The organism is Flavobacterium pasteuri (assembly GCF_048286615.1).
In the GTDB taxonomy this organism is placed as follows: Bacteria; Bacteroidota; Bacteroidia; order Flavobacteriales; family Flavobacteriaceae; genus Flavobacterium.
Genome location: NZ_JBLVPN010000001.1, coordinates 288,358 through 346,028, shown reverse-complemented (window position 1 = coordinate 346,028; position 57,671 = coordinate 288,358). Strand labels below are relative to the sequence as shown.

Below are 57,671 nucleotides of genomic sequence, written 5' to 3'. Positions count from 1 at the left end.
CTGTACTCATAATCAGGATTTATAGGTTGTCCCGGACTAGTTTGTACAAAAGTTGATGTTTGATATACCGGAGGCATAACCGCTCCTGTGCTTGGGTCGTGGTGCTGTCCACCGTGAATGACTTTAGTATTGAATTTCATAAGTTTAATTTTTAATGCAAAATTGTTTCACAAATTTACCCTTTAATTTATTTTAACCAAGCTACAAGTAGGTACCTTTGTATTTAATTAACAATTTTGAGATGAAACACTTTATTATTTACACTTTACTGCTTTTTTCAGCTGCGCAATGTTCCAACGAATTGGTTTTTGAAGAGGAATCTTTTCAGAAAAAAACCACGATGCCTTGCAAAGAAAACTGTCCGTCGATTAGTGTAAAAATACCGGTTGCAAATGCCGTCCCGGTTGTTGCGGACAGCATTAATAAAAAAGTGTTTTCGGTAATGAAAGAGATTATTTATTTTGGCGAAAAGCCATATACAGCAACCGATTACAATGGTTTATTAGCCTCCTTTATTGATTCCTACGACAAACTTCAGAAAGAATTTCCCAATGATAAATTTGGCTGGGAAGCTGACATTGAAGGAAATGTAAAATACCAATCAGATGCTATATTGAATATTGAAATCAAACATTACACCTATACTGGCGGCGCTCATGGATACCAAGGTTTGCGCTCCCTACTTTTTGACCCAAATACCGGAAAATCAATCTCAAATGATGAATTGTTCAGCGACAAAGCGGCCTTCAAGGCTTTCGTTGAAAAAAAATTCAGAGCAAAATATAAAATTCCTGCAAACAAATCCATCAATGCAACCGGATTGATGTTTGAGAAAGAAAAATTCCAGTTACCCCAAAATATTTTTTATACCGATAAAGGATTGTTACTTTATTACAATTCCTACGAAGCCGCATCGTATGCTGACGGACCAAAAGAATTGTTATTGCCATACACTGAAGTGAATGACTATTTAGCGGTTAAATAATAAATGGTCTTTAAAAAACATTTCATTTTTTAAATACCAAATAGTGTTTTTTTAACGATTCCCTAGCCCCGATAGAAGCGGATATCCTTTTCCGTTTTTCTTTAAAAAGGAAAAGATAGCAGCGAATAGCGGGATTAAGCTCCCAATATTCATAGGTATAAATCCTAAATAAACTTTCTGATGCTCATCATATTTCCAATGTGAAGCCCTTCATGAAAATTACTGAATGCCATGGCGTCTTCGGCATTTCTTATAACGTGATCGCCTGTTGATGTGGTATATTCCATGTAGTTTTTGAAAATTTGATTGTCATAATCCACTTTAGTTTGCTGAATAGTTTCAAACAATAACGATTTGATTTCGTCCACTTCGGCTTGGGTTACGATGTGTTCCGGCTTGGTTCCTTTTTTGTATTTCTCGACTAATTCATCAGAAACCATCATCGGCAAACCAGAAAGTTTGTACACTAACATTTGTTGTGAGACGATAATATGACCGATGTTCCAAATCAAATTATTGCTAAATCCTTCCGGAATCGTGTTGAGTTGGTCAAGATTGTATCCTGATAGAAATTTTGAAACCATATTTCTGCTTGTAGTGCTAACGTCGAATAATTGATTCATTTTTTTATTTTTTTGATAAAAATAATCATTTTCCGTGTCAAATGAATTTTCTTTGCACAAAGAAATCGCTATTTACATGGACATAATATACTATCTCGCTTCTTGCGATACCTGCAGAAAAATTATAAAATCATTACCGAAAGAACATGATTTTAAATTTCACGACATCAAACAAGATCCAATTACTGTTGCCGAATTAGAAAAAATGCATGAGCTTTCCGGCAGTTACGAGGCGCTTTTTAGCAAAAAAGCACAGTTGTACAAATCGATGGACTTGAAGAATAAATCGTTAACCGAAGACGATTACAAAAAGTACATTTTAGAACATTACACGTTTTTGAGTCGTCCCGTTTTTATCATCAAAGACAAAATTTACATTGGCAACACCCAACAAAATATGTTGCAGGTAATGAAAGCGCTGGTATAATGTCCAAAAGAAATCTTGCACTAATTGGCGCCACAATTGTCTCTATAATTTACGGCGTCACGTTTACCATTGCCAAAGATGTCATGCCGTTGTATATTGACGCCTATGGTTTCATCTTGTTACGCGTGGGCGGTTCGGTGCTATTGTTTTGGCTAGTTTGGCTTTTTATGCCAAAGGAAAAAATTGCACTCACTGATTTCCCAAGAATAATTGCGGCTGCTTTCTTTGGCGTGGCGTTTAACATGCTTACATTTTTCAAAGGATTAAGCCTTACTTCTCCTATCAGCGCAGCAGTAATCATGGTTTCTACACCTATGATTGTGTTGACACTTTCGACATTGATTATGAAAGAGCGCATGCAAAAACGAATGGTTTTTGGGATTATCCTTGGTCTGATAGGAACTGCTTTTCTCATTTTGTACGGGAAATCCATTGGCAGCGCCACAAACGCCGGATTGGGAAATTTTCTGGTTTTAGTCAACGCCATTTCTTATGGATTTTACCTGATTATCGTCAAGAAATTGATGGACAAATACAATGCCTTTACGTTTGTAAAATGGATTTATTTATTTGGTTTTATTATGGTTTTGCCTTTTGGCTGGAGCCAATTTCAAACTGTTAACTGGAATTTGGTTCCGATGGATATTTGCTGGAAAATAGGATTTGTAGTGGTTTTTTCGACTTTCCTCACCTATTTACTGAATTTGCTTTCGATGAAAGAATTAAAACCAACTACGGTTGCCGTTTTTATTTATTTACAACCGCTATTTGCCACTGTTTTTGCGATAAGCCTGGGCAAAGACGAATTGAGTTTGGTGAAAATTGGTTCGGCAGTTTTGATATTTGTCGGCGTTTATTTGGTAACGCAAAAAGCCCGTTAACACCCAAAGGGGGAATAAATGCTCGTTAATAATTCCCCTTTGGGGGTTAGGGGGCTTTTCCTTATCTTTGACCTCTTTTATACAACTATATGATACAATCAATGACAGGTTTTGGTAAAGCGACTTTGCAATTACCAACCAAAAAAATTACGGTAGAAGTAAAATCTTTAAACAGTAAAGGTTTGGATTTGAATGTGAGAATGCCTTCGCTGTACCGCGAAATGGAATTGGGTTTACGCAACCAAATTGCACTAAAACTGGAAAGAGGAAAAGTAGATTTTTCTATTTTTATCGAAAGTACCGCGGAACAAACTTCTACGAAAGTGAATGTGCCGATTGTAAAAGCATATATCAATCAGCTAAGAGAAGTTTATGCTGATGCTGATGAAACCGAACTAATGAAAATGGCAGTTCGCATGCCGGATACCATGAAAATAGAACGCGATGAAATCGATGAAAACGACTGGGTACAAATCCAAACCGTTATCGAAGAAGCGTTGCAAAACATCTTGAACTTTAGAAGAGATGAAGGAATGTCTCTTGAAAAAGAATTTCAATTGCGAATTGGCAATATTCGTCAATACATGACCGAAGCTTTGGCACTTGATCCAGAACGCGTTCAGGCTATAAAAGACCGTTTACAAACTGCAATCTCAGAATTGAAAGTGAATGTAGATGAAAATCGTTTTGAGCAGGAATTGATTTATTATTTAGAGAAATTAGACATCACCGAAGAAAAAGTTCGTTTGACGAATCACCTGGATTATTTCCTGGAAACCATCAACGGAACAGAAGCTAACGGTAGAAAATTAGGTTTCATCACCCAAGAAATGGGACGTGAAATCAATACGATGGGCTCTAAATCCAATCACGCACAAATGCAAAAATTAGTCGTTCAGATGAAAGACGAATTGGAAAAAATCAAGGAACAAGTATTAAACGTATTGTAATTATTAACCTGCAAAGTCATATAACCTTGCAGGTTAATTAATTTTATAAGATACCTACAAGGTTTTAGAAACCTTGCAGGAAAAGATAAACAGATACTGAAATAAATTCAGCATAAAATGAGCACAGGAGGAAAATTAATTGTTTTTTCGGCGCCTTCAGGGTCAGGGAAAACTACTATCGTTAGACATTTATTAAGTAAAGAAGATTTGAATCTTGAATTTTCTATTTCGGCAGCTTCCCGCGCACCAAGAGGCGAAGAAGTTAGTGGTAAAGACTATTATTTCATGTCTACCGAAGAATTTAAAAAACATATCAAAAACGAAGATTTCTTGGAATGGGAAGAAGTCTATCGCGATAATTTCTACGGAACCCTAAAAAGTGAAGTGGAACGCATTTGGGCCAAAGGAAAGAATGTGATTTTTGATATTGATGTATCTGGCGGATTGCGCATCAAACATAAATTTCCTGAAGAAACTTTAGCAGTTTTCGTGAAACCACCAAGCGTGGATGAACTAAAAAGACGATTAAAGGAACGCTCTACCGAAAGTGATGACAAAATCAATATGCGTATTGCAAAAGCTTCAGTTGAGTTGGCTACAGCGCCACAATTTGATGTGATTATAAAAAACTACGATTTAGATATTGCTTTGGAAGAAGCGTATCAATTGGTGAAGGATTATGTTTCTGAGTAATTTTTAGTTTTTAGTCCTTAGTAATTAGTCCTTGGTCAAAAAACTAATCGTAACATCGTTTATTTATGAGTGGAGTGAAATCATACAAAGAATTACTAATTTGGCAAAAAGGAATTAAAATTGTGGTTTTAGTTTATAAGCTTACCAAGGATTTTCCAAAGGAAGAAATATATGCTCTAACAAGTCAGTTGAAAAGAGCAAGTGTATCAATTCCTTCTAATATTGCAGAAGGATTTGGACGTCAAACAGATAAATCATTTAATCATTTTTTAAATATTTCTAGAGGTTCATTAAACGAGATAGAAACCCAACTAATCATCGCTAAAGAATTAGAATTTATTCAAAATGAAAATATATTTAACGAACTTTTGTTTTTAATTGAAGAAGAAAGTAAAATGATAAATGCATTTTCTAAAAATCTAAAATAGTAATTAGAGCTTTTTAGTCATTAACACACAACAACTAAGGGCTAAAAACTAAGGACTAAAAACTAAGGACTAAAAAAATGAAAGTAGGACTTTATTTCGGAACGTTTAATCCCATTCATGTTGGGCATCTCATTATTGCCAATCACATGGCGGAACATGCCGATTTAGATCAAATCTGGATGGTGGTTACGCCACACAACCCTTTGAAGAAAAAAAATACATTGCTCGATGATTACCACCGGTTGCAAATGGTGCATCTTGCCACTGAGGATTTTCCAAAAATCAAACCTTCAGATATTGAGTTCAAATTATCCCAGCCTAATTACACGGTAAATACTTTGGTTCATTTAGAAGAAAAATATCCAAAATATGAGTTTTCCTTAATCATGGGCGAAGACAATTTAAAATCTTTGCACAAATGGAAAAACTACGAAGTGATTCTCGAAAACCATGATATTTATGTTTATCCTAGACTCGAGGCCAAAGGCCGAACATGCGAAGCAATTTCAATTGAAATTGAGAATATACTGTTTAAAGACCATCCAAAAATCCATATGATTGATGCTCCAGTTGTAGAAATATCGTCGACATTTATTCGAGAAAATATTAAAAAAGGGAAAAATGTGCAGCCTTTATTGCCTGCAAAAGTTTGGGAATACATTGATCACAATAATTTTTATAAGAAGTAATTATCCCAAAACCCTTTTCAATTCCTGTTGAATGTTTTCGAAAATCGTACTCAAATTATCGTTTTTACCAGATAATACAAACACTTCTGTACTTGGCATTTGCTTGCTGTTCCACAACAATTGGATTTTATTTTCTTCGATTAAATTTTTTGCATTTATATCCCAAACTACTCCTATTCCTGTATTTATCGAAATGATTTCGAGCATTTCATATTCGGATGGAATAATATAATTGGGAACCATCGACGGTCTTTTTTTATTAAAAACATGCAACCAAAACAACTTTATGTGCGGAATCTGCGCGTTGTGACTGAACCATTTTTGGTCGTTTAACCAATTTTCGATAGCAGAGAAATCCTTTATTTTAATACCAGACTTCAACTCGGAAGCATCAATAGTGTTAGAACCTACAATTACTTGTTTGATTTCGCCAACCTTTTTCTGAATGGTGTCGAAAGTGTCATATTGTTTGGTTACAATCGCAAAATCTAATTTTTTAGAATCAACTAATTCAAAAAGTATGTCGTTTTCATGGAAGCTAAAATCGATAAAATCAAATTTGGAAACCAAAGCGCTTCCCAAACTTCGCATCAAATGCTTTGAAATCCCAATAGAAATTAATCTATTGGCATTAAAGGCTTTGGCACGAAAACCATTCTCCACATTTTCCAATCGGTCCAATGCTTCAATGATTAAATTATTGAGTAACTTAGCGTACTCCGTTGGTTCAACGCCTTTAGACTTTCGATTAAAAAGTTTATAACCTACATGGGCTTCCAACATTGATATTTGCTGACTAACAGCAGGTTGACTGATAAATAATTCTTTGGCAGCCAAAGAAAAGTTACCGTTTTTATAAACGGATTTAAACGTTCGATACCATTCGAGATTAACCATGATATAAATATATTTATCACAAACATAATTTAAATTATTTTTACTAATAGCATATTCGCCGTAAATTTGTACAAACAAAATTAGAAATGAAGAAAATCGCATTATTTGCCATTATAGCATTAACCGCAAGTTGTATCACAGCAACTGCACAAAATAAAAAAGGTATGAAAAAAGTATTATTTGTTCTAACTAGTCATAGTGAATTAGGGAACACAGGAGAAAAAACAGGATTTTGGATTGAAGAATTTGCTGCTCCTTATTATGAGTTAGCAGATAAAGGAGTGATCATTGATATTGCATCGCCCCTAGGAGGACAGCCACCAATAGACCCAAAAAGTTCAGATCCATCCTCGGCTACTGAAGACACCAAAAGATTTGACAAAGATACTGAGCTACAAGCAAAACTAAGTAAAACACACAAACTAGCTGATGTTAAACAAGCTGATTATGATGCTGTTTTTTATCCTGGAGGTCATGGTCCATTATGGGATTTAGCTACTGATACATCTTCAAGTGCTTTAATTGTAGATTTTTACACGAATAACAAACCTGTTGCTTTTGTATGTCATTCACCAGCAGTATTGAAAAACGTAAAAGTAAATGGGGAATTTTTAGTTAAAGGTAAAAAAGTAACTGGATTTTCTAATACCGAAGAAGAAGCGGTTGGATTAACCAATGTTGTTCCATTTTTATTAGAAGATGCCTTGAAAGCTAACGGTGCTACATATTCAAAAATAGGAGATTGGCAGCCATATGCAGTAGAAGATGGTTTGTTGATTACGGGTCAAAACCCGGCTTCGTCTAAACTAGTTGCGGAAAAATTATTGAACCAATTGAATTCAAAAAAATAAGAAGATGTTAAATTTCGAATTATACAATCCTACCAATTTAGTTTTTGGAAAAGGACAAATTGAAAAATTATCCACCCTAGTGCCTCAAGGAGCAAAAATACTTTTGGCGTATGGCGGTGGAAGTATTTTCAAAAATGGAATTCATGAGCAGGTTATCAACAATCTAAAAGGTTTTGAAATCGTAGAATTTGCAGGAATTGAACCAAATCCTCATTTTGAAACATTAATGAAAGCAGTTGCGATTATCAAGGAACAAAACATAGATTTTATCCTTGCGGTAGGTGGAGGTTCTGTAATCGATGGAGTAAAATTCATTTCTGCAGCTGTAAACTTTGACGGAAACCCTATTGATATTCTTCAAAAACGAGTATTAACTAAAGATGTATCTAAAATTATTCCTTTTGGAACTATATTGACTTTACCGGCAACAGGAAGTGAAATGAATTCTGGCGGAGTTGTCACTATTCAATCTACGCAAGAAAAATTATCCTTTGGTGGTAGCGCCTTGTTTCCAAAGTTTTCTATCTGTGATCCAACGGTAATTGAGTCTTTGCCAAAAAGACAATTACAAAACGGAGTTGTAGATGCCTACACCCATGTTTTAGAACAATATTTAACCTATCCGCACGAAGGATACCTTCAAGATAGGATTGCCGAAAGTATTTTACAAACCTTGATTCAAGTTGGCCCTGATGTTGTTGAAAAGCCTACTGATTATGCTTTGGCTTCTAACTTTATGTGGAGTTGTACGATGGCGCTGAATGGATTAATCCAAAAAGGAGTTCCTTCGGATTGGGCTACACACATGATTGGACATGAATTAACGGCATTATACGGAATTGATCACGCCAGAACATTGGCAGTTGTAGGTCCAAATTTATACCGAGTGATGTTTGAAACCAAAAAAGGAAAATTGGCACAATACGGAAAACGTATTTTTAATTTAACTGGAACTGATGATGAAATCGCAAATGAAGCCATCAACAAAACTGTTGAATTTTTCCATACGATGGGAATGGACACTAAATTATCTGATTATACCAAAGATTTTGATAAAACAGCTGATTTTATTGTAAATCGTTTTGAAGAAAGAGGTTGGTTAGGATTAGGAGAAAAACAAAATATTACTTTAGAAAAAGTAAAATCTATTGTTGAAATGAGTTATTAATTCAAATAACTAGATTACCGATTGAAGCATTTTAAATAAAAAGGCGTTCTCATTTTATATGGGAACGCCTTTTAAAATTCTAAACTATAACTAACTAATTCAATCCGCATTATTCTGTTAAATATTTAAACAATAGATAACAATAACGAAATAGCAATATTTATATTGTGTTAAAAAATTAAAAAAATTAAAAAAAAAAATTTGTCGCCCACAATTGCAGTATTTCAAAAATATTTAAAATCAAAGTTCTTGTTCTAATTTTATTTGTATAATCAGTACTTTTTTAAGTACTTTTGATTAAATTCAATAAAAAATGGCCGAAAATATAAAATTCGCAGTAATTGGTGGTGGAAGTTGGGCGACAGCGATAGCAAAAATGTTATGCGTAAATCTTACCGAAATTTCATGGTACATGCGTAATGAAGCTGCTATAGAACACCTTAAAGCATACAAACACAATCCAAACTACTTGAGTTCAGTAGAATTCGATATCAATAAACTGAAACTGACCAGCGACATCAACGAAGCTGTTGCGTATGCAGATTACATCATTTTTGCTATTCCATCTGCTTTTTTAGATGGTGAATTAGAAAAATTAACAGTTTCATTAAAAGACAAAATCATTTTTTCAGCAATTAAAGGAATTGTACCAGAAACAAGCTTAATTGTGGGCGAACATTTCCATGTAAAATATGACATTCCTTATTATAATATAGGTGTAATTACCGGTCCTTGCCATGCTGAAGAAGTTGCAATGGAACGCCTTTCTTACCTTACTATTGCATGCGGAGATCCTGACAAAGCTAAAACCGTAGCTAAAAATTTATCTGGAAATTATATCAAAACTAAAATTACAGACGACATTATAGGAACGGAATACGCAGCGATGCTAAAGAACATTTATGCAATTGCAGCGGGAATGGCTCATGGTCTGGGTTATGGCGATAATTTCCAGTCCGTATTGATGAGTAATGGGATTCGTGAGATGAAAAAATTCATCAAAAAAGTCCACAAAATGAAACGTAACATCAATGATTCTGCCTACTTAGGCGATTTATTGGTTACCGGTTATTCTATATTCTCCAGAAATAGAATGTTTGGGAATATGATTGGTAAAGGCTACACCGTAAAATCAGCAATGATGGAAATGAGTATGGTTGCCGAAGGATATTATGCCGCAAAAAGCGCTTACAAACTTAATCAGGCGTATGGTGCCAAAACGCCAATTATAGATGCTGTTTACAGCATATTATACGAAGGTCAGGATGCTAAAGCCGTGTTTAAAAAATTGACCGATAAACTGGATTAATTTAATTACCAGATTTAATAATCATAACACAATCACTTCATGAGCGAAAGATGGAAATACCAGATTAAAACTGGCGGAATTTGGGGTGTATTTATGACGGTTTTCAATGTGTTATTTGACATAAAAGAAATCCCTTTTTCAGAACAGGTTGCTACCCCCAATTTTTATATTCGCGCAGCTGCTTATATCTTGGTAGGCATATTTGTTTTAGGTTATTTTACCTGGAAATCAAAAGTTAAACAACAAAGCCGCTAAATCATTTTTATGAGTAAAAAATGGAAATATCAACTTAAATACGGATTAATTTGGGGACTACTAGTTTCTTTTATAACTGCTGCTTTTGATTTATACAGTATGACTTTTAAAGAGGTGTATTTATCTGAAAAAAACACAATCCGTACCGCATTATTCGTTCTGGCCGGAATATTTGTGGTAAGTTATTTTAGTTGGAAGAAGAAAATAAAGAGTGAAACTAATATGGACTTATCTCACGATAACGCCGTCAACAAATAAAATAGGCACTTCTTCAACTTCTGTTTCGTTGATGGAATTGGCTTTGAAAATAAACTTTTTATCGTATAATTTGTCTCCAATAAAGAAAGTTAGCATGAACTCATTGTTGAGTGCCAAAACACTCTTTTCAATCATTTCAATTTTCACTACTGAAACCGCTGGTACTTCGACAAAAGCGTGACGCAAAAGCGATGTTTTCTTCATTTCGCCATCAATAGTTCCAAAAGCTTTGGAAACTACCATAACACTTTCGATTAAGTAATCGCTATCATTTACTAAATAAGCATACCACACTTTTTCCATGAAATCGTCACTCCATTCTTGAACTACAGCAAGAAATACGTTTTCTACTTCGGGGATTATGATGTCAGCTTTCATTTATTTGATTGTTGCTTGATGATTAACGATTTTTGATTGTAGATTTAAACTTCTAAAATGCTTCGCCAGTTCGCTTTCGCTCGTGTCAAAAATCGCTGATCAAAAATTTTAATTTTTATATACTTGATTTGAATTGCTCTAGGAAACGAACGTCATTTTCGTAGAACATACGGATATCGCCGATTTGATATAACAACATGGCAATTCTTTCGATTCCCATACCAAATGCAAAACCGTTGTATTCATCAGGGTTGATGCCACAGTTTTTCAAAACATTAGGATCTACCATTCCGCAACCCATGATTTCTAACCAACCGGTTCCCTTGGTGATTCTATAATCGGTTTCTGTTTTAAGGCCCCAATAAATATCAACCTCAGCACTAGGCTCAGTAAACGGGAAATAGGATGGACGTAAACGGATTTTTGATTTTCCGAACATCTCTTTGGTGAAATATAAAAGCGTTTGTTTTAAGTCGGCAAAAGAAACGTCTTTGTCAATATATAATCCTTCCACTTGGTGAAAAATACAGTGTGAACGGGACGAAACTGCCTCATTACGGAATACTCTTCCGGGAGAAATAGTTCGAATTGGCGGTTTGTTATTTTCCATATAACGCACCTGAACGGATGATGTATGCGTGCGCAACAAAATATCAGGATTTGTTTGAATAAAAAACGTGTCTTGCATGTCACGCGCCGGATGGTATTCCGGTAAGTTTAATGCAGTAAAATTATGCCAGTCATCTTCGATTTCCGGACCTTCAGAAACGTTGAAACCAATGTTTGAAAAGATATCAATAATTTGGTTTTTTACCAATGAAATAGGGTGGCGAGAACCAATAGTTATAGGTTCAGCCGAACGCGTCAAATCACCATAAAAACCTTTGATTTCTTCTTTACTTTCTAAAGCTTCCTGTATGGTTTTTACTTTGTCTTCGGCAGAAGTTTTAAGCAAATTGATTACCTGTCCGAATTCCTTTTTTTGGTCGTTAGGAACGTTTTTAAATTCAGCAAAAAAGTCTTTTAAAAGTCCTTTGCTTCCCAGAAATTTAATTCGGAATGTTTCTAATTCTGCTGCGTTTTGCGTTGAGAAAGCTTGTGCTTCGCCAATATATTCTTTTATCTTATCTATCATTTTCATCCAATAATTGAGAGTGCAAATTTAGGAAATTTGTTCCAAGTATACTCTTTAAAGTTTAAAGTTTCCATTCTAAATTGTTAGATTACTTTTCACCGCTGTTCTGCTTCTATAATAAGCCATAAAAGTTCATTTAAGCTAGGTGTTTTTTACTGAACACTACTCTATCAGTTCTCTTTCCAGAAAATAATTTACAATAGCTTCTTTCATTAAAACCGACTGTTCTCCAGCTTTAAGCGGTGGTAATTCCTCTTTTACTTTGTAATGTGGCCATCCATCTTCATCAAAAAATTCGAATTCATAAAAACCATAAGGCTCTAACAACCTGCAAATCGCGATGTGCATCAGGTTTAATTTTTCGTCTTTTTTGTATTCACTATGCACTTTCCCAAGCTCTTGTACGCCAATTAGATAAATAATAGCGTCGAGATCTAAATCCTCACCTTGAGAAAATTGATTGGAAAGTATATTTACAAGCTGTTCCCAGCGTTCTTTAAGTTGTGTGTCTCTTGACATTTCTTTAATTATGAGTGACAAATTATGAACTATGAGTCCAGAATCTATAAAATTATTTTGGGCAAAGATAAGAACTTGAAAATTGGCAATGGTAAAGAACAATTCTTTTATATTTGCACTTTTATTTTTCTTAATTAAGTGTCATGGGATTTTTGGATATTATTTTGGGTGTATTAATCGCTTTTGCTTTGTATAAAGGCTTTAGAAATGGTCTTTTTGTAGAATTAGCTTCTTTGGTTTCGCTATTGGCAGGAATTTATTTTGCCATAAAATTTTCGTCATTTATCAAAGAAATATTAGCTGAATTTGTCAAATGGAATCCCAATACAATTCAAGTAGTAGCCTTTGTATTGACATTTATCCTTGTAGTAATTGGAATATCCCTTTTGGGTAAATTCCTCACCGGAATAGCTGATTTTGCCTTTTTAGGATGGTTGAATAAGATTGGTGGTGGCTTCTTTCGGGTGCTAAAAACAATTTTGATAATAGGAATTGTTTTCAAGGTGTTCGAAAAAATAAACTACCATAATTTTTTAGCCAAAAAAGAAACCTTAGACAAGTCCATTTTTTATAATCCAATCCAAAAAATAGCAGGATTCATGTATCCTTCGATAGAAAATTGGTATGATAATTTGAAGAAAAAGTAATCAATATCAAATTAAAAACTATTATTTTACTTCCTTGATCGCGTTGCTTTCAATCCAGCCTTCAGTTCCATCTGTTAGTTGCACTTTTTTCCATTTTCCAATGATTTCCTCAACATACACTTTTGTTCCTTCGTGTAGCACAAATATTGGCTGACCGCCATTTCTGGGTTCGCTTTTTACATTGGCCATTTCCGCAAAAACAATCGCTGGTTTTTCAGTATCAAAATGACTTTTTTCAAAAATCGTAGACGAAATACTAATTAGAATTAGAAAAAAAAGCACAAACATTCCAAAAAAGAAAATCCTTTTTGAAAGTGTAATTTGTGAAAAATAATACCCAATAAAAAACAACAGGAACGCCGTTGCCAGTCCAACAGAAATCCATGCCCACGTATTGTAATGATAGATTCCCGTAAAATCCCGAATCAGCTTTGCAAAACCTACTTTTGGGATTACTTTAATTTCATCGATAGTTCGTTTTTGAGCGAATTTCAAGTTGTTAATTACATCGGTATTATTTGGATTTAACACCAATGCTTTTTCATAATTGTAAATAGAAGGCGCTACTTTATTCAATTTATAATACGCATTCCCTAAATTAAAATACAATTCAGAAGAGTGTTTGCTCTCTGTCAAAACACTTTCATAAGCCGCAACCGCTTCATTATATTTCCCTTTTTGATAATACTCGTTTCCTTTTTCAAAGCCACTTTGGGCAAAGAAAACTTGGGTTGAAAGTAATAATATATAAAGTATTTTTTTCATAAAAAAATTTAAACACGAAGGTCACAAAGAAGCCGCAAAGGTCACTATTTAAAGTGATCCATTAATAACTCTTCTCACTCCTTCTTTTAGTAATTTAACATTAAAATTAATTAGTAATCCTAATCTGCAATCTGACAATCTCAAATACGTTAATAATTGAGCCAAATGAACATCTGTCAAAGCTTCAACAGATTTTACCTCAACAATAAATTTATCCTCAATAATCATATCAATTCTGTACCCCACATCCAGTTTTACTTCTTCATAAATCAAAGGAAGCGCTTTCTGCTTTTCTACTTTTAAATTACTTTTTTTAAGTTCATAAAACAAGCACTCTTCATAAGCACTTTCCAATAGTCCGGGTCCTAAAACTTTATGTACTTTCAAAGCACTTTCAAATACAATTTTTGATATTTCGTTTTCAGTCATTTGTTTAAAAAAACTAGTGTACTCTGTGCCTTCTTTGTGCACTTTGTGGTTAAGCAAATTATTAAGCAATTTGTTTTTCTAAATCTGAAATAATCACTACCGCTTTATCAAAATCCTTTTGTATAGTAACACTTGATGATGGTGCATATCGCGCGATTTCACAGCTTTCCGTAAGTGCAATAAAATCAGTCACCGCATCAGGATTTGCATTTCTTGACAACAACAATTCTTGAATATTATCCTTACTCATTTCTGAAGTTTCAATATGCAACTTGGCTTTCAAGAAATTATGCATTGCTTTCTCCAGCGCAATGTAAAACAGTTCTTTGTTGTTGATTTGTTTCTTGGCTTCCGATAAATATTTCTTTGCCAATCTATTATTCATTCGAATTCTGTTTCCGGTAATATCACCATCAATAGCTTCTTTTTTCTTTTTAAATAATACGATTAAAGGCAGCATTAAAAATGGGAAAAAGAATAATCCATAAAACAAATTTGACCCAAAGAAGTCTTTCTTATTCATCGTCAAAAGATTACTTTTTAACTTTATGAATTTGAACTGCTCTACTTTGTCTATTTTATTCTTGTTTGCACCAGAAGCTACGGTCGCATCAGTAGGCGAAGGACCATCGAGAACATTAATCATTATCTCTGGAGAACTTAGCGTTTTATACGTTCCTGAACCCAAATCAAAATACGTGAATTTTAATGGTTTTATAGGGTAATTCCCTTTATACTGCGGAACAATGGTATAACTATCCGAAATTTTCCCAGTCATTCCTGAAAGAGGAGTGTTGATTTGTTCGCTATGAACTGCATCGTACATTTCGAGGGCATTTGGCGCTATCGGTTTTGGCAAACTGAATAATTTAAGATTCCCTTTCCCGGTTACACTAACTACTAAGTCCAGACTTTCTCCGTTTTTTAAATCGGTTTTCGTTGGTGTTACTTTGAAATCAAAATTTCCAACTGCGCCTGAAAAGTCTTCTGGTTTTCCTGCTTCGCGAAGTGGCTTAACATTTATAGTTTTCGCTCCTGCAGAAACTCTCTTCCTGCCTTCGGTGACAACCATTCGACCAAACATATCTCTACGATTCGACGGCAATTGAACATCAATATCTAATGACAACGGTTCAATAACCAGCTTTCCTGATTTTTGAGGATACAAAACTATTTTTTTAAGTACAATAAAACGGTATTTCTCCCCTTTAAACATACCTTCTTCAGCAACAAACTGTTTTATATCAATATTTTGACTCCAGAAATCATTGTATTTTGGCTTACTAACTTCGTTAGAATTTGTGACTCCAATATTATAACTGAAATACATTTTATAAACTACCGTAATGGGTTCGTTTACATATGGATTTGTTTTAGAAATATCAGCAACAAGATAAATATTATCATCTGCCGAAATACTGGTGTCATTAGGATCTCTAGGCTGTTCCGTTGCAGCGGTAACATTTATTTTTAAAGGTGATGTTTTATAAATTTGCCCGTTGTATTCGATTGCGGCTTGCTTGATAACCAACGTCCCTTTTTGATTTGGTAAAAGAAAATAAGAATATATTTTCTCAAATGAACTTCTTCCGTTTACCCAAGACTGACTTACTTGCTGGCTTGGACCGGCAATAATTCTAAATCCTTCAAAAGACGGTGGCACAAAATTATCCCCATCTACATTCATCATAAAATCGATACGAAGTCTCTCGTTTATACCCAGCGTTGCTTTACTTACTCTAGCCTCAAATTGCACTTGAGCACTAAGTAAATTGCACACCATTAAAACTAGTACTGCTATAAATCTTTTCATTTTCAAATTGTCTAATTGAACTACCAATCTTTCTCCGTCTTAACTGGTTTTCCTTGTACTTTTTTGGCATTTACTTTATCCTGTACCTTCTTTTCTTCTTTATTCACTGCATTCAAAAGATTCTCTAAACGTTCTTTAGAAATTCCTCCGGGAGCTGGTTTTGGCTCTCCATTTTCATTTGGCTTAGGATCTTTATTTTGTTTGTCTTTATCTCCCTTATCGTCTTTCTTATCTTTATCCTTATTGTCCTTTTTATCTTTTTCTCCGTCTTTCTTATCGTCCTTCTTGTCTTTATCGCTCTTTTTGTCGTCTTTTTTATTATCGTCCTTTGGAGGATTTTCTTTCAACATTTTTTTTGCCAAAGCATAATTATAACGTGTTTCTTCATCTGTCGGATCGTTTCTCAAGGCATTTTTGTAAGCTTCAACCGCTTGCGTATAATCCTTTTCATTCATGAAAACATTTCCTAAATTATGAAAAGCGCGATGTTTCTGCGGTCTTGTTTTTGAATTTTTTAAAGATTTAGCGTATGCAAATTTTGCTTCCGAAGATTGTTTTTGTTTATAAATAGTATTTCCAAGATTGAAAGGTGCAGTTGCTTTATTAGGAAATTTTGAATCCGAAATTCTATAATTAGCTTCGGCATCTACAAATTTATTTTCAGCATATTCCTCGTTCGCTTTAGGCAATATTCTATCTTTCTGTTGTGCGTTTGCAACAAAAGAAAAAAGCAATAACAGATATAAAATTATGTTTTTCATTGTGTTTTTAAATGTAAGTGTCAAAGTATACTTAGTGTTTTTGTTCCAATAATGGAGCGCAACTTTATACTTTAAACTTTTTTATTCTCGTTAAATAAATTCAATTTGTTTACCCAACTTGTTTTTCGTTCCAAAAGGAAAATATCCAGAAATAAGAAAACAAAAGCAAAACCTAAAAACCATTGAAATTGCGATTGAAAATCAGCCATTTCTGTTGCTTCAAATTCTGTTTTTTGAATATTATTCAATGCGTTCTTAATATATTCGAGCACTTCTTTAGTGTTGTTTCCGTTTACATAACCGCCTTTAGTCGCTTTAGCAATCGCTGTAAGGCTTTCTGGAACTCGTTTCGTTATAACAACCTCATTGTTATTATCTCTTTTAAAACCTTCGACAATTCCATTTCTTTTCAATGGAATTGTACCTCCTTTTTCAGTTCCAACACCAATTGTAATGATTTTAATCCCAAGCTTATTGGCTTCTTCCGCCGCTTCTTCTGCACCTTCGTTATGGTCTTCACCATCAGAAATCATAATCAACAGCTTACTCGTTTTTTTATCATCAAAATAAGTTGACGATAATTTGATTGCCTCGTTGAATGACGTTCCTACCGAAGAAACCATATCCGTATTCATGCTTTGCAAAAACATTTTTGCAACACTATAATCCGTAGTAATCGGCAATACCGGGAAAGCGCTTCCGGCATACGCCACAATTCCTATTCGGTCGCTTCCCAATTGATTGATAATTTGCGAAACAATTTGCTTGCTTTTATCCAAACGGTTTGGCGCTACATCTTCGGCCAGCATACTTTTGGACACATCCACTGCGAAAACAATGTCGATTCCTTCCCTTTTTACGGTTTCCATTTTGGTACCAATTTTTGGATTTACCAATCCAAGAATTAATCCGGTCAATGCCAAAAGCAATACTCCTAATTTCAAAACCGGTTTAAAAACAGAACTTTCCGGGCTCAGTCTTTTCACCATTTCTAAATCTCCAAATTCGCGCTGTTTTTTTCTTTTCCAATATAAATTGGCCAAAAAAACCAACACCAAAAGTGGCAGTATAAAAAGGAGGTATAAATATTTTTTTTCGTCTAATTCCATTTCTATTTTTAGATTTATGAACTTTAATCTTAGATTTTCAATCTAAATCAAAATTCTAAACTTGGTCATTTTATTCCAATATTCCAGTTCGTACTCCCTTCCCTTCGGGGAGGGGTGGGGGTGGGGATTTTATATAAAGCTTTTAAAAACTGTATTTCGCAATCCTAATTCAACCAATAATAAAAAACCGGCTAACCATACAAATGGCCTGAATTTTTCATCATAATCATAAAATTTCAATTCTTCGATTTCAGTGGTTTCTAACTTGTTTATTGTTGCATAAATTTCGGCTAATTTGCTGTTGCTCGTTGCTCTAAAATATTTTCCACCCGTATTATTAGCGATTTTTCTCATCATTTGCTCATCAATCTCCACTTTCATCATTTGGAAAAGAAATTTTCCATTTGGCGCAATAGCATAAGGGAACATCGCCATTCCGTTTGTCCCTATTCCTATTGTATATACTTTTATTCCGTATTGTTTTGCAATGTCAGAAGCTGTATCTGGTTCAATAAATCCGGCATTATTTACTCCGTCAGTCATCAAAATAACCACTTTACTCTTTGCTTTACTGTCTTTTAATCGGTTTACGGCAGTGGCCAATCCCATTCCTATTCCCGTTCCGTCCACTAAAACATTATCGTATTTTATACTTCTGATAGCATCCAGAATAACCGCTTTATCGCTGGTTACCGGTGTTTTTGTATACGCTTCCGAAGCATACACTACAAGCCCAATTCTATCGTTTGGTCTTTCTTCAACAAAGTCTGACGCCAGTTTTTTAAGTGCTTGCATTCGATCCGGTTTCAAATCTTTGGCAAGCATACTTCCAGAAACGTCAATTGCCATAACAATATCAATTCCTTTGGTCGTTTTTGTTTTATTACTTACATCAACTGTTCTTGGTCTTGCCATAGCAATAATCAAAGAGCACAAAGCCAGAATTCTAAGTACATTCAACATCGGCTTTAGCTTTGTCAAATATGACTTGGAACCTTTAAATCCTTGTAACGAACTTATTTTTAATGTGGCTGATTGATGGTTCTTTTTCCGTAACAACCACACAATTGCTACTGGAATCAGAAGAAACAACCAAAAAAACTCTGGGTTTAAAAAAGTTACTTTAGTCATTATTTACTTGCTTGTTTTAATTCGACAGAGTTCAAAACTCGTTCTGATATTTCATTTGCATAGGTATCTCCTTCTTCATGAAAAAGTAAAATCTGTTGTAATCCACCTTCCTGACTAAACAGTAATGCTTCATAATACATTTTTGCACTTGACTTATCATCTCCATTAATTTGCGAAAAAGTACCATAGGCTTTAATGCCTTTAACCCCTTCTTTGGTTTCAAATTCCTCTTGCTTCACAATCATATTTTGGGCGCCTTGAGCTTCCATTGATTGCAATATTCCATCCATAGATTTAGCCAAATCTATTTGTGTCTCCTGTTTAAATTTTAAAGTAGAAACCATCAGATAGAAAGGATCTAAGGCACTTCCATACGCAAAAGACTGCATTTCTTTGATCAAAGCCATTCCGTCTTTAGGAAGTGTTTTTGTCAAATCTACTCTCTTAAGTACTTTTGGTGTTTCAATGATAATTCCAGGATTTCCGTAATCACTTTTTACCCATTCTCCTTCCAATAATTCTTTGGTAGGATGACCAATGATATTGTCTTTTACATAACTAAATCCTTTGGTTACAATTAAAAAAGTTGTGGTCGCTGCCAATAAAAATACAATAGATGCTACGGCAGTAACAATACGTTTATTCCTTTGCTTTCGCAATTGAATTTGTATCTGTTTTTGTCTTTGCGCTTCATTCAACAACACATCTTCTTCAACTGGTACTTCTACAGGAATTGAATTGTCTAATGTCAGAATTGCTTTTTGAATCTTATTTCGGTCTTCGGTAATTTCAAAATCCAGTGGTTTTGACTTGGCAAATTTCACTAAATCGGCTTGTTTCAAAACACGTTCCAGATTTTCGATGATTTCCTGTGAAAGCGTCATTTTCTTTTTGACAGAAGCCGCTCTAAGTTCTTGAATCAGTTCCGAAGTCGTACTTTCCATTGCTGGAATTTCTATCGCTTCTTCGATATAATTTCTAGCGATATCCGTCAATTCGCTATAATAGGCTTTTACTTCCCCTTTTTGCCAAAGTTCTTTTTTCTCTAAAGTATCCAGCAAACTAGTCGCTTTCTCGATTGGCGTTTTATAAATTTCTTCCTGTAGTTTTTTTTCTTGGCGTTTTTTAATGAACCAATAAATAAACGCTCCAATACCAATAATCAAAGCAAAAATCAACAGGTATTTCCACCAGTCGCCTATTGGATTATCGGCTGGTGCAATGTCCTTAATGTCGAACATTTTTTGTTTCAAAGTATCCACTTGAACATTTGCCACTTCAACCAAAAGCGAATCCGTCATAAACGGCTTGCTGTCGATAAAAATCTTGATACTTGGGACAACATATCTACCGGAATCAAATTGGGTTAAACCGTATTTTTTGATTAATTCATAACGGCCATCCATTTTGACAGTATCAATAGGATACGACTGAATCACCTCTAAAGCACCAAAATTTTTTAGTTTTGGAAAAATCACTTTAGACGAAGTATCAACAGTAGTTTTTATGGACAGTTTAAATTCGGCACCAATTTTATTTTTAATCGTGTCAATACTTGTGACTACTTGCTTTTGTTGTGCAAAAACAGCCGTAGAAAGCAGCAATAGTAGTAGGTATAATTGTTTTTTCATCTTTTATTATTGAACCTCTTTCGATTTTTGACTGAGGATTAACGATTTTTGATTTCAGATTTGATCCCGAAACTTCGATTCGCTTTTCATCAAAAATCTAAATTTATTTCAGATTTGTTTTAGCTGTTTTAATACTTGATACGAAAATAGAAATTAGCTCATTAGCCTCAGTTTTTGCAATAGTTAGATTTGTTAAATCGGACGTTAAATTTGATTTTTCAATAATTTTTAAACAAACAAAGCTTTCTCTTAATTCTTTTAAACAAATGCCCATTTTATGAATAAAATCTTTACTGCTTTCTGCACTTTGTGCCTCTCCATAATTTAAAGCAGGAGAAGTTCCAGATCTAATTATTTGCCCAGCAAGATGATTCCCAGCATAGTTTTTTTCAAATTTGCTTGCAACGATTATTATTGTTGCAGCAAAATCTATCAATCTATTTTCTAATTCTTGCTTATTCACTTATTAAGTTTATATTTTTATTTTACCCGTTTAAAAATCTATTTCCCACTTCTACAAAATCTGAAATCAAAAATCGTTAATCAAAAATCTGAAATCATCATCTCGATTTAAAGTAACTAAGCAATTTCGTCACATAACTTTCATCAACTCTAGTGTTTACAACACCTGAACCTGATTTACTGAATGTTTCTTTAAAATAGTTTACTTTATCGTGGTACTGTTTTTCATAATTCATTCGCACTGCTTTCGAACCGGTATTTATCAATTCAATTGCTCCGGTTTCGGCGTCAAGCATAGAAACCATACCTAAATCCGGCATTTTTTCTTCTCGAATGTCGTACACGCGAATCCCAGTTATATCGTGTTTCTTGGATGCTATTTTTAATGTTTGCTCATAATCTTCCGACATGAAATCAGAAATTACAAACACAATCGCTTTCTTTTTTTGGGTTCCTGATAAAAATTTCAAGGCTTGAGCAATATCTGTTTTACGACTTTTAGGCTGAAATTCTATCAATTCCCGAATGATTCGAAGTACATGTGATCTTCCTTTTTTTGGCGGAATGTACAATTCGATTTCATCCGAAAACAAAATCAAACCTATTTTATCATTGTTTTGAGTGGCTGAAAAAGCCATCGTTGCAGCAATTTCAGTCACGATATCCTTCTTGAATTGATTTTTCGAACCAAAACTTTCTGAACCTGAAATATCAACCATTAACATCATGGTCAATTCGCGTTCTTCCTCAAAAACCTTTACGTGCGCTTCGTTGTACCGTGCAGTTACATTCCAATCAATCGCACGAATATCATCTCCGTACTGGTATTGACGCACTTCACTAAACGTCATTCCACGTCCTTTGAAAGACGTATGATACTCTCCCGAAAAGATGTGATCACTCAATCTTCGGGTTTTGATTTCTATTTTCCGTACTTTTTTTAAGAGGTCTTTTGTATCCATTTCTTTAGTAATTAGTAATTAGTGAATAGTGAATAGTAACCAACCAAGGCTAATTACTATTCACTTATTACTATTCACTTTTAGGGTACTTCTACTTCGTTTACAATTTTGTTAATGATGTCTACTGAAGTAATATTTTCTGCTTCTGCTTCGTAGGTAACTCCAATTCTGTGACGCAACACATCATGAACTACCGCACGAACATCTTCTGGAATTACATAGCCGCGACGTTTGATAAAAGCGTAGCATTTTGCGGCATTCGCCAAATTGATACTTCCACGTGGCGACGCTCCAAAACTGATTAATGGTTTCAAATCAGCTAATTTATATTTCTCTGGATAACGTGTGGCAAAAATGATATCAAGTATGTATTTTTCTATTTTTTCATCCATATAAACCTCACGAACTGCTTCTTGAGCGCGCAAAATTTGTTCTACTGAAACCACAGGATTTACTTTTTCATAACTTCCTTTTAGGTTTTGACGAATCACTAAACGCTCGTCTTCCATTTTTGGATAATCAATAACTGTTTTCAACATGAAACGATCGACTTGAGCTTCAGGTAATTGATATGTTCCTTCTTGTTCAATTGGATTTTGAGTAGCCAACACCAAGAATGGTCGGTCTAATTTGAAAGTAGTATCACCAATAGTCACTTGCTTTTCCTGCATGGCTTCCAGTAATGCCGATTGTACTTTGGCAGGAGCACGGTTAATCTCATCCGCAAGGACGAAATTAGCGAAAATTGGCCCTTTTTTTATCGAGAATTCATTTGACTTAATATTGTAAATCATTGTTCCCACAACATCGGCTGGCAATAAATCTGGTGTAAATTGTATTCTACTGAAAGATCCTTGAACGGCTTGCGAAAGAGTATTTATCGCTAATGTTTTTGCTAATCCGGGAACACCTTCCAATAAAATATGTCCTTGACCCAAAAGTCCAATTAACAAACGCTCTACCATGTGCTTTTGACCTACGATAACCTTGTTCATTTCCATTGTGAGAAGGTCTATAAAAGCACTCTCTCTTTCTATTTTTTCATTGATTGCTCTGATGTCTAAAGTCGCTGTATTTTCTTCCATTTTATTATTTTTAAAACCTTGAATTTAATGCCCTCGTTTTGATGGTGCAAATTGAATTTTTTTTTAGAAGTAAGATGTTAAAAAATGGTTAAAACTTCGACAAAAGCGCTAATTTTAAGGACTAATTATGATACAATTTTTATATTTTTAAGAACTTTGAAAAATATACCTTGAAATAGCAGATTAATGAATTTCAATAAAAAATAAAAACCATGAATAAAACAAAATTATCGCCTATTGTAGCGGGTGTCATGAATTGGGGAATATGGGATAAAAATCTCAATACCAAAGAAATGGAAAACATGATTAATGTCTGTTTAGAAAACAAAATTACTACTTTCGATCATGCCGATATATATGGTGATTATACCACCGAATCTGATTTTGGAAAAGCCTTTGCCTCGAGTAAAATTGCCAGAGAAAAAATGCAATTAATATCCAAATGTGGTATCCAAATGGTCACGGAAAACCGCGTCAACACTATAAAACATTATGAATATTCAAAGGATTACATAATCTGGTCTGTTGAAAACTCCTTAAAAAAACTACACACCGATTATTTAGATGTTCTTTTACTACACAGACCTAGCCCATTAATGCAAGCCGATGAAATTGCTGAAGCGGTTTTGAAACTAAAATCAGATGGGAAAATTATTGATTTTGGACTTTCTAATTTCACTGCTACACAAACCGAATTGATTCGTCAAAAAACAGAAGTTTTGTACAATCAAGTACAATTTTCGGCCACTAATTTCGAGCCTATGATTGATGGAAGTTTTGATTACATGCAAGCCAACAACATTCGACCGATGTCTTGGAATCCACTGGGATCCGTTTTTAGAAAAGATATTCCACAAACCAGACGATTGAAAAAATTACTGGCGACCTTGGTTTCAAAATACCATTTGGGCTCTGATACGATTTTGCTTTCCTGGATTTTAAAACATCCGGCGCAAGTTATTCCTATTGCAGGAACCGTAAATGTGGCCCGAATTCAATCATTGATGAAAGCCGTAGAATTAGAATTAGACAAAGAAGATTGGTTTGCCATTTGGACAGAAAGCATGGGGAATGATGTAGCCTAGGAATAGTGTTAAATACAGAAACTTTAGAATATAAAACAGAAAAAAAATCATGACTAAAACAGCGTTAGTGACCGGAGCAACCAGCGGAATTGGTAAAGCAACAGCACAAATATTAGCTAAAAACAACTATAAAATTATTCTTTGTGGACGCCGTGAGGACCGATTAATTGAACTCAAAAAAGAACTTTCAGTATTTACGGAAGTGTATACATTATCCTTTGATGTTCGAGACAAAAAAGCGGTTTTTGAAAGTATCAATTCCATCCCAGAAGCCTTTTCCTCGATTGATGTTTTGATTAATAATGCAGGAAATGCGCATGGTTTAGATCCCATTCAAAACGGAGATTTAGATGATTGGGACGCCATGATTGACATCAATGTCAAAGGACTTTTATATGTTTCGAAAGCTGTAATACCACAAATGATTGAACAAAAATCAGGTCATATTATCAACATTGGTTCCATCGCCGGAAAAGAAGTATATCCAAACGGAAACGTTTATTGTGCCTCCAAACATGCCGTTGACGCCTTGAACCAAGCCATGAGGATGGACTTGAATCCTTATGGGATACGTGTTGGCGCCATTCATCCGGGTGCCGTAGAAACGGAATTTAGCGAAGTGCGTTTCAAAGGTGATGCAGACAGAGCCGCCAATGTTTACAAAGGTTTTGAGCCATTACATCCAGAAGACATTGCTGATATTATTCACTTTGTAGTTTCCAGACCGTACCATGTAAATATTGCCGATTTGATGGTGTTGCCAACAGCACAAGCCGCAGCGACTATTTTAAAAAGAGATATTTAAATTGGATTTTTAGATTGTTGGATTTTTAGAAAGTCTAAGAATCCAACTGTCTAAAAAATATAACAATCAATACTGATGATCAACAAACGTATTCTTATCAAGAATCTGCTTGCTCACAATGATGAGAGTAGTTTTTATGATAAAAAGCGTCAGTTGAATTTACATACACGGGAAGGAAAAGCAAAATTTTTAAAACACATTTGCGCACTGTCTAACTCGAATCCTACAAACAATTCCTATATCGTCGTGGGTGTTGAAGACCAGGACAATACTATTGTGGGCGATGATTTTTTTGACGACAGTCGGATTCAGAATTTAGTGAATGCCTATCTGGAGAATCCTCCCAAAATTCAGTACGAAAATGTACCATTTCCAAATTTGCCAAAAGATAAAGTCATTGGACTGGTTACGGTCAAGCCAAAAAGCAAAACCTCCCATTTCAAAAAAGGAATTCATACGATTCCTGCCAACAGTATTTTTATACGGCGAGGCAGTAACACAATGCCGGTAGAAGGCGAAATTGAAAAGAATTACCAGAATACGGAAACCGTAATTGGCATCGAAAATAACTCCCGAAACAGCATCGAATACACACTCGATGGCGTGATTGACTTCATGAATTTTCGGCACAAGGATATGGCGCCAAAGTACAAAGTATTCAAAGAATTATTTGTGATATGCTGGGCAGGTATTGCCAAAAAATCTCGTGATAAAACGTATTTATCACGCGTAGATATCGAATTGATCAATGAACAAATCAAGCTATTTTATTCGGCTCAAGATGTGGTCGAAATCACTTTTGATGAAGATACTTTTACGATTATTGAATATGTTCCTTTGGGTTTAAACGACAAAACGAGCTATTATCCTTTAGAAAAACAAACGATTCATTTTCATGATAATGGCTATTACAAAATAGAAAGAGAGATGCTTTTTCATCCGCCGGAATTCAACAAAAAAATGTTATTCCATATTTACAATGCTAATATTGCTTTGCTGAAAAAACTTCAAAAAGGACTTTCATTGTCCGAGAGGGAGCACAAAGATTTAGAGAATTTACCTTCCACTTTTATGATTTGTTACCTCAACGGTTTTGAAGAAGCCAAGCAAAAACTGATTGATGCCAAAGTGCTTTTAAAACCTTTCATACCCATATATTTATCGTTTAAAGAAGCGTTGCGAATTTTGAGAAAAATGAAATATGATGTGCAGTAAGTACACTATTTCATTCCCTAAGAAAATCCATTATAAAGGTGTTAATTTCTCTTCTCTGCCTTTTATTTCCTCTGTCATTCATATCATTATGAATGGTATTCGGGAGTTTAATGATTTTTATCCCAAACTTTTTCTGCTCTGCAACAGTAGGCAAAACTCCCTCATCAGCAGACTGGCCGCTGGAACGAAGCGAGTAGATTTTAGGCTGAGAAGTTCTGGGTAATTCCATTCTGCGGTTGTCTAAAGAAATTATTTTATCTGCCAAATTTGGGTATTTATGAGCAAACAAAACTGTTATATCACCTCCATTAGAATGTCCAATTAAGTTTACATGTTTGAAATCTAATTCTGGTTTTATTTTTTTCAATTCATTCAGAACAAATAGGATATTCTCTGCTCCTCTTTCCCAATTTGATCGTCGCACAACTTGAGGAATTCCTGTCAAAGGCAACAAATCATCGGTTGGTAATTCATGCTGAATACTCACTACAAAATAGCCTTTGGATACTAATTTTTTTGTTAAGTATGAATACGATTTATTTGCGCCAGGTTTATTTTCTCCATATCCGTGACTCACAATTACCAGCTGTTGATTTCTGATTTTATTATTTACAATTGGCAAATAAAACGCTACCGGAATTAATCTGTTTCTGGAACTATCCAGCCAATTGGCGCTATCTGACTTGACCTCAAATTCTTGATTATCGACTTTGGTATTTGTTGCTTTTTTATTAGACGTACAACTTAACACCAGAAAACAAAACAATATTTGCAGGTATACTTTCATGTGAATTTTGAGCATTTATCTGATTGAAAAAATGGTTTTGAAAAAGAAAGTATTTATTTATAATTCTAAATCAAAGCTAATAATTCTTTTAAAACCTCACAGATCATTTTAGCCAAAAGTAACGTTAACGCAAGAAGTGCACTCATTTTCGAGAGATTTAATTTCTTGTAAAGTTAATCTTAAAAAACAAAAAAAACCATCACCAAAAACAGTGATATTTTGTTCATTGATTAAAACACCATTTCGAAGAAATTTCTATTGAAATTTAAATAAAAATTACAATCTTTAAAATACCGCTACTTTTAATTTATTAAAAAAAATAAGTTAAAAAAGCCTACTTAACCTCTCTTTTACTTAATTTTATGACTTGAAAATAGCATTAATTTTTAGCTGTTTTTATTCTAATAAAGAACATTCAGTACATGAGAAAACTTGTTATAGGCGATATCCACGGTGGTTTGCGAGCATTACACCAAATCATGGAGAGAGCCAACGTTACTAAAAACGACACCTTGATTTTTCTGGGAGATTATGTTGATGGTTGGAGCCAATCTCCTCAAGTACTCGATTTTATAATTGATTTGAAAACCAAACAGAACTGTGTGTGCATACGCGGGAATCATGATGATTTATTGCTGGAATGGCTAGACGAAAGTAAAGACAATCTGTTGTGGTATAAACATGGTGGTGAAGCGACTGTTTTGGCCTACGAATCCGTTAGCGCAGAAACGAAGCAAAAGCATATTGAATTCTTGAAATCATTAGAAAATTTTCATCTAGATGAGCAACGTCGTCTGTTTGTTCATGCTGGTTTTACTAATATGAACGGTGTCGATTTTGAATATTTTCCCGGGCTTTTTTATTGGGACAGAACCTTATGGGAAACGGCTTTGGCATTAGACCGCACTTTAAAAAAGGATGACCTTTTCTATCCAAAACGTTTTACTTTATACAATGAAATTTATATTGGCCATACGCCTGTCACCCGAATAGGCGAAACAACCCCGATTCAAAAAGCAAATGTTTGGAATGTGGATACCGGCGCAGCTTTCAAAGGTCCGTTAACGATTATGGATGTTGACACCAAGGAATTCTGGCAAAGTGAACCTCTGAACCAATTGTATTTTGATGAAAAGGGAAGAAATTAGATTTTATTGAACTACTTTTGCACCCACTTAAAAAAATAAAAGTATGAAAAAGATTACCACATTAGCATTGCTATTAACGGTTGGCTTGATCAATGCACAGGCTTTCAAAGGAAAAGGTGACGTTAAATTTGATGTTGGAGCCAACATTCAAAACGGAGGTTCTGGAATTCGTGTTTCTTCTGATTTTGGTCTTGGTGAAAACATGTCATTCGGATTTGTAACTTCTTATTTGTTATCCGTTTCTAATGATCTTTCAGGAGCCAAACCTGATTTTGGAGACAGAATAGATGCTAAGGCACGATTTAATGCAAACTTGGGAAATGTTTTTCAATTTGATCCAAAAATGGATGTTTACCCAGGATTGGATTTAGGTTTACGAAATTTTGGTGCGCATTTAGGATTCCGTTATTTCTTTACGGAAGGTTTTGGTATTTTCTCCGAAGCTGGAATTCCTATCGCCACTTATAAAACGGATGCCGTAGGTTTTGATAAATTGAACAACCAGTTTACGTTTAATATTGGGGCATCTTTCAATTTGTAGAACGATTTAAGCTTAACCACAAAGAGCATAACGATTTTTTCACAAAGTTCACGAAGAAATCTTTATTACTAAAAAAAGGCAATTTGAAATATTCAAATTGCCTTTTTTAGTTTGATATATTTTGTTGTTACAAATCAAATTTGATTCCTTGTGCCAATGCAGACTTGTAGTATAATTATTCTAAGAATATAAATTAAAGACTTGCTTTAACAAAGATTCGTTTTAGTACGCCATTTTTTTCAGTTCCTTGAACGATTAAATCAAACTGTTTATTTGTTTTATGGAATACACTACAGTGAATTAGTTTAATACGTCCAAGATACAAATCTTCTTTAAAGACTTTTACAGCTTTATTATCGTATTGATTATTCGGTTCTAATTCATATCTTAAACCATCTCCAACAGTAACCTTGTCTGAAGGTATTTGACTTTCTAATAAATTAGTTATTTCAGTAACAAAAGATAAATTTTCTACTGGGTTAAAATGAGCCAAAAATTCAAAATTATCTGTCGGCAATAGTCCTTGAGTAAAAGCTAACATATAATATTTATCTTCTCTTTTACTTAAATCAATATTCCAAAAATCATAAAAATCTTGTAAATCAGGTCTCTCACTACGCATTAATCTTTGACCAAAAATTTCAATTACATTTTCCGTATAAATCTTATCTTTACTTGTATCTGGAAAACCCTCATAATGTACAAAACCTAACTTCTTGGCTTCTTCAACCCCATCCTGATTATACTGAAAGCGGATTCCTTCTGAGGCACTTTTTTTAATAGTACCAACAGAAATTCTTCTACTGCCTTTACCTGGTCTCCAGATAAGGTGTATGTTTCCTATTGCTTTCATAAATATTTGATTAATTTTTCAATGCGCAAAGTTACCAATTTAAACATCAATTGTTTTCTAGTTTCCGATAATTTAAAGTTAATTAAATCCGTTGGAACATTTATATCAATTTTTTCAATTATATCTTCTATTGCATCGGAGTCATATTTCTCTTTAACTCTACCTATAAACCTTTTCGTTTCAGTTGGATAGTATTCTAACAATAATTCTATAAGTTCAAAATGCTTCCTTTTTTTAGCATTCCCTTCCCAATGAATCTCAGATTCACCCTTCCTAACATATGCTTCTATCATTTGAGAATCACCAAGCATTTTTAAAACTTTTTCATCTGTATGTTCTCTTCCTAAACAACAACCGCTATCATAAATAAATGCAAATTGATAATTATAAGTATACGTCAAATATTTAGAGTTCATATTAATATGAATCTTCACTTCTTCTTTAGAACTATTATTAGATAATTTTTTAATTTTGTTTTTAATTTTATCAAAAGCACTAGAAGTTTGTTCTTCGACAATATCTTCATCTTGTTCGTAAGTAGATAATACACTCCAATTCTCTTGATGTCTATCTGAATTCCCAATGATACTATCAAAAACAATAATCTCAATAATATTTTCAATGTAATTCCCTAATGAAAATTCATTTAGCGCTTTACAAATAAATTGAAAGGTGTAGTCTTTTTTATCTATTTCAGGATTATATTGAGGATTAAATCCAGTTAAATAAGAGACCCCTTCTGTCAATTTATTTTTAGCACCAAAAACCATGGATTTTGAAAGACATCCAATTTTTTGCTTGTGTTTACTATCATAAGCAATATTATAATCTAACATTGGAAAACCTAAAATTTGTCCAATTTTAGAAGAAATAATTTCAGACCAAAATTCCATTGGGAATTTAATTTCCCCAGTAAGTGTTTCTTTTGAACCTTTAAAAAAATATTCTTCATTTGTATCAGGATGCAAAGTGATATATTTACTTCTACTACCTCCGGTACTGTAATGAACATTCTTATGCCAACTTGAGATGTCTGTAAATGTTGCTTCTAAATCGGTCATAAATTATTTTTTTATCTAATTTATAAAAAAACGCTTTATCTAAATTAAGACAAAGCGTTTTTATAAAATTTATTTTACTCTAAAACTTACAAATCAAATTTGATTCCTTGTGCCAAGGGTAGACTTGTAGTGTAATTGATAGTATTCGTTTGTCTTCTCATATATACTTTCCAAGCGTCAGAACCTGATTCTCTTCCGCCTCCAGTTTCTTTTTCACCTCCAAAAGCACCTCCAATTTCGGCTCCAGAAGTTCCTATGTTTACGTTTGCAATTCCACAATCAGAACCTACTACTGATAAGAAAAGTTCTGCTTCACGCAAATTATTAGTCATAATAGCGGATGATAGTCCTTGCGCCACTCCGTTTTGAATTGCGATAGCATTCTCAACAGTTCCTGAATATTTCAATAAATATAAAACAGGCGCAAAAGTTTCATGTTGTACGATTTCGAAAGAATTCTCTGCTTCTGCAATTGCTGGTTTTACGTAGCAACCACTTTCAAATCCTTCACCAGAAAGTACGCCACCTTCCACGAGAATTTTCCCACCTTCGGCAACAACTTTTTCTAATGCTTTATTGTACATTTCCACAGCATGCTTATCAATTACAGGACCTACATGGTTATTTTCATCCAAAGGATTTCCAATACGTAATTGTTTGTAAGCTGATACAATTGCATCTTTAACTTTATCATAAATACTTTCGTGAATAATCAAACGACGTGTTGATGTACAACGTTGTCCTGCCGTTCCTACCGCACCAAAAACAGCACCAATGACCGTCATTTTGATATCAGCATCCGGAGTTACAATGATAGCATTGTTTCCGCCTAATTCTAATAATGATTTTCCAAGACGACCTGCAACTGCTTGCGCAACAATTTTCCCCATACGAGTAGAACCCGTTGCAGAAATCAATGGCACACGCTTATCGTTAGTCATCATTTCACCCACTTTATAATCTCCATTTATCAAACAGGAAATTCCTTCCGGAAGGTTATTTTCTTTGATTACTTCGGCAATAATATTTTGACAGGCAATTCCGCAAAGTGGTGTTTTTTCAGATGGTTTCCAAACACAAACATCGCCACAAATCCAGGCTAAAGCCGTATTCCAAGCCCAAACGGCAACTGGAAAATTGAAGGCAGAAATGATTCCTACAACTCCCATTGGGTGGTATTGCTCATACATTCTGTGACCCGGACGTTCGGAGTGCATTGTTAATCCGTGTAATTGACGCGATAATCCCACTGCAAAATCACAGATGTCTATCATTTCCTGAACTTCGCCATATCCTTCTTGTAATGATTTCCCCATTTCGTAGGAAACTAGTTTGCCTAAAGCTTCTTTGTTTTTACGTAATTTTTCACCAAACTGACGAACGATTTCACCTCGTTGTGGCGCAGGCATTACTTTGAAAGTTTTAAAAGCCTCTGTAGCGGTTTGCATTACTTTCTCATAATCAGCAGCCGTTGTTGTTTTTACAGTACCTATTAGCTGACCGTCAACTGGTGAATAACTTTCAAGAATTTCCCCATTTGAAAAATGGTTTATCCCGGTTGATGTTCCTTCATTTATGGCTTTTACACCCAATTGCGCCAATGCTTCCTTCATTCCGAATTGATCTGCTATTGTTATCATTGTAACTTTTTTATTAAAAATTGTTATATTTTTTTACAAATATATTGATTTAACGTGAAAAACTAAACTTTGCTACTTTTATTTTACTTTTTATAGCCTCGATAGTAGTGGCATCCCACGCTTTTTGGCGTGGATAGAACGGATAGCGGGATTAGCTCCTAAAACCACTATGAATTCGGAATTAAATTATTTTTTGGACACAAATCTCGGGTCGGTTTCCATTATTGTTCCGCATTTTTCGCAGGTTCTCAACTTTTCTGAATTATAAAAATGTTCAAAATGAGGTAGGAAATCATTCTCGATATTATGCAATTCAAAATAAACCTCGTGCAGCTTGTGATTGCAGTTATCACAAAACCACAATAAACCATCAGTATATCCTTTTCCTGCTCTTTTTCGTTCGATGACAAGCCCTATAGAACCCTCTGAACGCACTGGAGAATGCGGGATTTTGGCAGGATGAAGATACATATCACCGGCATGCAATTCCATTTCTTTGCGCACACCATCCTCTTGAATAATCACTTTGATGGAGCCTTCAAGTTGGTAAAACAATTCTTCTGTTTCATTGTAATGGTAGTCTTTTCGGGCGTTTGGACCCGCAACAATCATAACAATATAATCACCGGACTCTCTGTACAAATTTCTATTGCCAACAGGTGGTTTAAGAAGATGACGGTTTTCATTAATCCATTTATTAAGGTTGAAAGGTTTTGCTATTGCCATGATTTTTATTTTAATTGTAAAGTTATGAAATATTAAAACGTTATTTTTTTTCCTTAATCAAATAAATATAGACGGGAAAATGGTCGCTAAATCCTATTTCGGTGGTGGAATGGCGTAACGGATACCCTTTGTATTGTCCGCTGTTTTGTATCAAAAATGACTTGTTGTAAATTCCTGCTTTCCAATATCGAAAGCTCGAATAATCTGTTTGCAGTAAGGTTTCAGAAACCATTATTTGGTCAAAAACATCCCAAGCGTCTCGAAATGCGATGGTGCCAAATCCCTTTTTAGCCATTTCTTCGAATGGATTATAAATCCCAAACGGTAGCACATCAGACTTTTTTGCTTTGGCGCCAAGCCCAATTTTGACACTTTTATTATAAGGACCATCATTCAAATCACCCAACGTAATCACTTTTGCATTTGGATTGATTCGTTGTAACGAATCTATTATTTTTCGATTTAATGCGCCGGCTGCTTCTCGGAACGGACTTGATTTTTTCTCGCCACCAGAACGTGACGGCCAGTGATTGACTATAATATTGATTTCCTCTCCGTCCAGAAATCCCGTTACTAAAAGTTGATCTCGAGTGTAAACCCGATAATTCTTAGGACTAATTTGCAGGTCATCATCTGTTTTATCTTCAGAACTGGATTTGGAACTTTCATTCGTATTTCCGCTTACTTTATAAATATACAAAGGAATATTACTGTAGCTGGTGGGCTGAAATTTCTTTTTCTGATACAGGAGCGCCACATCTATTCCTCTTTTGTCAGGCGAATCAAAATGAATGACTCCGTAATCTTTCTCGATTAATTTGGGTTGTTTCACTAAATCTTCCAAAACGCCTCTATTTTCTATTTCGCATCCGCCAATAAATGTAGGTAAATCGGTATTTTCCGCAGAACCTATTTCAGATAAAACGCGGGCTAAGTTGCTTAATTTCTTTTCGTATTTATCATAGGTCCATCGCTGCAAACCTGTTGGCGTCCATTCTTCATCAAAAGTATCTGGATCATTTATGGTATCAAAAAGGTTTTCGAAATTATAAAACGCAACGGTATGAATAACGTATTTTTTCTGTTGAGCATTTGATTTTACCAACGGAAAAAATAAAAAAAGAATAGGAATCCAATACGTAATTCTCATAAGTATTATTTATTTCCAGTCGGTGAATTAGATTCCATTTTAGAAACTGGCTATTGTAAAAATAGTCATTTGAACCTGAACTTAAAATTATTTTCTAATTGTCTATCTTTGTTTTTATCATTTAAAGACCATACAACTAGAATTTTTTCAGAAAAGCATTAAAGCATGAACATAAACCAATTTACTTTTACATTACGCTGTCCTGTTTTATATCAATTTCTAATGCTTATTTTTGTTTTACAATCTTTCAACAGCCAAGCCCAACACAACATGATTACACCGCCAAGTTTACAAAAAGGAGATACAGTAGCTATTTTGGCAACAGCCAGAAAAAATACAGATGACAACTTGAAACCCGCTATTGCTTTATTGAAAAGTTGGGGTTTAGAAGTAGTCATTGGAAATACAATAGGTTTAGACAACGACCAATTAGCCGGAACCGACGAACAACGTGCCGCCGATTTTCAGCAGCAAATGGATAATCCAAACATCAAAGCAATCTGGTGTGTAAAAGGTGGATACGGAACCGTACGGATGATTGATTTATTGGATTTTACTGCATTCAAAAAAAATCCAAAATGGATTGTTGGTTTCAGTGATGTGACTGTTTTACACAATCATTTGAATACAATGGGTTACAAATCCATTCACGGAATCATGCCGATAACCGCTCCTAGAGCAACTCCTCAAGCCATAGAAACACTGCGAATTGCGTTATTTGGTGAAAAATTGTCGTACGAAATAGATCCTTTCCTGATGAACAGACCCGGAAAAGCTACCGGAGAATTAGTGGGCGGAAATTTATCGATTCTATACAGTTTATTTGGTTCACCATCTGCGATTGATTGTACTGATAAAATCTTATTTATCGAAGATTTAGACGAATATTTGTATCATATTGACCGCATGATGATGAATTTAAAGCGAAATGGTTGTCTGGAAAGCATCAAGGGAATTGTTGTGGGTTCCATGACAAAAATGAAGGATAATGATATTCCATGGGGGAAAAATGCAATTGAGATTATAGAGGATGTTACCAAAAAATACAATATTCCCGTCTTGTATAATTTCCCGGCCGGTCATATTCAAGATAATAGAGCATTGATTTTAGGAAATAAAGTAACTCTGAATGTCAATGAAAAATGCAATACCCTAGTTTTTGAATAAAGACAATTTGATATTTGATTACAGAAGTTTAAAAACTTGAAACCTTAAACTTAAAACAAAATTTTTCAATGGCGGAACACAACGAGCTCGGAAAACTTGGAGAAGAAATGGCGGTTGAATTTCTACTTAAAGACGGCTACACGATTTTGCAAACCAACTGGACGTTCCAAAAAGCCGAAATAGACATTATTGCCCAAAAAGGAAATACACTTGCCATAGTTGAAGTCAAAACCCGTTCCTCATTAGAATTTGGCTTGCCACAAGATTTTGTAAAACCAAAAAAAATCCAGCTTCTTGTGAAGGCTGTTGATGCGTTTGTCAACGAAAGAGATTTAGATATTGAAGTCCGTTTTGACATTATAGCTATCCATAAAGAAGGAAAATCTTTTGTAATTGAGCATCTTATCGATGCTTTTTATCACTTTTAAACGTTTTTTCTTGATGTTATATTTGTAACAAATTGTTTTTTATTTATATTTGCGTCATATTTACACACTAACTACGCGTAAAATAACAACCAACTAAAAAAAATTACATCATGAAAACTGTTTCTTCCATTGTAGAAAACTACATCAAAACAAAGCCTTTTTTGCTAAATGCACTATCATTAGGCATCATTAATCTGACCTCATTATCCCGAAACATAATGACCGAATTAGAAAGTGAATTTGGCAAGGAAGTAAAACAAGGTGCTGTTGTTATGGCTTTAAAAAGACTAACAGAAGAACTAGATTTCAGATTAAATCATAAGATTAACAAAGTCATCAAAAACATCGGAGAAATCACCGTTCGTTCGGCCTTGACGGATTATACTTTTGCTGCATCCGATACTGTTTTAAATAAACAAGCAGATTTAATTGCAGATATCAATACGTTACCGGATATTTTTTACACTTCATCCAGAGGAGTAAACGAAACCAACATTGTGGTTAGTAACAGCATCAATCACTTAGTAGACAAGCATTTTGCTACTGAAAAACTGATTCAAAAATTAGACAATCTGGCTTCGATTACGGTAAAATTACCTAAAGAAAACATTGTCGTTCCTGGGATTTACTATTTCATTTTTCAACGTTTGGCTTGGGAAGGAATTATCATAAACGAAGTAATTTCGACTTCTAATGAGTTCACCATTTTAGTGAGTGAAGAACAAGTTGATGTTGCTTTTAAAGTAATTAAGGATTTGAAGAATTAGATAAGTTTATGATTTAAATAAAAAAGGGATTAGTTTTTGAAAAACCAATCCCTTTCTTCGTTTAAACAATTAATAATTGAGTCTTAAACGGTGTAAGTTTACAATATTTATTTAAAAAAAATGTTAAATTGCAAAAAATACATTTTTTTATGAAAAAACTTCAAATTATTCTTTTTTTATTTCTTACTATACAAATGGTAGGCCAGTATACCTCAATTCCAGATGGTAATTTTGAGCAATATTTAATTAACTCAGGTGTTGACACTGGAGCAAAAGACGGAAAAGTTTTAACTTCAAATATTAATACGATTAAATCTTTATATATTGGAAGTCAAAATATAACTGACCTAACAGGTATTCAAGACTTTGTGAATTTAGAAATACTTCAATGTTATTTGAACAAACTCACTACTATCGATTTATCTAAAAATACTTCATTAAAAAAACTTTTTTGCAATTTAAATCAATTAACAAGTTTAGATCTTTCTAAAAATGTACTTCTGATAGAAGTAAACTGTGGTCAGAACAGAATATCAAGCCTTGATATTTCACAAAACGAAAATCTAACAATATTAAATTGCTCCGATAATCAAATTAAAACTTTAGACTTTTACAAAAATATTAAAATTACAGATATTGATTGTAGTAGTAACATTCTGACTGATTTAAATGTCACTAAAAATACGTTATTAAAAAATTTAACCACAACAAATAATAATTTAGCTTCCTTAGACGTTTCAAATAATATAAATCTCACTTTTTTTTCTTGCTATAACAACATTATAACAAATTTGAATGTTAACAACTGTATTTACTTAGACCAACTTAACTTTGGTTCAAATAAATTACAAAATATAGATCTTTCCCAGAATACCTTATTAACTTCTTTGGCGTGTTATGATAATTTGCTAAACAAATTAGATATTTCAAAAAATACAATGTTAAAAGTTTTGAATTGTGAATCCAACAAATTGACTACTCTCAATTTAAAAAATGGAAACAACAAAAATTTTCAAACACCCCCAACAAGCTTCAGAAATAACCTATATTTAACTTGCATTCAAGTTGATGATGCAACTTATTCAGAAACAAATTGGTTTAATCTAAAAGATTCGACTGCAAAATATAATGCTATTTGCCAAAATTTATCAACTGCAGATATTGCGATTGATAAATCAACAATTTACCCTAATCCAACCAAAGGACAACTATATATAAATAACTTGATTTTAGAAAAAATAACAGTTAACAACATGGAAGGAAAAACAGTAAAAATCATTTCGTTTAGTTATCCTTATGCTAATAATACTATTGATCTATCGGACCTTATAAAAGGAGTCTATATTCTTAAAATCAAGAGCAATGGAATCATTTCGAGTCAAAAAATTATTATAGAATAATTTCGACTTCAAATGAATATACCATACTAGTAATTGAAGACCAAGTGGATATGACTTTTAAAGTGATTAAGGATTTGAAAAATTAGAAAATTCCGTTATCAACAAAGCTTCCAGCCTTTTGAAGACTGAAAGCTTTGTTATAAAATAATATTCCGTTACTGTATTTCTAAACAGAAGTTTAAAATTACAAATTCGTTCCACCCGAAACTTCTAAACGTTGTCCATTTACCCATTTAGCATCATCGGTACATAAAAAGGCAACTACGCTTCCAATATCATCTGGCAAACCTACTCGTCCTAATGCCGTCAACGAAGCAATCATTTGATTTAATTGCTCATTATCCCGAACTGCACCTCCGCCAAAATCAGTTTCTATTGCGCCCGGAGCCACTATATTGACTCTGATTTTTCTTTCGCCCAATTCTTTCGCTTGGTATTTAGTCAAGGTTTCCATCGCGCCTTTCATACTCGCATAAGTTGAATATCCTAGAAATGAAAAACGGGTCAATCCTGACGAAATATTTACAATTCCACCACCATCGTTTAGTAGCTCCAAAGCTTTTTGAGTCAGAAAAAAGGGTCCTTTGAATTGAATATTAACCAAATCATCAAATTGAGTTGTACTTGTTGTCGCAAAACTTTCGTGAAGACCTACACCAGCATTGTTGATTAAAAAATCAATTTTTTCAGCACCAAAAGTGCTTTTTGAAGCGCTCGCTACATTTTGAAAAAACAAATCAAAACTACTTACATCGGCAACATTCAATTGAATGGCTGCTGCTTTTTGTCCCATTTTTTCGATTTCGGATACAACATCATCCGCTTCGTCTTTTTTGCTGTTGTACGTTAGGATTACATCAAGCCCTTTTTTGGCAAGACTTAAAGCCATGTCTTTTCCTAATCCGCGGCTTCCTCCGGTAACTAATGCTATTTTGCTGTTCTTGATTTCCATGTTTAAATAGTTTTAAATTAATACTGCAAAATTAATTCCGGTATAAAGCTTGTCAATTGTAAATATCAATCCAGAGTTTGCAAAATTCAAATCAAATTATTTAAACCCTAAAAGACATGGGCGTCAAAGTTGTTTGCTTTTTGAAAAAATTAGAAAAATGTGCCAACTCTTCAAAACCAAGCGAATAGGCGATTTCCGAAATGTTCCAATCGGTTTCTTTTAAAAGTATCTTAGCTTCATGAATCAATCGGTCACTAATTAATTCAGTTGTGGTTTTACCTGTGTTCGCTTTTAAAACTTTATTCAAATGGTTGACATGCACGGACAAACGAGTTGCAAAATCTTTGGCTGATTTCAATTCTAATCGTTGACGAGGTGATTCAATTGGGAATTGTCTTTCCAATAGTTCCACAAACAAGGAAGATACTCTTGCTGCCGAATTGTGTTTTGAATATAAGGCGGTTATAGGTTGCAATTTCTGTCCAAAGTGTATTAACTCTGCCACATAATTCCGGATTAAATCGTATTTATACACATAATCAGAATTGATTTCTTTATGTATCTTTTTGAATATCAAGTCAATTTCTATTGCATCCTCATCAGAGAGTTCAAAAATAGGATAGCCATCTGATTTAAAAATAGGAAGCTCGTCAAGTACAATTCCGCTTTTATCTTTTGTTAAAAACTCGCTCGTAAAAACACAAAAATTTCCCGACTGTTGTGTGTCTAGAGGAACATAATGATAGGGGATTTTTGGCGTAGCAAATAAAAGAGCATTCTTTTCAATGTCAATTATTTTATCTGCATATTCAGCTCTGTTTTTTCCTCGTATCAAGCTTATTTTATAATAGGCTCTCCGGTCATAAGGCATAAATGACTTATCCTTTAGCCTTTCATAAAGTTCTTTGATACTAAAAACATTGAAATGACCAATTTCTTTTTGAATACCTTTTGGCAATAATGTGCTCGAATCTGTAACAGAGTCTCCAGAGATTTCCTGGTAAAACTCATCTATTGATTTTAATTTCATTGAGAATGAATTTGTAAAAATCAAATATAAGAAATAAAAAAACCAATCATAATAAGATTGGTTTTTTTACAATTAGGATCATTTACAAATTAAGAATCCGTCAAGAAATACTTAACAGTAAAATCCTTTTTTATTCTCCTCCCAATAACTCCATCAATTCCAAAGCTGTTCTGGTATTCTTCACATTGTCAAAAGTCAACAAAAGCCGCAAACCAGCTGGTGTTTGCTTTTCTTTCATTTTGCATAAATTAGGATGTTTTTGAACAAACTGCAGTACTTTATGAAAACGATTCGATTGGTAATAATCTGATTGTTGATCCGAAATAAAATAACCAATCATCTTGCCTTGTTTCATTACTAATTTTTCGATTCCAATTCGGGTTGCAATCCATTTGATTCGAATACTATTCATTAATGCTTTGGCTCGGGGCGGCATTGGACCAAAACGGTCAATCAATTTATTTTGGAAAACAATCAATTCTTCTTCATTTTTGACTGCGCCTAATTCATTGTACAAACTCAATCGCTCCGAAACATTATTGATATACTCATCAGAAAACAACAACTCAAAATCAGTATCGATTTGTAGGTCTTTGACGTATTGTTTAGTTTCTAAATTGTTTTCCTCCGGATATAAATCCTTGAATTCATTTTCCTTTAATTCATCAATGGCTTCGTTCATGATTTTTTGATACGTATCAAAACCAATTTCGTTGATGAAACCACTTTGCTCACCGCCTAATAAATCTCCCGCTCCACGAATCTCTAAATCTTTCATCGCAATATTAAATCCGCTACCCAATTCGCTGAATTGTTCCAAAGCCTGAATTCGTTTTCTGGCATCATCGGTCATCGCAGAATATGGCGGACAAATAAAATAGCAAAACGCTTTCTTGTTGCTACGCCCTACTCTACCGCGCATTTGATGCAAATCAGACAATCCAAAATTATTCGCGTTATTGATGAAAATCGTATTCGCATTAGGAACGTCTAAACCGCTTTCGATAATGGTTGTTGCCACCAAAACATCAAATTCTCCGTTCATGAAAGCCAACATCAATTCCTCGAGTTTTTTTCCATCCATCTGGCCGTGACCAATTCCAACTCTTGCATTGGGTACCAAACGCTGAATCATTCCGGCTACTTCCTTGATGTTTTCTATTCGGTTATTGATAAAGAAAACCTGTCCGTTACGCTGGATTTCATACGAAATCGCATCCCGAATCAATTCTTCACTAAAACCAACTACATTCGTCTCAATAGGATAACGATTGGGCGGAGGCGTTGTAATCACTGATAAATCACGCGCAGCCATTAGTGAAAACTGCAAGGTTCTCGGAATTGGTGTTGCAGTTAAAGTTAACGTATCGACATTCGCAGCAATGGTTTTGAGTTTGTCTTTTACGTTCACCCCAAATTTTTGTTCCTCATCTACAATCAACAATCCAAGATCTTTGAAAACTACATTTTTATTGACTAATTGGTGTGTTCCAATCACAATATCAAGTTTTCCTTCGGCCAATTGTTTTAGTGTTTCCGCTTTTTGTTTAGCCGTTCTAAAACGGTTTAAATAACCCACAGAAACTGGCATATCTTTCAATCGTTCTGTAAAAGTTCTATAATGTTGGTAGGCCAAAATAGTTGTAGGAACTAAGATCGCCACTTGTTTGCTGTTATCCACAGCCTTGAAAGCCGCACGAATGGCGACTTCGGTTTTCCCGAAACCTACATCTCCACAAACCAAGCGATCCATCGGGCGGTCGCTTTCCATATCAGCTTTTACCTCAGCCGTTGATTTGGTTTGGTCCGGCGTATCTTCATAAATGAAAGAGCTTTCTAATTCGTTTTGCAAATAACTGTCGGGCGCAAACTGGAATCCTTTTTCAAGTCTTCTTTTGGCATACAACTGAATCAAATTGAATGCAATATGTTTAACTCGTGCCTTAGTTTTTTGTTTTAAAATCTTCCAAGCATTCGAACCCAATTTGTAAATTTTGGGTGGCGTTCCGTCTTTTCCGTTGTATTTTGAAATTTTGTGCAGCGAATGAATACTTACATAAACAATATCATTATCGGCATAAACGAGCTTGATAGCTTCCTGTGTTTTGCCTTCAACTTGTATTTTTTGCAAACCTCCAAACCGTCCGATACCGTGATCGATGTGTGTCACATAATCACCTACGGATAATGTCGTGAGTTCTTTTAAAGTAATATTCTGTTTTTTCGAATAGCCGTTTTTGATGCTAAATTTGTGGTAGCGTTCAAAAATTTGGTGGTCCGTGTAACAGGTTATTTGGTTTTCTTCGTCAATAAATCCCTGATACAAAGGCAAAACAACGGTATGGTATTGCTTGCGGATATTCTCAGAATTGGCTTCATCCAATGTTTCAAAAATATCATGAAAACGTTTGGCTTGGGCATCATTCGAACAAAACAAATAATTTTTGTAGCCGTTGAAATGATTCTCATTTAGATTATTCAGTAACAAATCAAATTGCTTGTTGAATGATGGTTGCGGCTGAATGTGAAATTCGAATTTTTTGTTGGTTCTAAAAATAGCTTTTGAACTCAATTCCACAATCGAAAAATCCAACGCTCTTTTTATAAATCCTGCTTGATTCAAAAACAATTGTTCCGGCGACGAGCGTTTTATCTCCTGCGATAATTTTGCGAAAGCTTCTTCGGCTTTACCAAATTGTTTGTCTAATTGTGCTAAAAAATCTTCAGTGTTCTGAATAAAAATTACTGTTTTTTCCGAAATATAATCCAAGAAACTTTCTCGGTTTTCCTGAAAAGCTTTGTTCTCGACATTTGGTATTATCGTAATCTTTTTTTGCGTTTCAATAGACAATTGCGTCGCAACATCAAACGTACGGATGCTCTCGACTTCATCTCCAAAAAACTCAATTCGGTACGGATTATCATTCGAAAACGAAAATACATCGACTATTCCTCCACGAACCGAAAATTCTCCAGGTTCCGTAATAAAATCGACTCTTTTGAATTCATATTCGAACAAAACTTCATTAATAAAATCAATAGAAATCTTGTCGCCAACAGCAACTTTCAGCGTGTTTTTGTCCAATTCTTTTCGGGTCACCACTTTCTCGAAAAGCGCTTCGGGATAGGTAACAATAATGGCCGGTTTCTTGCGGGAATTAATTCGGTTTAACACCTCGGCGCGAAGCAAAACATTGGCGTTATCCGTATCTTCGATTTCGTACGGGCGACGAAATGAACCGGGATAAAATAGCACATCTTGCTCCCCAATCATTTGTTCCAAATCGTTCAAATAATAAGCTGCTTCTTCTTTATTGTTTAAAATAACTAAAAAAGGAAGCTCGGACTTCTTGAAAACAGACCGAATTACAAATGAAAGTGCAGAACCCAAAAGTCCCGAAAGATGCATTTTGACTTGGTTATTCTCTAATAAACGAGCAACAATTTGCTGGGTTTTAGGCGAATTATCGTAGGTATGGTATAAGATTTTTTTACTCAACGCGTGGTATATTTGGATCGATGACTGGTGTATTTGGAATGGCTCTTGTAGTGTCCATCATTTTCAATAAATCAGATTCTCCCTCTTCAATGGGAATTTTACTTTTCTCCACAATTTTGTCCATTTGTCTTTGTAATGAAACTAATTCCAAGTTGATTTCCGACACTAATAAAGTGACTTTCTTATCTGGAATATTATCCAAATGAATGAATAAATCCAGCAATCTAACTTTAGTGATCAACGTGGAAATCCTGCTTTTTATTTGAGGTTTGTTGTAATCATAAGGAATATTGTCGTTCAAAGCCATCACTTTTTTAGAAAGCGCTGTTGATTTTTGCTGAAAAGCTCCAATACTTTTTTTAGGTTTTTGCACTAATTCAGCTAAAAATATACGCCATTCGTTCCAAGATGCAATGCTTTTTTCACCCGCTTCGGTTACTGGCTCATCATATAAAACCCAACCTTTCTGTATGTTTGCTAATATGACTTCTTTTTTTTGTATCTCTTTTTTGTTTTCCGCAATTCGTTTTTGATTGTCATCTTTACAAGAGAACAAAACAAAAACCAGAGAGAAGAAAACGGCTATTTTATATTTCATGTGCGTCAATTTATCATTTTTTAATGGATGAAAGTAATTCAAATACAGTTGTATTTTTTTAAAAAAAAAGCAATTATGACCCTTTAAAAATTTCCATTAATTTAGGTGCAAAGTTACAAAGTAAATTTACAATAATGAATTCCAGTATTGGAATAACAATCTAATATTCCTGAAGCTATTTTCGTGTTTAAAAAGTCATAAATTAAGAAATAAAACTTATTTTTAAATACTGTTTTAAGAAATTTATACCTTTTTTTATCAAAATTGTGTTATTTACGAAAACGTTATCTTTGTTTTTCAAAACAGACAAAAATGAGTACAAAAATATTGATTATTGGCGCTTGCGGCCAAATAGGAACGGAGCTTACCCAAAAGTTGCGGCAACTACACGGAACCGAAAATGTAATCGCTTCGGATATCCGAAAACTAAATATTGATGTGGTAAATTCCGGTCCATTTGAAGTCGTGAACGCTTTGGATTTTAATCAAATTGAACATTTGGTCGAAATCCACCAAATTGATGAAGTGTATTTGATGGCCGCATTATTATCAGCAACAGCCGAAAAAAACCCTGCATTTGCTTGGGACCTGAATATGAATTCGTTGTTTCATGTTTTGAATTTGGCGAAAGCCGGAAAAATAAAAAAAATATTCTGGCCCTCGAGTATTGCGGTTTTTGGACCAACAACTCCTAAAGAAAACACGCCACAATACACGATAATGGAGCCTTCAACGGTGTACGGAATCAGTAAACAAGCGGGCGAAAGATGGTGTGAATACTACCATAATATTTTTGGTGTAGATGTAAGAAGTATTCGTTATCCGGGTTTAATCAGCTGGTCATCGCCTCCTGGTGGCGGAACTACGGATTATGCAGTGGATATTTTTCACAAAGCACTTTCCGATAAAACATACGAATGTTTTATATCCTCAGAAACTAAAATGCCGATGATGTATATGGACGATGCCATTGCTGCGACCATCCAAATTATGCAAGCGCCGGTGGAACAAATAAAAATTCATTCTTCGTACAATCTAGCTGCCATGAGCTTTACGCCAACAGAGATTGCTGCCGAAATCAAGAAACATATTCCTGAATTTACCATCACTTATGAGCCGGATTTCCGTCAAAAAATAGCCGACAGCTGGCCTGCAAGTATTGATGATGCTGAAGCCAGAAAGGACTGGAACTGGAAACATGAATTTGATTTAACAACCATGACTACAGATATGCTAGAGCATTTGAGATAGACTCCTTAAAATTAAAAACTAAAAAAAGTCTAATTCTTACATTAGACTTTTTTTGGTTTTATTAGGATCAAGCTACAATTGATCTTGAAATTATATTTTCAAATCAACATCGCTCCTCCGTTTTTAAAAGGAAGAATATATCCAATCTACTTCATATTTGAACAGCGTATTTTTATGCGTTTTTTCTAATACATAAATTTGAAAGTATGGACTAAAATCAGTTACCGGATACAGTATTGGATTTTTTAACTTCATTTTTCTTTCCTCCATTTGCTTTTTTTCCTTGTAAAACTGATACGCTTTTTGTTGCAAATCTTCTGATTTATCTAAGGTGAATTTACACTTGTCAACTAAGCAAGTATCCTTTTTATTGATTTTAGAATCAAAAATAAAAGTCTCTCCTCTCATATAAAAATAAGTTTTGTTGTCAACTTTTTTTTAATATCTCCTGCAGAGCTATCAAAAAGGACATATCTCACAGGTTTCTTATACTTATTCCCACCTTTATAAAATTTGAAGAAATCACTTTCTTGGGATTGACCCATCATCGAAAATGATATGCAAAATAGCAATAAACAAATTATTTTTTTCATGATTAGTTGCAATTTGAAGGTTCGTTATATCAGCGCATTTGAAATCAATAAATTTAGAATAAAAATGCCGCGAAATTGCATTTTGTGTTTTTATTCGTTTGCTGTTTTTCATACTCAGAAACCCTATACTCCCATTCAAAATACAATTGGTTTAAAAAACACAAAAGAAATCATATTATAATTATGTAACATAATAGCTTTAAAAAATAAATACAGCGTGTTCATTATCATTACATTTGATAAAAACGGCAGCGCCATGAAACTAAAATCAAGTGAACCTTTTTGGTTGGTAAAAAACGGAATCATTAACTCCTATCCGTCATTAAGAGAAAACTTGGATACAGAAATTCTAATCGTAGGAGGCGGAATAACCGGCAGTCTTATAGCGCATCAATGTATTGCGGATGGTTACAAAACCGTGCTGATTGATCGCAGAGAAATAGGTCACGGAAGTACATCGGCTACGACATCCATGTTGCAATATGAGATTGATGTGCCGCTGTACCAACTTATAGATTTGATTGGCGAAAAAGCTGCTGTTGACAGTTATTGGGCGTGTTATAAATCAATTGATGATTTGAAAAAAATCGTACAACAAGTAAAATCTGATTGTGGTTTCAAGAAAAAAGAATCCCTTTATTTTGCCGCTTTAAAGAAAGATGTTGTCTGGTTAAAAAAAGAATTCGAGGCTCGCAAAAAAATTGGAATGCCTGTAAAATGGCTCGAAGCCGATGAAATTGATAAAAAGTTTCATATCAAGCATTCGCATGGTGGAATCTTATCAGAACAAGGCGGTAGCATAGATGCTTTCCAGTTAGCTCACGATATTCTAGCGTACAATCATAAAAAAGGGTTACAAGTTTTCGATAAAACCGATATCAAAAAAGTTACTTACAAACAAAATGGCGTCACCGTTCTAACAGAACATGGAACTACCATTACCGCTAAAAAGATAATCTACTGCAACGGTTTTGAAAGTACCGAAATCATCAAAGACAAATTTGTAAAATTACTTTCTACTTACGCCATTGTAGGAGAACGTTTTGAGGATGACCAATCATATCTTAACGACACGCTGTTTTGGAATACGGCAGAGCCTTACATGTATATGCGAACCACCGATGACCATCGATTACTCATTGGCGGAGAAGACGAAGATTTTGTAGATGCTGCAAAAAGAGATTCACTACTCAACGACAAGTCTGATAAATTAACCAAATATTTGAAGAAAATTTTACCTGATTATGATTTCAGAATGGATTTTGTTTGGGCGGGTACTTTTGGAGAGACTAAAGACGGCTTGCCTTACATTGGAAAACATCCTAATTTTCAAAGCGCTTATTTTGTTCTGGGCTTTGGCGGAAACGGCATCACATTTTCAGTCATTGGAATGGGACTCGTTTCTGAAATGTTGAAAAACAAGAAACATCCTTTATCAGAATATTTTAAATTCAGAAGATAATTTCCTAACACCAATACTTCATTAAACTGTATAAAAAATGCCCCAAATAGTGTCAAACTTTTTGGGGCATCTTCATTTCAGGGCTTTAAATTATTACTTTAATTCGTAAGTATTGTTTTCCTTCTTGATGTCAGCCACTAATCCACTTGGATCAATAGTTATCTTCTTGATGGAAGCTTTTGATTTAGCAATATTGAATTCAAACGTTGGGTACGCCCAAGCCCAATCATTCAAAACTGTTCTTTTTATAGCTGGATTTGGGTTTTCTTTTTCAAAACTCATCATGCGCAACGGGATGTAAAAACTTTCCATTGTTCCGTCTGTGTACTCCACTAATAAATCAATTGGCATTGGCATTCTACCTATTCTTCCTAAAGTAACCGTTGTTTTATCTGCATTTTCTTTTACATCATTGATTGCATAATCAATAGTATTGGTGGTTTGTGTCCAATCCGTCAAGTACCAATCTAGATTTGCTCCTGTAATTCTTTCGGCAGATCTTTTGATATCATTTGGTGTAGGATGTTTGAATTTGAAATCGCGATAATACTTTTTTAAAGTTTTCATTAGATTTTCTTTCCCTATCAAATACATTAATTGTGTTAGGAAAAGTTCCCCTTTGCTATACGAAGTAATACTATAGACTCTGTTTTCGTCAAAGCGGTCTGCATGGGTTCCTTGTGGTAATTCTTTACCTGAATTTACCATAGAAAAATAACCTGTATAGGCTCCCGTAAATGGGTTTTCTGCTTTTTTGTCGGCAATTTCATTCAGTCCAAAATCTTCAAGGAACGATGTAAATCCTTCATCCATCCATCCGTGTTTTGATTCATTGGAAGCCAACACATGCTGAAACCAAGAGTGCGCCATTTCATGTGCGGTTACTCCAAGCAATCCATCAAAACTTCCTTGTCCTAAAATCAACGTACACATGGCATATTCCATTCCGCCATCACCACCTTGAATTACGGAGTATTGTTTGTACGGATAATCTCCAACTGTTTTATTGTAAATTTCCATCAGCTGAACCGTTTTTGGCTGTAAATCTTTCCAGTTTTGTACAAATTTTGGATTGTTTTTGTATAAAAAGTGAATATCAACCCCATTTGGGCCTTTGGCAATATCATGAATGTAGTTCTTATCAGCAGCCCAAGTAAAATCATGGACCATTGGCGCATTAAAATGCCATGTCAATGTTTTTGTTTTCTTTGGAACAGACACAACAACACCTTGGTCTTGATAACCGTGACCAATTTCGTTTTTGTTTTGTAAATAACCGGTACCACCTAAAACATAATCTTTATCAATAGTAATATTTACGTCAAAATTCCCCCAAACGCCATGAAACTCTCTAGCGATATACGGATCAGCATGCCAACCTTCAAAATCAAATTCGGCAAGTTTTGGATACCATTGTGCCATTGACAATTCAACTCCTTCGCCATTATTTCTACCGGAACGACGAATCTGAATAGGAACCTGACCATCAAAATCTAAAGTAAATGTAGTTTTTGAATTGGGTAATATTGGCTTAGCCAAAGTCACTTCAAGAATAGTCCCAATCTCTTTTGCATTAGCAACTGCTCCGTCTTGTTTGAAATTAGAAATTCGTAAGTAACCAATTTCATTTGGTTTCAAACTTTTAATGCGACTTTCTTTGACTTCTTTATCACCAACTTTTACTTTGGTAACCATTCTGCCATCCGGATCTTTGATACTTTGGATTCTTGCATCCATTTCGCTTCCGGGCTGAAAAGCATTATTGAATAGATGATAATATACTTTTCTCAAAGTATCAGGAGAGTTATTGGTATAAACCAATTCCTGTTTTCCTTTGTATTGGTATGTTTTTACATCCATGGAAACATCCATTTTGTAATCGACATGCTGTTGCCAATATGAAGTGTTTTGGGCAAAAACAGTTCCGAAACTCAAAGTGACAAAAGAGAATAAAAGTAGTTTTTTCATATTTGATTTAAATAAAAATGGAAGGACAAATTGTCCTTCCATATAATGAATTGTTTAAATATTATTTAGACATTTTCTCTGCCATCAGCAAAGCGTTGTACGCGTTTACTATTTTTCCTGATTTAGAAAGAGTAGTAAAAGAACGTGTATCATTTGCTTTTCCGCCTACAACAACATCTGTTGAAATGGCAACTCCTGAATCCATCAAAATATGCTTCACTTGTTGAGCAGATAATTTTGGATAATATGAACGAATTAATGCAGCAACTCCGGCAGCATTTGGCGCAGCCATTGAAGTTCCTTGTAAATATTTATAAGTATTGTTTGGAGTTGTTGCGTAGATTTTTACACCAGGAGCAAAAACGTCAACATTAATTTTTCCAATATTAGAAAAACGAGCCACAACTTTATTTCCATATTCAAAATTCAAAGCACCAATTGTGATTAAATTATCAGCAAACTCTGTTACTTTATCTTCAGAATCATTAGGGAAATTTTCAGCAAAGTCAATGTCTTTTGCATCATTACCCGCTGCGTGAACGATTAATACATCTTTTTTCTCAGCATATTTTATCGCATCATAAACCCATTGCTTGTGTGGAGAGAAGCTTTTTCCAAAACTTCCGTTGATTACTTTGGCACCATTATCAACAGCGTAACGAATTCCAAGTGCAATATCTTTATCGTACTCATCACCGTCTGGTACGGCACGAACAGTAAGGATCTGAACGTTGTTTGCAACACCATCCCCACCTAATACGTTATTTCTACTTTGAGCAACAATTCCGGCAACGTGCGTTCCATGAAGAATTTCGTTCTTGTCTGGTCCCATCACATTATTGTTTCCGTATTTTTTATCAGTGATATCATTTGGATTATCTCCTACCGCTTTACGGTAATCTGTTTTCAGATTGTCTCCGTTTATAAGTGCAACCTGATCGTCTAATTGTTCTTGAACAGCAATTTTTAAATCTGCTATTGGCAATCCATAAGAAAGCATTTGTTGCATAGCCGCTTTACTTTTTTGTAGTGCCGGTTCTTGTGAAACAATTGCATTTACCTCTTCTATCGTGTAGACTGATTTGCCAAAATGTTTTACTAGTACAGCATCACCTGCAGTAATACTTTCTAACATTTGCTCTGAACGTGTTTTCCCAGCAGCAGCTTCAGCCACTTTTTTATCATTCAACGCTTTTGCCTCTTGATAAGTAGCATCATCTACTAAAGTTTTGTCTTTTATGATTCTTTCATATTCCAGATTTTCTTTAGTACTATCTCCCAGAAAATTCCATCCGTGAATATCATCGATATATCCGTTTTTGTCATCGTCAATTCCGTTTCCGACGATTTCTTTTGTATTGGTCCAAAGTACCGATTTCAAATCTTCGTGTTCGATATCTACACCAGAATCTACAATTCCAACAATAACTGGAACGCCTTTTTTGCCTTTCAATAATACAGCATACGCCTTGTCAACACTCATTCCAGGAATAGTATCAGTTACGATATCCAGATGGCTCCATCTTTTCAAGTCATTTTCAGCAATTGGGACCTTTTTTTTAATGTTTAAAGGTGCGCTAATAGCAACTAGTTCAGCATTAGACGTATTTGAAACTTGTTTTGAAGCGCCACATCCTACTAATGCTAAAAGTGCAAAAGCAGAAATGTAAATGGGTTTGATGGTATTCATTGAAAATGTTTTTGTTTATTTTTAAATATTTGTCTAAAATAATTTTTTTTGTTACAAAACGAGTTATGATTAACACTATGTTAAGATTTGTTCGCAAGTAAATCGCTCTTTCAACCGAACGCCTTTTTCGGTTTTTTGTACGGTTATTATTTCATTATGCGCATCGTGTTCCAAGAATAAATAATAATTATTATCAGCGGCAGCATTCATGAATTTTTCTTTTTCCGGCATAGTCAGTAAAGGTCTGGTATCATACCCCATTACATACGGAATAGGAATGTGTCCGGCTGTTGCCAATAAATCAGCACAAAAAACGATGATCTTATCCTTATATTGAATGTGCGGAATCATTTGCTTCTCGGTATGTCCATCAGCAAAGAAAATACCAAAACCCAATTCCGATTTTTCTAAAAAATCGCCTTCCGGTCTTTGGATGAAATTCAGCTGCCCGCTTTCCTGCATCGGTAAAATGTTTTCGGATAGAAAGGATGCTTTCTCTCTGGCATTTGGCTTTGTCGCCCATTCCCAATGATTTTCGTTAGACCAAAATTTAGCGTTTTTAAACGCAGGTTCGTATCCTGTTTTGTCAGCGTTCCATTGTACGCTTCCACCACAATGGTCAAAATGCAAATGCGTCATAAAAACATCGGTAATATCCTCGCGCTGAAAACCATATTTAGCCAACGATTTATCCATGGAATGTGTTCCCCAAAGCGAATAATACCCAAAAAACTTCTCTGATTGCTTGTTTCCCATTCCGGTATCAATCAAAATCAATCGGTTGCCATCTTCAATCAATAAACAGCGCGCCGCAATATCAATCAGGTTATTTTCATCGGCAGGATTGGTTCTGCTCCAAATAGTTTTTGGCACCACGCCAAACATTGCGCCACCATCTAATTTAAAATTGCCTGTTTCTATGGGATATAATTTCATGATTTTTCTTTTTTCGAGACGAAACAAAGTTAAGAAATTCAAACGCTTTTACTGGTCGCAAATAGCTTTTTTCTATTTTTGCATTAGTTATAATAATGTTATCAATTATGGAAAAAGCTTTTTATACACTATCTTTGTGTTTAATTTAGACAAAATCAATATAAGCTATGATAAAAGTTTCTGACACAGCAAGAAAAAAAATCATCGATTTAATGCAAGATGATGGTTTTGACGCTGCAATCGACTACGTAAGAGTAGGTGTAAAAAGCGGCGGATGTTCTGGATTGTCTTATGATTTAAAATTTGATAAAACAAAAAGCGAAGACGATAAAATTTTTATAGACAACGATATCACTATCGCTGTTGAAAAAAAATCTTTTCTGTACTTAGCCGGAACAATATTAGAATTCTCAGGAGGAATAAATGGTAAAGGATTTGTTTTCAACAATCCAAATGCCAATAGAACTTGTGGTTGCGGAGAGAGTTTCTCTCTATAACAAAATAAAAAAAGATTTAAACCATTGAGAAATTAAGGCAATTAAGCCTTAATAAACCTTAATTTCTTAATGGTTTTAAAAAATAAAATTATGTCAAAATACACAGAAGACGATTTAAAAATCGAACTCGAAAATAAAGAATACGAATACGGATTTTATACCGAATTAGAATCAGAAACGTTTCCTATTGGGTTAAATGAAGATATCGTTAGAGCTATTTCACACAAAAAAGGAGAACCTCAATGGATGACCGATTGGCGTCTTGAGGCTTTTCGTGCTTGGGAGCAAATGACAGAGCCAGAATGGGCAAATGTACATTATATCAAACCTGATTTTCAAGCCATCTCCTATTATTCAGCTCCAAAAGCGGTAGATCCTAATAAAACTTTGGACGATGTAGATCCGGAACTTTTAGAAATGTATAAAAAGTTAGGTATCTCTGTTGATGAGCAAAAAATGATGAATAATGTGGCAATGGATATCGTTGTGGATTCAGTTTCAGTAGCCACTACATTCAAGAAAACATTAGGCGAAAAAGGAATTATCTTCATGAGTATTTCTGAAGCCATTAAGGAGCATCCAGAATTAGTTCGTAAATATTTAGGAACAGTTGTACCGCAAAAAGACAACTTTTATGCGGCTTTGAATTCAGCAGTTTTCTCTGATGGTTCTTTCTGTTATATTCCAAAAGGCGTTCGTTGCCCAATGGAACTTTCAACTTATTTCAGAATCAATCAAGCAGGAACAGGACAATTCGAAAGAACATTATTAGTTGCTGACGAAGGTAGTTATGTTTCTTACCTTGAAGGTTGTACGGCTCCAAGTCGTGATGAAAATCAATTACACGCTGCTGTAGTGGAACTAATCGCTTTGGACGATGCCGAAATCAAATATTCAACCGTACAAAACTGGTATCCTGGAAACAAAGAAGGAAAAGGTGGTGTTTTTAATTTTGTGACCAAAAGAGGAATCTGCGAGAAAAACGCAAAAATTTCTTGGACACAAGTGGAGACTGGTTCTGCTATAACTTGGAAATATCCTTCCGTTATTTTAAAAGGAGATAATTCAACAGGAGAATTTTATTCAATTGCTGTTACCAATAATTTCCAACAAGCCGATACTGGAACAAAAATGATCCATTTAGGTAAAAACACTAAATCGACTATTATTTCTAAAGGAATTTCTGCTGGAAGATCACAAAACAGTTACCGTGGTTTGGTCCGAATTTCACCAAATGCAGATAACGCCAGAAACTTTTCACAATGTGACTCGTTGTTAATGGGGAATAATTGTGGCGCACATACTTTTCCTTATATCGAAAGTAAAAATCCATCGGCAAAAATAGAACATGAGGCTACGACAAGTAAAATTGGCGAAGACCAAGTTTTCTATTGCAACCAACGTGGAATCCCAACTGAAAAAGCAATCGCTTTAATCGTAAATGGTTTCAGTAAAGATGTATTGAATAAATTGCCAATGGAATTTGCAGTAGAAGCACAAAAATTATTAGAAATTTCGTTAGAAGGAAGTGTAGGGTAATCTCTGATTACAAAACAAAACTTAATGAATCTTAATACCTTAATGGTTTAAAAATAGAAACATGTTATCAATAAAAAATTTACACGCCTCGATAGGTGACAAAGAAATATTAAAAGGAATTAATCTTGAAGTAAAAGCAGGAGAAATTCATGCGATTATGGGACCAAACGGTGCTGGAAAAAGCACCCTTGCGTCTATCATTGCTGGGAACGAAAACTACGAAGTAACCGAAGGTGAAATATCTTTAGACGGAGAAGACCTTTCTGAATTAGCACCAGAAGAAAGAGCACACAAAGGTGTTTTTCTTTCGTTCCAATACCCAGTGGAGATTCCAGGGGTTTCAGTAACGAACTTCATGAGAACTGCCATCAACGAAACGCGTAAAGCAAACGGTCAGGAAGAAATGCCTGCAAACGAAATGCTGAAAGTGATTCGTGAAAAATCAGAATTATTAGAAATTGACCGTAAATTTCTTTCTCGTTCTCTAAACGAAGGTTTTTCTGGTGGAGAGAAAAAACGTAACGAAATTTTCCAAATGGCAATGTTGGAACCAAAATTGGCTATTCTTGATGAAACCGATTCTGGACTTGATATTGATGCCTTACGTATTGTTGCAAATGGTGTTAACAAACTAAAAAGTGACAAAAATGCAATCGTAGTGATTACGCACTACCAAAGATTGTTAGACTATATCGTTCCTGATTTTGTTCACGTGTTGTACAACGGAAAAATTGTAAAATCCGGTGGAAAAGAACTAGCACACGAACTAGAAGAAAAAGGATACGACTGGATTAAACAAGAACAAGAAGCTTAAAATTAAAACAGTCTAAGGTCATAAAGTCAAAAGAAAAAAGTAATGGGGAAATTTAATTCTTTCGAAGAAATTAATTCTTGGCAAAAAGCAAGAATTTTTAATAAAAGAATTTACCTAATTACTGAAAATACAAATTTCAAGAAAGACTTTGATTTCATTAGACAGATTAGACGAGCTTCAATTTCTATATGATCAAATATCGCTGAAGGTTTTGAGAGAAATACTTACAAAGAGTTTGTTTACTTTTTATACGTTGCAAAAGCTTCCGCAGGGGAAGTTCGTTCTCAATTATATTTAGCATTTGATTTGGATTATATTACTAAAGAAGAATTTGAAAAACTTTTAGAATCAGTAACAGAAATATCAAAATTGTTAAGTGGTTTTATTAAATATTTATCAAAAGGCTAAATTTTGAAAGTCTAAAATTCGAAAGTTTCCACGCATTCGAGTTTAAGGCATTTGACTTTAAGACTTTAAGACTTAAATTAAAATGGAATTGAAAGAAAAATTACTATCGTCTTTTATGGCTTTTGAAGAGCGTGTAGATGTTCACTCTGAACTTCATGACGTGAGAACGGCGGCCATAAAAAACTTTGAAGATAAAGGTTTCCCAACTAAAAAAGACGAAGCTTGGAAATACACTTCGCTAAATGCCATCTTAAAAAATGACTTTACCGTTTTTCCAAAACAAGAAAATGCTGTTGAATTCAACCACGTAAAAAAATATTTTTTACACGAAATAGACACCTATAAAGTAGTGTTTATTGATGGTGTTTTCAGTTCACATTTGTCGGCAACCACACATGAAGGAATTGATGTTTGCTTATTGTCATCTGCATTAAACAAACCCAAGTACAAAGAAATAATTGATACCTATTTCAATAAAATTGTCAACAAGAAAGAAAGCTTGACCTCTCTAAATACGGCTTTCGCCAATGAGGGAGCGTACATCAACATTCCAAAAAATAAAGTAGCTGACAAACCTATTGAGATTATGTATTTCTCTACAGGTAATGAAGCAGCACTACTAGTTCAACCCAGAAACCTTGTTATTGCAGGTGAAAATTCACATGTACAAATTATTGAACGACACCAGAGTTTAAATGAAAATCCTGTTTTAACGAATTCCGTTACCGAGATCTTTGCTCAAAAAAGTGCTGTAGTAGATTATTACAAAATTCAAAACGATAATAGTGCCGCTAACTTGATTGACAATACGTATGTTTCTCAACAAGAAACGAGCAGTGTAGCGGTTAATACCTTTAGTTTTGGTGGAAACCTCACCAGAAACAACCTTAATTTTTACCACTTTGGAGAAAGAATTGTGAGTTACTTAAACGGAATTACAATCATTGGCGATAAGCAACACGTAGATCATTACACACTTGTGCAACATGCTACGCCTAACTGCGAAAGCCATCAGGATTACAAAGGCATATTCTCTGATCGTTCAACGGGCGTTTTCAACGGGAAAATTTTCGTAGAAAGAGAAGCTCAAAAAACAAATGCGTTCCAAAAAAGCAACAACATTCTATTGAGTGATAAAGCTACAATTAATGCAAAACCGCAATTAGAGATTTTTGCCGATGATGTAAAATGCTCTCACGGTTGCACCATTGGTCAACTTGATGAAACAGCAATGTTCTACATGCAACAACGCGGAATCCCTAAGAAAGAAGCCAAAGCATTATTGATGTATGCATTCTCTAATGCGGTTATCGAAAGCATAAAAATACCGGAACTTAAAAAACGAATTACCACCATCATCGCAAATAAATTAGGTGTGAAATTGGGATTTGATTTGTAATTTTTAAACATAGGGTTCACTTAAGATTTACGCAAAGGGCGCAAGGTTTTTACTAAACTTTGTGCCTTTTGCGGTTAATTTTTAGTCTCTAACTGCAATAATAAACATTATAATTCCTATAAAAAGCAATACAAGACCTCCAAAAAAACAAAATGCATTTATTATTGAGTAACCTAAATTCGTAGAATAACCTAAACCTATTAAAAACCAACCTCCAATTATCATTAAAACTGATTGTAAAACTTTATTCTTTATCATAAAAATTATTTCTTCACACTTTCAATTATCCCTTTCAACATTCCGTTAAAATCAAATTCAGGATCTTCTTTCAATCCCATTCTTACAACTACTAAATCAAGTGATGGAATTATCACCACCATTTGACCTTGAAAACCGCTGCAGTAATACATATCTCTCGGAACATCACGGAATGATCCGCCGGCATTAAGCCAAAAATGTCCGCCATATCTTCCCTCAGATCTATTAGTAGGAGTTGAAGTGTATTTCTCCCAACTTTCGTTGAAAATTTGTTCTCCATTCCAGTTTCCTTTGTGCAAATACAATAACCCAAATTTTGACCAATCTCTGGTTGTAGCCCAACCGTAGGAGGAACCGACATAATTTCCAGCCATATCTGTTTCGATAACCATAGAATTCATTCCTATTTTATCAATCAAAGCGGAATACCAAAAATCTAGATATTCCTGATGCGTTTTGAACTGCTTGCGCAAAATCCCTGAAAGTAAATTTGTCGTTCCAGAAGAATAATTCCAACGCATATTGGGTTTATATTCCGCCGGTTTTTCTAATTGCGAGCGAGTCATATCTGGGGCCTGAAAAAGCATTTTGGAAACATCAGAAATGGTAGTGTAATCCTCTACCCATTGTAAACCGGAATTCATGTGCAGCAAGTCACTTGTTGTGATCAATTTTCGTTTGTCATTTGCCCATTCTGGAATTGGAGCAGGATCGTCAATATCAAATTTTCTTTGTTTCTCCAAAATTCCAAACATAGCACTAG

Annotated in this window: 59 protein-coding genes and 2 pseudogenes (2 of these 61 only partly in view); 30 read left to right on the top strand and 31 right to left on the bottom strand. The window is 34.5% G+C overall.

The features are described 5' to 3' along the window. Positions 1 to 140, bottom strand: the 5' portion of a protein-coding gene (locus tag ACNQF6_RS01650; protein WP_417962637.1) for a cystathionine gamma-synthase. 1,006 nt of this gene lie to the left of the window's left edge; the window shows 140 of its 1,146 coding nt (coding positions 1-140); it begins with the start codon at positions 138 to 140; its stop codon lies beyond the left edge, outside the window. Between the two features lie 101 nt (positions 141 to 241). On the opposite strand from ACNQF6_RS01650, the gene ACNQF6_RS01645 reads away from it, so the two are divergent. Continuing rightward, positions 242 to 985: a DUF3298 and DUF4163 domain-containing protein gene (locus ACNQF6_RS01645; RefSeq protein WP_417962635.1), complete on the top strand. Its 744-nt coding sequence runs from the start codon at positions 242 to 244 to the stop codon at positions 983 to 985. A gap of 164 nt (positions 986 to 1,149) precedes the next feature. Here the strand turns inward: ACNQF6_RS01645 and ACNQF6_RS01640 are convergent, their stop codons facing one another. Then, complete coding sequence (locus ACNQF6_RS01640; protein WP_417962633.1) at positions 1,150 to 1,608, bottom strand: DinB family protein; 459 nt, start codon at positions 1,606 to 1,608, stop codon at positions 1,150 to 1,152. Between the two features lie 76 nt (positions 1,609 to 1,684). Here ACNQF6_RS01640 and ACNQF6_RS01635 point away from each other — a divergent pair, with 76 nt between their 5' ends. The 6 genes from ACNQF6_RS01635 to nadD all read left to right on the top strand — a co-directional run bounded on the left by ACNQF6_RS01635 (position 1,685) and on the right by nadD (position 5,676). Continuing rightward, positions 1,685 to 2,035 (top strand): arsenate reductase family protein, encoded by a 351-nt coding sequence (locus tag ACNQF6_RS01635; RefSeq protein ID WP_417962631.1) that lies wholly within the window; start codon positions 1,685 to 1,687, stop codon positions 2,033 to 2,035. Beyond that, positions 2,035 to 2,916 (top strand): DMT family transporter, encoded by an 882-nt coding sequence (locus ACNQF6_RS01630; RefSeq protein ID WP_417962629.1) that lies wholly within the window; start codon positions 2,035 to 2,037, stop codon positions 2,914 to 2,916. The genes ACNQF6_RS01635 and ACNQF6_RS01630 overlap by 1 nt, the downstream gene beginning before the upstream one ends. Positions 2,917 to 3,005: 89 nt before the next feature. Further along, the gene (locus ACNQF6_RS01625) at positions 3,006 to 3,866 is read left to right on the top strand and encodes a YicC/YloC family endoribonuclease (RefSeq protein WP_131914731.1); all 861 of its coding nucleotides are present in this window, start codon (positions 3,006 to 3,008) and stop codon (positions 3,864 to 3,866) included. 117 nt (positions 3,867 to 3,983) lie between these two features. Next, positions 3,984 to 4,559, top strand: a complete 576-nt coding sequence (gene gmk, locus ACNQF6_RS01620; protein WP_417962626.1) for a guanylate kinase — start codon at positions 3,984 to 3,986, stop codon at positions 4,557 to 4,559. A gap of 65 nt (positions 4,560 to 4,624) precedes the next feature. After that, positions 4,625 to 4,987, top strand: a complete 363-nt coding sequence (locus ACNQF6_RS01615) for a four helix bundle protein (RefSeq protein WP_114753529.1) — start codon at positions 4,625 to 4,627, stop codon at positions 4,985 to 4,987. 77 nt (positions 4,988 to 5,064) lie between these two features. Then, the gene (gene nadD / locus ACNQF6_RS01610; protein ID WP_417962624.1) at positions 5,065 to 5,676 is read left to right on the top strand and encodes a nicotinate (nicotinamide) nucleotide adenylyltransferase; all 612 of its coding nucleotides are present in this window, start codon (positions 5,065 to 5,067) and stop codon (positions 5,674 to 5,676) included. Here the strand turns inward: nadD and ACNQF6_RS01605 are convergent, their stop codons facing one another. Further along, positions 5,677 to 6,573, bottom strand: coding sequence for a LysR family transcriptional regulator (locus tag ACNQF6_RS01605; protein ID WP_417962622.1), 897 nt, complete (start codon positions 6,571 to 6,573; stop codon positions 5,677 to 5,679). Positions 6,574 to 6,659: 86 nt separating this feature from the next. Here ACNQF6_RS01605 and ACNQF6_RS01600 point away from each other — a divergent pair, with 86 nt between their 5' ends. From ACNQF6_RS01600 to ACNQF6_RS01580, 5 genes are all read left to right on the top strand, one after another. Beyond that, positions 6,660 to 7,424, top strand: a complete 765-nt coding sequence (locus ACNQF6_RS01600) for a type 1 glutamine amidotransferase domain-containing protein (RefSeq protein WP_417962620.1) — start codon at positions 6,660 to 6,662, stop codon at positions 7,422 to 7,424. A 4-nt stretch (positions 7,425 to 7,428) separates the two neighbouring features. Continuing rightward, on the top strand, positions 7,429 to 8,592 hold the full coding sequence (locus tag ACNQF6_RS01595) for an iron-containing alcohol dehydrogenase (protein ID WP_417962618.1): 1,164 nt from the start codon (positions 7,429 to 7,431) through the stop codon (positions 8,590 to 8,592). A gap of 313 nt (positions 8,593 to 8,905) precedes the next feature. After that, complete coding sequence (locus tag ACNQF6_RS01590) at positions 8,906 to 9,901, top strand: NAD(P)H-dependent glycerol-3-phosphate dehydrogenase (RefSeq protein WP_417962616.1); 996 nt, start codon at positions 8,906 to 8,908, stop codon at positions 9,899 to 9,901. A 39-nt stretch (positions 9,902 to 9,940) separates the two neighbouring features. Continuing rightward, a complete protein-coding gene (locus ACNQF6_RS01585) occupies positions 9,941 to 10,156 on the top strand; it encodes a hypothetical protein (protein WP_417962614.1) in 216 nt (71 codons plus the stop codon). Positions 10,157 to 10,165: 9 nt separating this feature from the next. Next, the gene (locus ACNQF6_RS01580) at positions 10,166 to 10,414 is read left to right on the top strand and encodes a hypothetical protein (protein WP_417962612.1); all 249 of its coding nucleotides are present in this window, start codon (positions 10,166 to 10,168) and stop codon (positions 10,412 to 10,414) included. On the opposite strand, the gene ACNQF6_RS01575 is transcribed toward ACNQF6_RS01580, so the two are convergent. From ACNQF6_RS01575 to ACNQF6_RS01565, 3 genes are all read right to left on the bottom strand, one after another. Then, entirely contained in the window at positions 10,385 to 10,792 is a 408-nt protein-coding gene (locus tag ACNQF6_RS01575) for a hypothetical protein (protein ID WP_417962610.1), read from the bottom strand. The two genes, ACNQF6_RS01580 and ACNQF6_RS01575, sit on opposite strands and share 30 nt — an antisense overlap. 115 nt (positions 10,793 to 10,907) lie before the next feature. Further along, positions 10,908 to 11,927, bottom strand: a complete 1,020-nt coding sequence (gene pheS, locus ACNQF6_RS01570; protein WP_417962608.1) for a phenylalanine--tRNA ligase subunit alpha — start codon at positions 11,925 to 11,927, stop codon at positions 10,908 to 10,910. 162 nt (positions 11,928 to 12,089) lie between these two features. Then, complete coding sequence (locus ACNQF6_RS01565; RefSeq protein WP_282742036.1) at positions 12,090 to 12,446, bottom strand: hypothetical protein; 357 nt, start codon at positions 12,444 to 12,446, stop codon at positions 12,090 to 12,092. 143 nt (positions 12,447 to 12,589) lie between these two features. Here ACNQF6_RS01565 and ACNQF6_RS01560 point away from each other — a divergent pair, with 143 nt between their 5' ends. Continuing rightward, positions 12,590 to 13,093: a CvpA family protein gene (locus ACNQF6_RS01560; RefSeq protein WP_417962605.1), complete on the top strand. Its 504-nt coding sequence runs from the start codon at positions 12,590 to 12,592 to the stop codon at positions 13,091 to 13,093. Positions 13,094 to 13,114: 21 nt separating this feature from the next. Here the strand turns inward: ACNQF6_RS01560 and ACNQF6_RS01555 are convergent, their stop codons facing one another. The 10 genes from ACNQF6_RS01555 to ACNQF6_RS01510 form a co-directional block, all read right to left on the bottom strand. Further along, on the bottom strand, positions 13,115 to 13,858 hold the full coding sequence (locus ACNQF6_RS01555) for a tetratricopeptide repeat protein (protein ID WP_417962603.1): 744 nt from the start codon (positions 13,856 to 13,858) through the stop codon (positions 13,115 to 13,117). A gap of 48 nt (positions 13,859 to 13,906) precedes the next feature. Further along, positions 13,907 to 14,287: a GxxExxY protein gene (locus ACNQF6_RS01550; protein WP_417962601.1), complete on the bottom strand. Its 381-nt coding sequence runs from the start codon at positions 14,285 to 14,287 to the stop codon at positions 13,907 to 13,909. Positions 14,288 to 14,348: 61 nt separating this feature from the next. Continuing rightward, positions 14,349 to 16,100, bottom strand: coding sequence for a BatD family protein (locus ACNQF6_RS01545; RefSeq protein ID WP_417962599.1), 1,752 nt, complete (start codon positions 16,098 to 16,100; stop codon positions 14,349 to 14,351). A 20-nt stretch (positions 16,101 to 16,120) separates the two neighbouring features. Continuing rightward, complete coding sequence (locus ACNQF6_RS01540) at positions 16,121 to 16,861, bottom strand: tetratricopeptide repeat protein (protein WP_417962597.1); 741 nt, start codon at positions 16,859 to 16,861, stop codon at positions 16,121 to 16,123. Positions 16,862 to 16,932: 71 nt separating this feature from the next. Then, positions 16,933 to 17,970, bottom strand: a complete 1,038-nt coding sequence (locus ACNQF6_RS01535) for a VWA domain-containing protein (RefSeq protein ID WP_121343041.1) — start codon at positions 17,968 to 17,970, stop codon at positions 16,933 to 16,935. A 129-nt stretch (positions 17,971 to 18,099) separates the two neighbouring features. Then, the gene (locus ACNQF6_RS01530) at positions 18,100 to 19,101 is read right to left on the bottom strand and encodes a vWA domain-containing protein (RefSeq protein ID WP_417962595.1); all 1,002 of its coding nucleotides are present in this window, start codon (positions 19,099 to 19,101) and stop codon (positions 18,100 to 18,102) included. Beyond that, complete coding sequence (locus ACNQF6_RS01525) at positions 19,101 to 20,732, bottom strand: hypothetical protein (protein WP_417962593.1); 1,632 nt, start codon at positions 20,730 to 20,732, stop codon at positions 19,101 to 19,103. The genes ACNQF6_RS01530 and ACNQF6_RS01525 overlap by 1 nt, the downstream gene beginning before the upstream one ends. Before the next feature lie 103 nt (positions 20,733 to 20,835). Then, on the bottom strand, positions 20,836 to 21,195 hold the full coding sequence (locus tag ACNQF6_RS01520; protein ID WP_282742023.1) for a four helix bundle protein: 360 nt from the start codon (positions 21,193 to 21,195) through the stop codon (positions 20,836 to 20,838). 97 nt (positions 21,196 to 21,292) lie between these two features. Then, positions 21,293 to 22,156: a DUF58 domain-containing protein gene (locus ACNQF6_RS01515; protein ID WP_099714078.1), complete on the bottom strand. Its 864-nt coding sequence runs from the start codon at positions 22,154 to 22,156 to the stop codon at positions 21,293 to 21,295. An 80-nt stretch (positions 22,157 to 22,236) separates the two neighbouring features. Continuing rightward, entirely contained in the window at positions 22,237 to 23,241 is a 1,005-nt protein-coding gene (locus ACNQF6_RS01510; RefSeq protein WP_417950833.1) for an AAA family ATPase, read from the bottom strand. A gap of 212 nt (positions 23,242 to 23,453) precedes the next feature. Here ACNQF6_RS01510 and ACNQF6_RS01505 point away from each other — a divergent pair, with 212 nt between their 5' ends. From ACNQF6_RS01505 to ACNQF6_RS01495, 3 genes are all read left to right on the top strand, one after another. Beyond that, on the top strand, positions 23,454 to 24,326 hold the full coding sequence (locus tag ACNQF6_RS01505; RefSeq protein ID WP_417962591.1) for an aldo/keto reductase: 873 nt from the start codon (positions 23,454 to 23,456) through the stop codon (positions 24,324 to 24,326). Between the two features lie 49 nt (positions 24,327 to 24,375). After that, positions 24,376 to 25,131 (top strand): SDR family NAD(P)-dependent oxidoreductase, encoded by a 756-nt coding sequence (locus ACNQF6_RS01500; RefSeq protein WP_417962589.1) that lies wholly within the window; start codon positions 24,376 to 24,378, stop codon positions 25,129 to 25,131. 75 nt (positions 25,132 to 25,206) lie between these two features. Next, positions 25,207 to 26,346, top strand: a complete 1,140-nt coding sequence (locus tag ACNQF6_RS01495; protein ID WP_417962587.1) for an ATP-binding protein — start codon at positions 25,207 to 25,209, stop codon at positions 26,344 to 26,346. A gap of 10 nt (positions 26,347 to 26,356) precedes the next feature. On the opposite strand, the gene ACNQF6_RS01490 is transcribed toward ACNQF6_RS01495, so the two are convergent. Next, positions 26,357 to 27,133 (bottom strand): alpha/beta fold hydrolase, encoded by a 777-nt coding sequence (locus ACNQF6_RS01490; RefSeq protein WP_417962585.1) that lies wholly within the window; start codon positions 27,131 to 27,133, stop codon positions 26,357 to 26,359. A 422-nt stretch (positions 27,134 to 27,555) separates the two neighbouring features. Here ACNQF6_RS01490 and ACNQF6_RS01485 point away from each other — a divergent pair, with 422 nt between their 5' ends. Continuing rightward, entirely contained in the window at positions 27,556 to 28,281 is a 726-nt protein-coding gene (locus tag ACNQF6_RS01485; RefSeq protein ID WP_417962583.1) for a metallophosphoesterase family protein, read from the top strand. Positions 28,282 to 28,324: 43 nt separating this feature from the next. Further along, positions 28,325 to 28,822 carry a DUF6646 family protein gene (locus ACNQF6_RS01480; RefSeq protein WP_417962581.1) on the top strand — a complete coding sequence of 166 codons (498 nt, stop codon included), beginning with the start codon at positions 28,325 to 28,327 and terminating at the stop codon, positions 28,820 to 28,822. Between the two features lie 193 nt (positions 28,823 to 29,015). On the opposite strand, the gene ACNQF6_RS01475 is transcribed toward ACNQF6_RS01480, so the two are convergent. The 5 genes from ACNQF6_RS01475 to ACNQF6_RS01455 all read right to left on the bottom strand — a co-directional run bounded on the left by ACNQF6_RS01475 (position 29,016) and on the right by ACNQF6_RS01455 (position 34,252). Further along, positions 29,016 to 29,675, bottom strand: a complete 660-nt coding sequence (locus ACNQF6_RS01475) for a hypothetical protein (RefSeq protein ID WP_417962579.1) — start codon at positions 29,673 to 29,675, stop codon at positions 29,016 to 29,018. Further along, positions 29,672 to 30,736: a HipA domain-containing protein gene (locus tag ACNQF6_RS01470; protein WP_417962577.1), complete on the bottom strand. Its 1,065-nt coding sequence runs from the start codon at positions 30,734 to 30,736 to the stop codon at positions 29,672 to 29,674. Before ACNQF6_RS01470 ends, ACNQF6_RS01475 begins: the two co-directional genes overlap by 4 nt. 86 nt (positions 30,737 to 30,822) lie before the next feature. Beyond that, complete coding sequence (gene amaB / locus ACNQF6_RS01465) at positions 30,823 to 32,376, bottom strand: L-piperidine-6-carboxylate dehydrogenase (protein ID WP_121364136.1); 1,554 nt, start codon at positions 32,374 to 32,376, stop codon at positions 30,823 to 30,825. A gap of 186 nt (positions 32,377 to 32,562) precedes the next feature. Next, positions 32,563 to 33,102 carry a 3-hydroxyanthranilate 3,4-dioxygenase gene (locus ACNQF6_RS01460; protein WP_417962576.1) on the bottom strand — a complete coding sequence of 180 codons (540 nt, stop codon included), beginning with the start codon at positions 33,100 to 33,102 and terminating at the stop codon, positions 32,563 to 32,565. A 40-nt stretch (positions 33,103 to 33,142) separates the two neighbouring features. Further along, positions 33,143 to 34,252, bottom strand: a complete 1,110-nt coding sequence (locus ACNQF6_RS01455; protein WP_417962574.1) for an endonuclease/exonuclease/phosphatase family protein — start codon at positions 34,250 to 34,252, stop codon at positions 33,143 to 33,145. A gap of 270 nt (positions 34,253 to 34,522) precedes the next feature. Here ACNQF6_RS01455 and ACNQF6_RS01450 point away from each other — a divergent pair, with 270 nt between their 5' ends. The 5 genes and pseudogenes from ACNQF6_RS01450 to ACNQF6_RS01430 form a co-directional block, all read left to right on the top strand. Beyond that, positions 34,523 to 35,419: a S66 peptidase family protein gene (locus tag ACNQF6_RS01450; RefSeq protein WP_417962984.1), complete on the top strand. Its 897-nt coding sequence runs from the start codon at positions 34,523 to 34,525 to the stop codon at positions 35,417 to 35,419. Positions 35,420 to 35,487: 68 nt separating this feature from the next. Continuing rightward, complete coding sequence (locus ACNQF6_RS01445; RefSeq protein ID WP_417962572.1) at positions 35,488 to 35,847, top strand: YraN family protein; 360 nt, start codon at positions 35,488 to 35,490, stop codon at positions 35,845 to 35,847. A gap of 110 nt (positions 35,848 to 35,957) precedes the next feature. After that, entirely contained in the window at positions 35,958 to 36,614 is a 657-nt protein-coding gene (locus tag ACNQF6_RS01440; protein ID WP_315206009.1) for an aspartate kinase, read from the top strand. A gap of 149 nt (positions 36,615 to 36,763) precedes the next feature. Then, positions 36,764 to 38,014 (top strand): T9SS type A sorting domain-containing protein, encoded by a 1,251-nt coding sequence (locus ACNQF6_RS01435; protein WP_417962570.1) that lies wholly within the window; start codon positions 36,764 to 36,766, stop codon positions 38,012 to 38,014. Next, positions 38,011 to 38,100: pseudogene (locus ACNQF6_RS01430) on the top strand (aspartate kinase); the annotation flags it as partial. The gene ACNQF6_RS01435 and the pseudogene ACNQF6_RS01430, both read left to right, overlap by 4 nt. A gap of 98 nt (positions 38,101 to 38,198) precedes the next feature. Here the strand turns inward: ACNQF6_RS01430 and ACNQF6_RS01425 are convergent. From ACNQF6_RS01425 to ACNQF6_RS01410, 4 genes are all read right to left on the bottom strand, one after another. Continuing rightward, a complete protein-coding gene (locus ACNQF6_RS01425; protein ID WP_417962568.1) occupies positions 38,199 to 38,966 on the bottom strand; it encodes an SDR family NAD(P)-dependent oxidoreductase in 768 nt (255 codons plus the stop codon). Positions 38,967 to 39,066: 100 nt separating this feature from the next. Further along, positions 39,067 to 39,996: a helix-turn-helix domain-containing protein gene (locus tag ACNQF6_RS01420; protein WP_417962566.1), complete on the bottom strand. Its 930-nt coding sequence runs from the start codon at positions 39,994 to 39,996 to the stop codon at positions 39,067 to 39,069. 130 nt (positions 39,997 to 40,126) lie between these two features. Beyond that, positions 40,127 to 43,495: a transcription-repair coupling factor gene (gene mfd / locus ACNQF6_RS01415; RefSeq protein WP_417962565.1), complete on the bottom strand. Its 3,369-nt coding sequence runs from the start codon at positions 43,493 to 43,495 to the stop codon at positions 40,127 to 40,129. Next, the gene (locus ACNQF6_RS01410; RefSeq protein ID WP_417962563.1) at positions 43,488 to 44,093 is read right to left on the bottom strand and encodes a hypothetical protein; all 606 of its coding nucleotides are present in this window, start codon (positions 44,091 to 44,093) and stop codon (positions 43,488 to 43,490) included. Before ACNQF6_RS01410 ends, mfd begins: the two co-directional genes overlap by 8 nt. A gap of 312 nt (positions 44,094 to 44,405) precedes the next feature. Here ACNQF6_RS01410 and ACNQF6_RS01405 point away from each other — a divergent pair, with 312 nt between their 5' ends. Next, on the top strand, positions 44,406 to 45,344 hold the full coding sequence (locus tag ACNQF6_RS01405) for an L-threonine 3-dehydrogenase (protein ID WP_417962561.1): 939 nt from the start codon (positions 44,406 to 44,408) through the stop codon (positions 45,342 to 45,344). A gap of 123 nt (positions 45,345 to 45,467) precedes the next feature. On the opposite strand, the gene ACNQF6_RS01400 is transcribed toward ACNQF6_RS01405, so the two are convergent. After that, on the bottom strand, positions 45,468 to 45,752 hold the full coding sequence (locus ACNQF6_RS01400) for a hypothetical protein (protein WP_417962559.1): 285 nt from the start codon (positions 45,750 to 45,752) through the stop codon (positions 45,468 to 45,470). A 441-nt stretch (positions 45,753 to 46,193) separates the two neighbouring features. Here ACNQF6_RS01400 and ACNQF6_RS01395 point away from each other — a divergent pair, with 441 nt between their 5' ends. Then, the gene (locus ACNQF6_RS01395; protein WP_417962557.1) at positions 46,194 to 47,399 is read left to right on the top strand and encodes an NAD(P)/FAD-dependent oxidoreductase; all 1,206 of its coding nucleotides are present in this window, start codon (positions 46,194 to 46,196) and stop codon (positions 47,397 to 47,399) included. A gap of 93 nt (positions 47,400 to 47,492) precedes the next feature. Here ACNQF6_RS01395 and ACNQF6_RS01390 read toward each other — a convergent pair whose 3' ends face one another. From ACNQF6_RS01390 to ACNQF6_RS01380, 3 genes are all read right to left on the bottom strand, one after another. Next, positions 47,493 to 49,367: a M1 family metallopeptidase gene (locus ACNQF6_RS01390; protein ID WP_417962555.1), complete on the bottom strand. Its 1,875-nt coding sequence runs from the start codon at positions 49,365 to 49,367 to the stop codon at positions 47,493 to 47,495. Positions 49,368 to 49,428: 61 nt separating this feature from the next. Further along, on the bottom strand, positions 49,429 to 51,057 hold the full coding sequence (locus ACNQF6_RS01385; RefSeq protein WP_417962553.1) for a S8 family peptidase: 1,629 nt from the start codon (positions 51,055 to 51,057) through the stop codon (positions 49,429 to 49,431). A 75-nt stretch (positions 51,058 to 51,132) separates the two neighbouring features. Then, positions 51,133 to 51,993 (bottom strand): MBL fold metallo-hydrolase, encoded by an 861-nt coding sequence (locus tag ACNQF6_RS01380; protein ID WP_417962551.1) that lies wholly within the window; start codon positions 51,991 to 51,993, stop codon positions 51,133 to 51,135. A gap of 167 nt (positions 51,994 to 52,160) precedes the next feature. Here ACNQF6_RS01380 and ACNQF6_RS01375 point away from each other — a divergent pair, with 167 nt between their 5' ends. The 5 genes and pseudogenes from ACNQF6_RS01375 to sufD all read left to right on the top strand — a co-directional run bounded on the left by ACNQF6_RS01375 (position 52,161) and on the right by sufD (position 56,650). After that, positions 52,161 to 52,490: a HesB/IscA family protein gene (locus ACNQF6_RS01375; protein ID WP_417962549.1), complete on the top strand. Its 330-nt coding sequence runs from the start codon at positions 52,161 to 52,163 to the stop codon at positions 52,488 to 52,490. 90 nt (positions 52,491 to 52,580) lie between these two features. Continuing rightward, positions 52,581 to 54,029, top strand: coding sequence for a Fe-S cluster assembly protein SufB (gene sufB, locus ACNQF6_RS01370; RefSeq protein WP_417962547.1), 1,449 nt, complete (start codon positions 52,581 to 52,583; stop codon positions 54,027 to 54,029). Positions 54,030 to 54,090: 61 nt separating this feature from the next. Then, positions 54,091 to 54,843 carry a Fe-S cluster assembly ATPase SufC gene (gene sufC / locus ACNQF6_RS01365; protein WP_099714056.1) on the top strand — a complete coding sequence of 251 codons (753 nt, stop codon included), beginning with the start codon at positions 54,091 to 54,093 and terminating at the stop codon, positions 54,841 to 54,843. Between the two features lie 42 nt (positions 54,844 to 54,885). After that, positions 54,886 to 55,251: pseudogene (locus ACNQF6_RS01360) on the top strand (four helix bundle protein). Between the two features lie 82 nt (positions 55,252 to 55,333). Next, a complete protein-coding gene (sufD, locus tag ACNQF6_RS01355) occupies positions 55,334 to 56,650 on the top strand; it encodes a Fe-S cluster assembly protein SufD (RefSeq protein ID WP_417962545.1) in 1,317 nt (438 codons plus the stop codon). 263 nt (positions 56,651 to 56,913) lie between these two features. Here the strand turns inward: sufD and ACNQF6_RS01350 are convergent, their stop codons facing one another. Beyond that, positions 56,914 to 57,671, bottom strand: the 3' portion of a protein-coding gene (locus tag ACNQF6_RS01350) for a serine hydrolase domain-containing protein (protein WP_417962543.1). 589 nt of this gene lie beyond the right edge of the window; only the last 758 of its 1,347 coding nucleotides appear in the window; the start codon falls outside the window, past its right edge — the gene reads right to left on this strand; the stop codon is at positions 56,914 to 56,916.

Coding starts and splice junctions, on each gene's coding strand:
- sufD (WP_417962545.1), top strand. CDS start 55,334: ATGGAATTGAAAGAAAAATTACTATCGTCTTTTATGGCTTTTGAAGAG.
- ACNQF6_RS01470 (WP_417962577.1), bottom strand. CDS start 30,736: ATGACCGATTTAGAAGCAACATTTACAGACATCTCAAGTTGGCATAAG.
- ACNQF6_RS01505 (WP_417962591.1), top strand. CDS start 23,454: ATGAATAAAACAAAATTATCGCCTATTGTAGCGGGTGTCATGAATTGG.
- amaB (WP_121364136.1), bottom strand. CDS start 32,376: ATGATAACAATAGCAGATCAATTCGGAATGAAGGAAGCATTGGCGCAA.
- ACNQF6_RS01545 (WP_417962599.1), bottom strand. CDS start 16,100: ATGAAAAGATTTATAGCAGTACTAGTTTTAATGGTGTGCAATTTACTT.
- pheS (WP_417962608.1), bottom strand. CDS start 11,927: ATGATAGATAAGATAAAAGAATATATTGGCGAAGCACAAGCTTTCTCA.
- ACNQF6_RS01560 (WP_417962605.1), top strand. CDS start 12,590: ATGGGATTTTTGGATATTATTTTGGGTGTATTAATCGCTTTTGCTTTG.
- ACNQF6_RS01475 (WP_417962579.1), bottom strand. CDS start 29,675: ATGAAAGCAATAGGAAACATACACCTTATCTGGAGACCAGGTAAAGGC.
- ACNQF6_RS01575 (WP_417962610.1), bottom strand. CDS start 10,792: ATGAAAGCTGACATCATAATCCCCGAAGTAGAAAACGTATTTCTTGCT.
- ACNQF6_RS01590 (WP_417962616.1), top strand. CDS start 8,906: ATGGCCGAAAATATAAAATTCGCAGTAATTGGTGGTGGAAGTTGGGCG.
- ACNQF6_RS01435 (WP_417962570.1), top strand. CDS start 36,764: ATGAAAAAACTTCAAATTATTCTTTTTTTATTTCTTACTATACAAATG.
- ACNQF6_RS01535 (WP_121343041.1), bottom strand. CDS start 17,970: ATGGAATTAGACGAAAAAAAATATTTATACCTCCTTTTTATACTGCCA.
- ACNQF6_RS01410 (WP_417962563.1), bottom strand. CDS start 44,093: ATGAAATATAAAATAGCCGTTTTCTTCTCTCTGGTTTTTGTTTTGTTC.
- ACNQF6_RS01395 (WP_417962557.1), top strand. CDS start 46,194: ATGAAACTAAAATCAAGTGAACCTTTTTGGTTGGTAAAAAACGGAATC.
- ACNQF6_RS01600 (WP_417962620.1), top strand. CDS start 6,660: ATGAAGAAAATCGCATTATTTGCCATTATAGCATTAACCGCAAGTTGT.
- ACNQF6_RS01380 (WP_417962551.1), bottom strand. CDS start 51,993: ATGAAATTATATCCCATAGAAACAGGCAATTTTAAATTAGATGGTGGC.
- ACNQF6_RS01510 (WP_417950833.1), bottom strand. CDS start 23,241: ATGGAAGAAAATACAGCGACTTTAGACATCAGAGCAATCAATGAAAAA.
- ACNQF6_RS01455 (WP_417962574.1), bottom strand. CDS start 34,252: ATGAGAATTACGTATTGGATTCCTATTCTTTTTTTATTTTTTCCGTTG.
- ACNQF6_RS01400 (WP_417962559.1), bottom strand. CDS start 45,752: ATGAGAGGAGAGACTTTTATTTTTGATTCTAAAATCAATAAAAAGGAT.
- ACNQF6_RS01630 (WP_417962629.1), top strand. CDS start 2,035: ATGTCCAAAAGAAATCTTGCACTAATTGGCGCCACAATTGTCTCTATA.
- ACNQF6_RS01565 (WP_282742036.1), bottom strand. CDS start 12,446: ATGTCAAGAGACACACAACTTAAAGAACGCTGGGAACAGCTTGTAAAT.
- ACNQF6_RS01445 (WP_417962572.1), top strand. CDS start 35,488: ATGGCGGAACACAACGAGCTCGGAAAACTTGGAGAAGAAATGGCGGTT.
- ACNQF6_RS01390 (WP_417962555.1), bottom strand. CDS start 49,367: ATGAAAAAACTACTTTTATTCTCTTTTGTCACTTTGAGTTTCGGAACT.
- ACNQF6_RS01635 (WP_417962631.1), top strand. CDS start 1,685: ATGGACATAATATACTATCTCGCTTCTTGCGATACCTGCAGAAAAATT.
- ACNQF6_RS01585 (WP_417962614.1), top strand. CDS start 9,941: ATGAGCGAAAGATGGAAATACCAGATTAAAACTGGCGGAATTTGGGGT.
- ACNQF6_RS01420 (WP_417962566.1), bottom strand. CDS start 39,996: ATGAAATTAAAATCAATAGATGAGTTTTACCAGGAAATCTCTGGAGAC.
- ACNQF6_RS01525 (WP_417962593.1), bottom strand. CDS start 20,732: ATGAAAAAACAATTATACCTACTACTATTGCTGCTTTCTACGGCTGTT.
- ACNQF6_RS01615 (WP_114753529.1), top strand. CDS start 4,625: ATGAGTGGAGTGAAATCATACAAAGAATTACTAATTTGGCAAAAAGGA.
- ACNQF6_RS01530 (WP_417962595.1), bottom strand. CDS start 19,101: ATGACTAAAGTAACTTTTTTAAACCCAGAGTTTTTTTGGTTGTTTCTT.
- ACNQF6_RS01540 (WP_417962597.1), bottom strand. CDS start 16,861: ATGAAAAACATAATTTTATATCTGTTATTGCTTTTTTCTTTTGTTGCA.
- ACNQF6_RS01375 (WP_417962549.1), top strand. CDS start 52,161: ATGATAAAAGTTTCTGACACAGCAAGAAAAAAAATCATCGATTTAATG.
- ACNQF6_RS01595 (WP_417962618.1), top strand. CDS start 7,429: ATGTTAAATTTCGAATTATACAATCCTACCAATTTAGTTTTTGGAAAA.
- ACNQF6_RS01625 (WP_131914731.1), top strand. CDS start 3,006: ATGATACAATCAATGACAGGTTTTGGTAAAGCGACTTTGCAATTACCA.
- ACNQF6_RS01550 (WP_417962601.1), bottom strand. CDS start 14,287: ATGACTGAAAACGAAATATCAAAAATTGTATTTGAAAGTGCTTTGAAA.
- ACNQF6_RS01645 (WP_417962635.1), top strand. CDS start 242: ATGAAACACTTTATTATTTACACTTTACTGCTTTTTTCAGCTGCGCAA.
- ACNQF6_RS01480 (WP_417962581.1), top strand. CDS start 28,325: ATGAAAAAGATTACCACATTAGCATTGCTATTAACGGTTGGCTTGATC.
- sufC (WP_099714056.1), top strand. CDS start 54,091: ATGTTATCAATAAAAAATTTACACGCCTCGATAGGTGACAAAGAAATA.
- gmk (WP_417962626.1), top strand. CDS start 3,984: ATGAGCACAGGAGGAAAATTAATTGTTTTTTCGGCGCCTTCAGGGTCA.
- ACNQF6_RS01460 (WP_417962576.1), bottom strand. CDS start 33,102: ATGGCAATAGCAAAACCTTTCAACCTTAATAAATGGATTAATGAAAAC.
- sufB (WP_417962547.1), top strand. CDS start 52,581: ATGTCAAAATACACAGAAGACGATTTAAAAATCGAACTCGAAAATAAA.
- ACNQF6_RS01490 (WP_417962585.1), bottom strand. CDS start 27,133: ATGAAAGTATACCTGCAAATATTGTTTTGTTTTCTGGTGTTAAGTTGT.
- ACNQF6_RS01440 (WP_315206009.1), top strand. CDS start 35,958: ATGAAAACTGTTTCTTCCATTGTAGAAAACTACATCAAAACAAAGCCT.
- ACNQF6_RS01605 (WP_417962622.1), bottom strand. CDS start 6,573: ATGGTTAATCTCGAATGGTATCGAACGTTTAAATCCGTTTATAAAAAC.
- ACNQF6_RS01500 (WP_417962589.1), top strand. CDS start 24,376: ATGACTAAAACAGCGTTAGTGACCGGAGCAACCAGCGGAATTGGTAAA.
- ACNQF6_RS01385 (WP_417962553.1), bottom strand. CDS start 51,057: ATGAATACCATCAAACCCATTTACATTTCTGCTTTTGCACTTTTAGCA.
- ACNQF6_RS01495 (WP_417962587.1), top strand. CDS start 25,207: ATGATCAACAAACGTATTCTTATCAAGAATCTGCTTGCTCACAATGAT.
- ACNQF6_RS01450 (WP_417962984.1), top strand. CDS start 34,523: ATGATTACACCGCCAAGTTTACAAAAAGGAGATACAGTAGCTATTTTG.
- ACNQF6_RS01515 (WP_099714078.1), bottom strand. CDS start 22,156: ATGGATACAAAAGACCTCTTAAAAAAAGTACGGAAAATAGAAATCAAA.
- ACNQF6_RS01425 (WP_417962568.1), bottom strand. CDS start 38,966: ATGGAAATCAAGAACAGCAAAATAGCATTAGTTACCGGAGGAAGCCGC.
- nadD (WP_417962624.1), top strand. CDS start 5,065: ATGAAAGTAGGACTTTATTTCGGAACGTTTAATCCCATTCATGTTGGG.
- ACNQF6_RS01640 (WP_417962633.1), bottom strand. CDS start 1,608: ATGAATCAATTATTCGACGTTAGCACTACAAGCAGAAATATGGTTTCA.
- ACNQF6_RS01485 (WP_417962583.1), top strand. CDS start 27,556: ATGAGAAAACTTGTTATAGGCGATATCCACGGTGGTTTGCGAGCATTA.
- ACNQF6_RS01580 (WP_417962612.1), top strand. CDS start 10,166: ATGAGTAAAAAATGGAAATATCAACTTAAATACGGATTAATTTGGGGA.
- ACNQF6_RS01405 (WP_417962561.1), top strand. CDS start 44,406: ATGAGTACAAAAATATTGATTATTGGCGCTTGCGGCCAAATAGGAACG.
- ACNQF6_RS01555 (WP_417962603.1), bottom strand. CDS start 13,858: ATGAAAAAAATACTTTATATATTATTACTTTCAACCCAAGTTTTCTTT.